This window comes from Pseudomonas sp. GD04015 (assembly GCF_029837675.1).
Classification (GTDB): Bacteria; Pseudomonadota; Gammaproteobacteria; order Pseudomonadales; family Pseudomonadaceae; genus Aquipseudomonas; species Aquipseudomonas paralcaligenes.
Genome location: NZ_JAOEEE010000008.1, coordinates 1 through 56,107 on the forward strand (window position 1 = coordinate 1; position 56,107 = coordinate 56,107).

General features: G+C 65.8%; 54 protein-coding genes and 2 pseudogenes (1 of these 56 cut by a window edge). 38 read left to right on the forward strand and 18 right to left on the reverse strand.

Features of this window, described 5'->3' with window-relative positions; translation table 11 throughout:
- Positions 1-49 precede the first annotated feature (49 nt).
- The 4 genes from N7640_RS08975 (at position 50) to N7640_RS08990 (ending at position 2,421) form a co-directional block, all read left to right on the forward strand.
- The gene (locus N7640_RS08975; RefSeq protein ID WP_279902304.1) at positions 50-463 is read left to right on the forward strand and encodes a MarR family winged helix-turn-helix transcriptional regulator; all 414 of its coding nucleotides are present in this window, start codon (positions 50-52) and stop codon (positions 461-463) included.
- Positions 464-489: 26 nt separating this feature from the next.
- Positions 490-1,698, forward strand: coding sequence for an MFS transporter (locus N7640_RS08980; protein WP_279902303.1), 1,209 nt, complete (start codon positions 490-492; stop codon positions 1,696-1,698).
- Positions 1,695-1,817 (forward strand): hypothetical protein, encoded by a 123-nt coding sequence (locus tag N7640_RS08985; RefSeq protein ID WP_262880144.1) that lies wholly within the window; start codon positions 1,695-1,697, stop codon positions 1,815-1,817. The genes N7640_RS08980 and N7640_RS08985 overlap by 4 nt, the downstream gene beginning before the upstream one ends.
- A 61-nt stretch (positions 1,818-1,878) precedes the next feature.
- Positions 1,879-2,421, forward strand: a complete 543-nt coding sequence (locus N7640_RS08990) for a glutathione peroxidase (RefSeq protein ID WP_279902302.1) — start codon at positions 1,879-1,881, stop codon at positions 2,419-2,421.
- A 122-nt stretch (positions 2,422-2,543) separates the two neighbouring features.
- Here the strand turns inward: N7640_RS08990 and N7640_RS08995 are convergent, their stop codons facing one another.
- From N7640_RS08995 to N7640_RS09020, 6 genes are all read right to left on the reverse strand, one after another.
- Entirely contained in the window at positions 2,544-3,812 is a 1,269-nt protein-coding gene (locus N7640_RS08995; protein WP_279902301.1) for an outer membrane protein transport protein, read from the reverse strand.
- Between the two features lie 158 nt (positions 3,813-3,970).
- Positions 3,971-4,450: a hypothetical protein gene (locus N7640_RS09000; protein WP_220813477.1), complete on the reverse strand. Its 480-nt coding sequence runs from the start codon at positions 4,448-4,450 to the stop codon at positions 3,971-3,973.
- Positions 4,451-4,790: 340 nt separating this feature from the next.
- Positions 4,791-5,471: a polysaccharide lyase family 7 protein gene (locus tag N7640_RS09005; protein WP_279902300.1), complete on the reverse strand. Its 681-nt coding sequence runs from the start codon at positions 5,469-5,471 to the stop codon at positions 4,791-4,793.
- A 431-nt stretch (positions 5,472-5,902) separates the two neighbouring features.
- On the reverse strand, positions 5,903-8,437 hold the full coding sequence (locus N7640_RS09010) for a penicillin acylase family protein (protein ID WP_279902299.1): 2,535 nt from the start codon (positions 8,435-8,437) through the stop codon (positions 5,903-5,905).
- A 133-nt stretch (positions 8,438-8,570) separates the two neighbouring features.
- Positions 8,571-8,774 (reverse strand): SEC-C metal-binding domain-containing protein, encoded by a 204-nt coding sequence (locus tag N7640_RS09015; protein ID WP_279902298.1) that lies wholly within the window; start codon positions 8,772-8,774, stop codon positions 8,571-8,573.
- Positions 8,775-8,779: 5 nt separating this feature from the next.
- Positions 8,780-9,274 (reverse strand): LEA type 2 family protein, encoded by a 495-nt coding sequence (locus N7640_RS09020; protein ID WP_279902297.1) that lies wholly within the window; start codon positions 9,272-9,274, stop codon positions 8,780-8,782.
- A gap of 161 nt (positions 9,275-9,435) precedes the next feature.
- On the opposite strand from N7640_RS09020, the gene N7640_RS09025 reads away from it, so the two are divergent.
- On the forward strand, positions 9,436-9,999 hold the full coding sequence (locus N7640_RS09025; RefSeq protein ID WP_279902296.1) for a hypothetical protein: 564 nt from the start codon (positions 9,436-9,438) through the stop codon (positions 9,997-9,999).
- 39 nt (positions 10,000-10,038) lie between these two features.
- On the opposite strand, the gene N7640_RS09030 is transcribed toward N7640_RS09025, so the two are convergent.
- From N7640_RS09030 to N7640_RS09040, 3 genes are all read right to left on the reverse strand, one after another.
- Entirely contained in the window at positions 10,039-11,106 is a 1,068-nt protein-coding gene (locus N7640_RS09030; RefSeq protein WP_279902315.1) for a hypothetical protein, read from the reverse strand.
- Positions 11,107-11,220: 114 nt separating this feature from the next.
- Entirely contained in the window at positions 11,221-11,691 is a 471-nt protein-coding gene (locus N7640_RS09035; RefSeq protein ID WP_279902295.1) for a YchJ family protein, read from the reverse strand.
- Positions 11,692-11,695: 4 nt separating this feature from the next.
- Positions 11,696-12,193, reverse strand: a complete 498-nt coding sequence (locus tag N7640_RS09040) for a DUF6231 family protein (protein ID WP_279902294.1) — start codon at positions 12,191-12,193, stop codon at positions 11,696-11,698.
- A gap of 434 nt (positions 12,194-12,627) precedes the next feature.
- Here N7640_RS09040 and N7640_RS09045 point away from each other — a divergent pair.
- Positions 12,628-12,981, forward strand: a pseudogene (locus tag N7640_RS09045) (OmpA family protein); the annotation flags it as partial.
- A 152-nt stretch (positions 12,982-13,133) separates the two neighbouring features.
- On the opposite strand, the gene N7640_RS09050 reads toward N7640_RS09045, so the two are convergent.
- Positions 13,134-13,598, reverse strand: a complete 465-nt coding sequence (locus N7640_RS09050) for a CopD family protein (RefSeq protein ID WP_279902293.1) — start codon at positions 13,596-13,598, stop codon at positions 13,134-13,136.
- Positions 13,599-13,691: 93 nt separating this feature from the next.
- Between N7640_RS09050 and dinG the strand changes: the two genes are divergently transcribed.
- From dinG to N7640_RS09080, 6 genes and pseudogenes are all read left to right on the forward strand, one after another.
- A complete protein-coding gene (dinG, locus tag N7640_RS09055) occupies positions 13,692-15,839 on the forward strand; it encodes an ATP-dependent DNA helicase DinG (RefSeq protein ID WP_279902292.1) in 2,148 nt (715 codons plus the stop codon).
- A 100-nt stretch (positions 15,840-15,939) separates the two neighbouring features.
- Positions 15,940-18,276, forward strand: a complete 2,337-nt coding sequence (locus N7640_RS09060) for a beta-agarase (protein ID WP_279902291.1) — start codon at positions 15,940-15,942, stop codon at positions 18,274-18,276.
- 138 nt (positions 18,277-18,414) lie between these two features.
- Complete coding sequence (locus tag N7640_RS09065; protein WP_279902290.1) at positions 18,415-19,560, forward strand: serine hydrolase; 1,146 nt, start codon at positions 18,415-18,417, stop codon at positions 19,558-19,560.
- Between the two features lie 17 nt (positions 19,561-19,577).
- Positions 19,578-20,207, forward strand: a pseudogene (locus N7640_RS09070) (OmpA family protein); the annotation flags it as partial.
- A 100-nt stretch (positions 20,208-20,307) separates the two neighbouring features.
- A complete protein-coding gene (gene pdxH / locus N7640_RS09075; RefSeq protein ID WP_279902289.1) occupies positions 20,308-20,976 on the forward strand; it encodes a pyridoxamine 5'-phosphate oxidase in 669 nt (222 codons plus the stop codon).
- Positions 20,977-20,983: 7 nt separating this feature from the next.
- Positions 20,984-22,120, forward strand: coding sequence for a glycerate kinase (locus N7640_RS09080; RefSeq protein ID WP_279902288.1), 1,137 nt, complete (start codon positions 20,984-20,986; stop codon positions 22,118-22,120).
- On the opposite strand, the gene N7640_RS09085 is transcribed toward N7640_RS09080, so the two are convergent.
- Positions 22,117-22,359 (reverse strand): hypothetical protein, encoded by a 243-nt coding sequence (locus N7640_RS09085; protein ID WP_279902287.1) that lies wholly within the window; start codon positions 22,357-22,359, stop codon positions 22,117-22,119. The genes N7640_RS09080 and N7640_RS09085 overlap by 4 nt on opposite strands.
- A gap of 173 nt (positions 22,360-22,532) precedes the next feature.
- Between N7640_RS09085 and N7640_RS09090 the strand changes: the two genes are divergently transcribed.
- The 3 genes from N7640_RS09090 (at position 22,533) to efp (ending at position 24,871) form a co-directional block, all read left to right on the forward strand.
- On the forward strand, positions 22,533-22,997 hold the full coding sequence (locus tag N7640_RS09090) for a hypothetical protein (protein ID WP_220813459.1): 465 nt from the start codon (positions 22,533-22,535) through the stop codon (positions 22,995-22,997).
- Positions 22,998-23,115: 118 nt separating this feature from the next.
- Positions 23,116-24,261, forward strand: coding sequence for an elongation factor P maturation arginine rhamnosyltransferase EarP (gene earP, locus N7640_RS09095; RefSeq protein ID WP_279902286.1), 1,146 nt, complete (start codon positions 23,116-23,118; stop codon positions 24,259-24,261).
- Between the two features lie 34 nt (positions 24,262-24,295).
- Positions 24,296-24,871 (forward strand): elongation factor P, encoded by a 576-nt coding sequence (efp, locus tag N7640_RS09100; RefSeq protein WP_220813457.1) that lies wholly within the window; start codon positions 24,296-24,298, stop codon positions 24,869-24,871.
- Between the two features lie 446 nt (positions 24,872-25,317).
- Here efp and N7640_RS09105 read toward each other — a convergent pair whose 3' ends face one another.
- Positions 25,318-26,592 carry an OprD family porin gene (locus N7640_RS09105; protein ID WP_220813456.1) on the reverse strand — a complete coding sequence of 425 codons (1,275 nt, stop codon included), beginning with the start codon at positions 26,590-26,592 and terminating at the stop codon, positions 25,318-25,320.
- Positions 26,593-26,695: 103 nt separating this feature from the next.
- Positions 26,696-27,553, reverse strand: a complete 858-nt coding sequence (locus N7640_RS09110; RefSeq protein ID WP_279902285.1) for an MBL fold metallo-hydrolase — start codon at positions 27,551-27,553, stop codon at positions 26,696-26,698.
- Between the two features lie 195 nt (positions 27,554-27,748).
- Between N7640_RS09110 and N7640_RS09115 the strand changes: the two genes are divergently transcribed.
- The 4 genes from N7640_RS09115 to N7640_RS09130 all read left to right on the forward strand — a co-directional run bounded on the left by N7640_RS09115 (position 27,749) and on the right by N7640_RS09130 (position 31,276).
- The gene (locus N7640_RS09115) at positions 27,749-28,306 is read left to right on the forward strand and encodes a TetR/AcrR family transcriptional regulator (protein ID WP_279902284.1); all 558 of its coding nucleotides are present in this window, start codon (positions 27,749-27,751) and stop codon (positions 28,304-28,306) included.
- Positions 28,307-28,436: 130 nt separating this feature from the next.
- Positions 28,437-29,576 (forward strand): DUF5610 domain-containing protein, encoded by a 1,140-nt coding sequence (locus N7640_RS09120; RefSeq protein WP_279902283.1) that lies wholly within the window; start codon positions 28,437-28,439, stop codon positions 29,574-29,576.
- 44 nt (positions 29,577-29,620) lie between these two features.
- Positions 29,621-29,857 (forward strand): glutaredoxin family protein, encoded by a 237-nt coding sequence (locus N7640_RS09125; protein ID WP_279902282.1) that lies wholly within the window; start codon positions 29,621-29,623, stop codon positions 29,855-29,857.
- 177 nt (positions 29,858-30,034) lie between these two features.
- A complete protein-coding gene (locus tag N7640_RS09130) occupies positions 30,035-31,276 on the forward strand; it encodes a glutamine synthetase family protein (protein ID WP_279902314.1) in 1,242 nt (413 codons plus the stop codon).
- Positions 31,277-31,307: 31 nt separating this feature from the next.
- On the opposite strand, the gene N7640_RS09135 is transcribed toward N7640_RS09130, so the two are convergent.
- From N7640_RS09135 to flgA, 4 genes are all read right to left on the reverse strand, one after another.
- Positions 31,308-32,102, reverse strand: coding sequence for a flagellar brake protein (locus tag N7640_RS09135; RefSeq protein ID WP_220813452.1), 795 nt, complete (start codon positions 32,100-32,102; stop codon positions 31,308-31,310).
- Between the two features lie 24 nt (positions 32,103-32,126).
- Positions 32,127-32,594, reverse strand: coding sequence for a flagellar export chaperone FlgN (flgN, locus tag N7640_RS09140; RefSeq protein ID WP_279902281.1), 468 nt, complete (start codon positions 32,592-32,594; stop codon positions 32,127-32,129).
- 49 nt (positions 32,595-32,643) lie between these two features.
- Positions 32,644-32,985 (reverse strand): flagellar biosynthesis anti-sigma factor FlgM, encoded by a 342-nt coding sequence (flgM, locus tag N7640_RS09145; protein ID WP_279902280.1) that lies wholly within the window; start codon positions 32,983-32,985, stop codon positions 32,644-32,646.
- A gap of 133 nt (positions 32,986-33,118) precedes the next feature.
- Positions 33,119-33,877 (reverse strand): flagellar basal body P-ring formation chaperone FlgA, encoded by a 759-nt coding sequence (gene flgA / locus N7640_RS09150; RefSeq protein ID WP_220813449.1) that lies wholly within the window; start codon positions 33,875-33,877, stop codon positions 33,119-33,121.
- 80 nt (positions 33,878-33,957) lie between these two features.
- On the opposite strand from flgA, the gene N7640_RS09155 reads away from it, so the two are divergent.
- The 13 genes from N7640_RS09155 (at position 33,958) to N7640_RS09215 (ending at position 47,559) form a co-directional block, all read left to right on the forward strand.
- The gene (locus N7640_RS09155) at positions 33,958-34,890 is read left to right on the forward strand and encodes a chemotaxis protein CheV (RefSeq protein WP_220813448.1); all 933 of its coding nucleotides are present in this window, start codon (positions 33,958-33,960) and stop codon (positions 34,888-34,890) included.
- A gap of 43 nt (positions 34,891-34,933) precedes the next feature.
- Positions 34,934-35,761, forward strand: coding sequence for a protein-glutamate O-methyltransferase CheR (cheR, locus tag N7640_RS09160; protein WP_279902279.1), 828 nt, complete (start codon positions 34,934-34,936; stop codon positions 35,759-35,761).
- 241 nt (positions 35,762-36,002) lie between these two features.
- Entirely contained in the window at positions 36,003-36,410 is a 408-nt protein-coding gene (gene flgB / locus N7640_RS09165; RefSeq protein WP_279902278.1) for a flagellar basal body rod protein FlgB, read from the forward strand.
- 14 nt (positions 36,411-36,424) lie between these two features.
- Complete coding sequence (gene flgC / locus N7640_RS09170; protein WP_220813445.1) at positions 36,425-36,868, forward strand: flagellar basal body rod protein FlgC; 444 nt, start codon at positions 36,425-36,427, stop codon at positions 36,866-36,868.
- Positions 36,869-36,892: 24 nt separating this feature from the next.
- On the forward strand, positions 36,893-37,564 hold the full coding sequence (gene flgD / locus N7640_RS09175; RefSeq protein WP_220813444.1) for a flagellar hook assembly protein FlgD: 672 nt from the start codon (positions 36,893-36,895) through the stop codon (positions 37,562-37,564).
- Positions 37,565-37,609: 45 nt separating this feature from the next.
- Positions 37,610-38,968, forward strand: a complete 1,359-nt coding sequence (flgE, locus tag N7640_RS09180; protein WP_220813443.1) for a flagellar hook protein FlgE — start codon at positions 37,610-37,612, stop codon at positions 38,966-38,968.
- Between the two features lie 195 nt (positions 38,969-39,163).
- Positions 39,164-39,907 (forward strand): flagellar basal-body rod protein FlgF, encoded by a 744-nt coding sequence (flgF, locus tag N7640_RS09185; RefSeq protein WP_279902277.1) that lies wholly within the window; start codon positions 39,164-39,166, stop codon positions 39,905-39,907.
- Positions 39,908-39,953: 46 nt separating this feature from the next.
- Positions 39,954-40,739, forward strand: a complete 786-nt coding sequence (flgG, locus tag N7640_RS09190; protein WP_220813441.1) for a flagellar basal-body rod protein FlgG — start codon at positions 39,954-39,956, stop codon at positions 40,737-40,739.
- Between the two features lie 55 nt (positions 40,740-40,794).
- A complete protein-coding gene (flgH, locus tag N7640_RS09195; protein ID WP_279902276.1) occupies positions 40,795-41,508 on the forward strand; it encodes a flagellar basal body L-ring protein FlgH in 714 nt (237 codons plus the stop codon).
- 14 nt (positions 41,509-41,522) lie between these two features.
- Positions 41,523-42,623: a flagellar basal body P-ring protein FlgI gene (locus N7640_RS09200; protein ID WP_279902275.1), complete on the forward strand. Its 1,101-nt coding sequence runs from the start codon at positions 41,523-41,525 to the stop codon at positions 42,621-42,623.
- Positions 42,624-42,634: 11 nt separating this feature from the next.
- Positions 42,635-43,786, forward strand: a complete 1,152-nt coding sequence (flgJ, locus tag N7640_RS09205; protein ID WP_279902274.1) for a flagellar assembly peptidoglycan hydrolase FlgJ — start codon at positions 42,635-42,637, stop codon at positions 43,784-43,786.
- A 10-nt stretch (positions 43,787-43,796) separates the two neighbouring features.
- Positions 43,797-45,848: a flagellar hook-associated protein FlgK gene (gene flgK, locus N7640_RS09210; protein WP_220813437.1), complete on the forward strand. Its 2,052-nt coding sequence runs from the start codon at positions 43,797-43,799 to the stop codon at positions 45,846-45,848.
- A 31-nt stretch (positions 45,849-45,879) separates the two neighbouring features.
- Complete coding sequence (locus N7640_RS09215; RefSeq protein WP_262880143.1) at positions 45,880-47,559, forward strand: flagellar hook-associated protein 3; 1,680 nt, start codon at positions 45,880-45,882, stop codon at positions 47,557-47,559.
- Positions 47,560-47,661: 102 nt separating this feature from the next.
- Here the strand turns inward: N7640_RS09215 and N7640_RS09220 are convergent, their stop codons facing one another.
- Positions 47,662-48,042, reverse strand: coding sequence for a DUF3597 domain-containing protein (locus N7640_RS09220; protein ID WP_220813436.1), 381 nt, complete (start codon positions 48,040-48,042; stop codon positions 47,662-47,664).
- A 188-nt stretch (positions 48,043-48,230) separates the two neighbouring features.
- Here N7640_RS09220 and tig point away from each other — a divergent pair, with 188 nt between their 5' ends.
- The 6 genes from tig to N7640_RS09250 all read left to right on the forward strand — a co-directional run.
- Positions 48,231-49,541 carry a trigger factor gene (tig, locus tag N7640_RS09225; protein WP_279902273.1) on the forward strand — a complete coding sequence of 437 codons (1,311 nt, stop codon included), beginning with the start codon at positions 48,231-48,233 and terminating at the stop codon, positions 49,539-49,541.
- A 92-nt stretch (positions 49,542-49,633) separates the two neighbouring features.
- Positions 49,634-50,275, forward strand: coding sequence for an ATP-dependent Clp endopeptidase proteolytic subunit ClpP (gene clpP / locus N7640_RS09230; protein WP_220813434.1), 642 nt, complete (start codon positions 49,634-49,636; stop codon positions 50,273-50,275).
- 108 nt (positions 50,276-50,383) lie between these two features.
- Complete coding sequence (gene clpX / locus N7640_RS09235) at positions 50,384-51,664, forward strand: ATP-dependent Clp protease ATP-binding subunit ClpX (RefSeq protein WP_220813433.1); 1,281 nt, start codon at positions 50,384-50,386, stop codon at positions 51,662-51,664.
- 147 nt (positions 51,665-51,811) lie between these two features.
- Positions 51,812-54,208 (forward strand): endopeptidase La, encoded by a 2,397-nt coding sequence (gene lon / locus N7640_RS09240; protein WP_279902272.1) that lies wholly within the window; start codon positions 51,812-51,814, stop codon positions 54,206-54,208.
- Positions 54,209-54,342: 134 nt separating this feature from the next.
- Positions 54,343-54,615: a nucleoid-associated protein HU-beta gene (hupB, locus tag N7640_RS09245; RefSeq protein WP_003087931.1), complete on the forward strand. Its 273-nt coding sequence runs from the start codon at positions 54,343-54,345 to the stop codon at positions 54,613-54,615.
- A 173-nt stretch (positions 54,616-54,788) separates the two neighbouring features.
- Positions 54,789-56,107 carry the 5' portion of a SurA N-terminal domain-containing protein gene (locus N7640_RS09250; RefSeq protein ID WP_279902271.1) on the forward strand. Its footprint extends 532 nt past the window's final position, so the window shows 1,319 of its 1,851 coding nt (coding positions 1-1,319); it begins with the start codon at positions 54,789-54,791; the stop codon falls past the right edge of the window.

Here is a 56,107-nt window from a genome sequence, read left to right on the forward strand (position 1 = left end):
GTCCAACTGTAACTGCCTGTCCGGCGGATACGGGTATATACCTGTATCCATGCTGCCTACCCAATGCCTCTGCACCAAGTTGCGCCGCGCCAGCCGCGGCGTGACCCGTATCTACGACGAAGCCCTGGCCGACGTCGGGCTCAATGCCGCCCAGTTCTCGCTGCTGCGCAACCTGCAGCGCCTGGGCGAGCCGAGCATCTCGGCGCTGGCCGAGGCGCTCGGGCTGGATCGCAGCACCCTCGGTCGCAACCTGCGGGTGGTGGAGGGCAGGGGCCTGGTGCGGCTCGGCGACGGCGCCGACCAGCGCAGCCGACGGGTGGCGCTGACCGAAGCCGGGGCGCATGTGCTGGTGCGGGGCGCGCCGCTGTGGGAGCAGGCCCAGCAGGCGCTGGCGCAGCGCCTGGGCGAGGACCAGCGGGCGGCGCTGATGCGCCTGCTGGACGATCTGGAAACCATCGATTGACGGGCGCGGCCCGCGGAGACATACACATGACTGATCCGTGGCGCAAGGCGGGCTGGGTCCTGCTGGGAGCATCGCTGATTCTCGCCCTGTCCCTGGGCACCCGGCATGGCTTCGGCCTGTTCCTCTCGCCGATGAGCGGCGAGTACGGCTGGGGGCGCGAGGTGTTTGCCTTCGCCATCGCCCTGCAGAACCTGATCTGGGGCCTGGCCCAGCCGATCACCGGGGCCCTGGCCGACCGCCTCGGCGCGCGTCGCGCGATCATCGGCGGCGGGCTGCTCTACGCGGCGGGCCTGGCGCTGATGGCCGGGGCCGATTCGGCGCTGTCGCTGTCCCTGAGCGCGGGCCTGCTGATCGGCATCGGCCTGTCCGGCACCTCCTTCTCGGTGCTGCTCGGCGTGGTCGGCCGCGCGCTGCCGGCGGAGAAGCGCAGCCTCGGCATGGGCATCGCCGCCGCCGCCGGTTCCTTCGGCCAGTTCGCCATGCTGCCGGGCACCCTGGGGCTGATCGGCTGGCTCGGCTGGTCCTCGGCGCTGCTCGCCCTGGGCATGCTGGTGGCCCTGATCGCGCCGCTGGCGCTGATGGTGCGCGACGCGCCCCTGCCGGTGCCCGCCGGCACCGAGCAGAGCCTGGGCGAGGCGCTGCGCGAGGCCTGTGGCCACTCCGGTTTCTGGCTGCTGGCGCTGGGCTTCTTCGTCTGCGGCTTCCAGGTGGTGTTCATCGGCGTGCACCTGCCGTCGTACCTGGTCGACCAGCACCTGCCGGCCTCGGTCGGCACCACGGTGCTGGCGCTGGTGGGCCTGTTCAACGTCTTCGGCACCTACATCGCGGGCTGGCTCGGCGGCCACCTGTCCAAGCCGCGCCTGCTCACCGCGCTGTACCTGCTGCGCACCCTGGTGATCGTCGCCTTCGTCTACTCCCCGCTGACCGAGTGGAGCGCCTACGCCTTCGGCATGGCGATGGGGCTGCTGTGGCTGTCCACGGTGCCGCTGACCAACGGCACGGTGGCCACCCTGTTCGGGGTGCGCAACCTGTCCATGCTCGGCGGCATCGTGTTCCTGTTCCACCAGATCGGCTCGTTCCTCGGCGGCTGGCTGGGCGGCTACCTGTACGACCACACCGGCAGCTACGACCGGGTCTGGCAGCTGTCTATCCTGTTCGGCCTGCTGGCGGCGGCCCTCAACTGGCCGGTGCGCGAGCAGCCGGTGGCCCGCCTGCGCGCGGCGGAGCCGGCGTGAGCCGCAGGCTGGGCATCGGCCTCGCCGCGCTTCTGCTCGGCGCCCTGCTGGCGCTGGCCTGGTGGGGCTGGAGCCATGGCGGGCTGGCCCTGCTGCAGTTGAACATGAACCTGTGCTGAGCATTGCCGGGGCGGGCGCGGGCGAGTAGCGTTGCCGCTATTCACGTTCGGAGAGATCGACATGACCCTGCGTATCGCCCTGCTGGCCCTGGCCTCGCTGTTCGCCGCTCCGCTCTGGGCGGAGGAATGTCCGCCGATGCTGAAGGACGACCTGCAACAGTTGCGTTCCAAGGAGCGCATCGACCTCTGCCAGCGCTTCGCCGGCAAGCCGCTGCTGGTGGTCAACACCGCCAGCCGCTGCGGCTTCACGCCCCAGTTCAAGGGGCTGGAGGCGCTCTACCAGCGCTACCGGGCGCAGGGGCTGGAAGTGCTTGGCGTGCCTTCGGACGACTTCCGCCAGGAGGCCGACGACTCCGCGGAAACCGCCAAGGTGTGCTTCATCGACTACGGCGTGACCTTCGCCATGAGCGAGCCCCAGGTGATCCGCGGCGACGATGCCATCCCCCTGTTCCGCGAGCTGGCGCAGCAGAGCAGCGCGCCGCGCTGGAACTTCTACAAGTACGTGGTCGGCCGCGACGGCAAGGTGATCGCCAGCTTCTCCAGCCGGACCAAGCCGGACGACGAGGCCCTGATCGCCGCCATCGAGAAGGCCATCGCTCCCTGATTGCCGGGCGGGCGCGCCGGCAAGCCTGCGCGCAATCCCTGGTGCGCACGGCGCACCCTACGAAGCGGGCATGAAAAAGCCGGGCACTGGGCCCGGCTTTTTCGTGGCCGCAGGGGCTGCCGTCAGAAGCGGTAGCTGGCCTGCAGGCCCACGCCGTGGGCGCTGTTGTTGTACTCGGCGCTGAAGCCCGGGGCGATCTCCACGCCGGCCAGTTCGGTGGCGGATTGGTTGACCTTGGCGGGGTTCTCATGCAGGTAGGAGTAGGCCACGTCGATGCTCAGGTCGGGGCTCGGCGTCCAGCCGGCGCCCAGCGAGAACACCTTGCGATTGCCCACCGGGATGCGCACGGAGCGGTGGGCGTTTTCCGCCGGCGACGGGTCGATGGCGAAGCCGGTGCGCAGCACCCACTGCGGGTTGAGCTGGTAGGAGGCGCCGATGGCGTAGGACCAGGTGTCGTGCCACTTCAGCTCTTCGCTGATCTCGTCCAGCACGCCCAGCGGGGTGCCTTCGTTCTCCACCACGATCTTGTCCAGGCGGCTCCAGCGGGTGAAGGTGCTGCCCGCGTAGAGGGTCCACCGGTCGTCGAGCTTGTAGCTGATCGAGGTGTCGACGGTTTCCGGGGTGGTGAAGTCCAGCTGGCCGTCGTAGTCGCCGTTGAACAGGCCGACCAGGCCGGTGCCGCCGGTGACCCGGGTGCGGCCTTCCAGGGTGTAGTCGACCTTGGAATGGTAGGTCAGGCCCCAGGCCAGCCGGTCGGTGATGTCGACCAGCACGCCGGCGTTGAAGCCGTAGGCCACGTCGTCGCCCTTGATGCCGACCTTGGTCTCGCCGGTGCCGCCGACGGCGCCGTTGTCCAGCTTGTTGACCAGCTTGCCCTTGATCTTGTTGATGGTCGGGCCGAAGCCCACGGACACGCGGTCGTTGATCGCGTAGCTGATGGTCGGTTGCAGGGTGACCACTTCCACCTTGCTGTACTGGCCCTTGAAGCGGCCGCCGAAGCTCTTCTCGTAGTCGCTGATCAGCGCGTAGGGCACGTACAGGCCCAGGCCCCAGCTCCACTGTTCGTCGATCGGGCTGGCGTAGTAGGCGAAGGGCACCGGGGTCAGGGGCACCATGTCGCCCTTGGAGGTCGGCGCGCTGGCGTCGTCCAGGTCCACCTGGGCCTTGACCAGGCCGAAGCCGCCGACCACTTCCGGGCGCTCCAGCTTGGTCAGGCCGGCCGGGTTGCCGAACAGTACGGTGGCATCGTTGGCGGTGGAGGCGCGGCCGGCGAAGGAGGTGCCCATGCCGCTGACGCTCTGTTCGTTGATGGCAATTCCGTTGCCCAGGCTGTGAGTGGAAATCGCGCCGACGGCCAGTGCGATGGAGGTCTTCAACCAGAGATTTTTCATTAGGGTGCTCACGAACGGTGGAACCAGGGGGCGGCAAGCTAACGGTTTTGCCGGGCCTTGCCAACCGCTCTGGAACGGGCTTTTTGTGAAGTTTCGTTAAGCGGGGACCGGCTTGGCAGTGACTTGCAAGTCTCTGAAAAGGTTCAGCCTTTTTTCCGTCAGGCGGCCTGCGGGGCGAGCGGTACGTGCTGCCGCCAGGCCTGCAGGAAGTCGCGCAGACGGCCGTGAGGCTGGAACACCTGGCGCCAGGTCCGGGCCAGTCCATGGAGGTCGTGGGCCTCCGGCAGCGGGGCCTGTTCGCTCTCCACCAGCATCCAGGCGATGGCCGTGGCGTAGCGCAGGTTGACGGTCAGTTCGAGGTGCGGCGCGGCAAGAAAGGCATGCTGGCTGGCCAGGCCGCGGACCAGGCTGGCGAGGTCCGGGTCGCGCGCCAGGTGCAGGTCCCAGAGCTGCCGGTGGCGGTCTTCGCTGATGCGGTAGAGGCCGTAGCCCTCGCCGCAGGAGAGCGCGCTGCCGAGGGCCGACTGGCTGGCGGCGGTCCCCAGGAGCAGGGCTTCCGCGGCGGGAGAGTGGCGACCCAGGTAGAGCAGGGTCGGGCGGATGACGTGCTGGCACAAGTCGCTGGCGGCAATTCCCATAAGGCCCTCGCGAGAGGTGCCGGCGGGGTCAGGTGCCTGGCAGCTGTTCTTGATTCTAATAAGACCCCGCCGGGAGCGGGGTTAGCCGCTCGATTTGAAGTGTAGTGCTACAAATCGAGTGTAAAGGACTGTTTTTAAAATGTTTCGTGGCGCAGGTCGTGGTCCATATGCTCATGGGTTCTTAACGCCCGCCCTCGATGTGCCCGTAGGGTGCGCCGCGCGCACCGCCTGGCTGGAGTCGCTTGGGCGCCGCCGCGCAAGGCGCGCGGCGGTCGTTCAGGACGCATGCCCGGATGGCGCTGGCCCTCTTGGTGCGCACGGCGCACCCTACCGATCTTTCCTATTTAAGGTGCTCGACCTGCAGCTTGGTGAAGCTCACCGAGCCGGCCTCGGTGTTGTTGCCGGCGTTGTCCTGCACGTAGCTGCCGGCCTTGAAATAGAGGGTCTGCGCGGCCCAGGCCGGGTCCAGCTTGGCGCTCCACTTGGCCGTCTCGGTGGTCGGCGTCTTGGTGTACACCGCCAGGGTGCCGCCCTTGGTCAGGGTGATGGTGTAGGAGAACGCGCCGCCCAGCGGCACGTTGCGCTGCACGATGACGCTGGACGTGGCGATGCCCGGCTTCAGACGGTAGATGGCGACGATGCTGCCGGTCTTCGTCGAGCCGCTGTACTGGTACTGCAGCTTGATGGGCGGGTCGTCGCCTTCCACGTTGTGGATCTGGCCGACCACGATCTTGCCGGTGGACGGCACCTGGGTGACCTTCAGGGTCGCGCGCAGGTGGTTGTCGGCTTCCTTGTACTTCCAGTTGCGCAGCTTGCCGTCGGCGTAGGTCTCGCGCAGTTCGCTGCGTGGGTACTTGGCGTTCTTGGTGGTGGTGCCGTCGACGGGGGCCCAGAAGAACAGGGTGCCGTTGATGTGCCTGAAGTAGTCGTCCTGGTAACCGGAAGACAGCAGGGGGGTGGTGATGGTGGTCGCCGGCTCGCCGACGGGGATGGTCAGGTTCCAGGTGTTGAGGTCGATCATGTCGCGTGTGGCTCCGAGAGAAACTGGAAAATTCATTCGGAGCGCAGGTCGATCACGACACTTAGAACTGCCTAGCCGCCCTGCCAGTATCTCGCACACGAAATGAAGCGCTTGCCCGCCTGGACGGCGATGCCGACCGGGCTTGGCGCGCTTTATACGGAGCCACCGGAGCTTTGATAATCACCGTTCGTCGTTATATTGGCGTCTATAAATTGGCGATAAATTGACGGCCGATTTCCTCTTTCTATGAGATTGATGCGCAAGGTGTTTTTCACGACGAAACGGCACGAGCCGAGCCCGCGTCAGAGCGTCGGCGGCGACGAACGGAAGCCCCGGGATAGAGGGTGTCGGGCAGGAGCGGGGATGGCGGAGGCGCAGCGAAGCGGCGGAGGTATCGCGGTGGCGAAGACGGCGATACCCCCGAGCCGGGCCTACTGGCCCGGCGTCAGCAGCAGGCGTTTGCTGCCGTAGACCTTGTCGATGTTGCGGCCCTGGAAGGGGAAGCTCATGTAGCCGCCCTTGAGCCAGGCCTCGATGCCATCGGCGTAGTGCGGACTGGCCGGGTTGCCGGACTGGCCCGAGCTGTTTACGCCGATCATCGGCTCTTCCAGGCCGAAGTCGACCACGATGCGCATGGCCGGGATCAGCCACACGTCGAAGTCCTTGCCCCAGGCATAGGCGGCCACGTTGAGGGTGCCGTGGTCGCCGCCGGCCGGATAGGGGCCGCGGTCCAGATAGCCGGCGATGGACTCGATGCCGCTGCGCTGGCTGGCGCTCAGGTAGGGCGCCATCCTGGTGGCGTTGCTGGTCCAGCGGTACTGGTGCAGCTTGCCCCACTGCCAGGCGTTGCGGTCGGCGCCCAGTTCGCGTTCCAGGTAGGCGACCGCGCTGGCCAGGCTGCGCGCCAGGATGGCCGCCTTGTCTTCCTTCTGCGGCGTCTTCACGTCGTCCCAGAACGGGCTGTCGTCACGGCCCAGCAGGTGGTCGGCCTGGGCTGAGTAGCTGTTGTTGGCGATGTCCACCAGTGCCTGCCAGGCCGGGCCGGTTTCCGGGCCCAGTTCGTCGAGGAAGGTCGCCTTGGCGCTTTCCTGGAGGAAGGCGCCGTACAGGGCGGCGTCGGCGGAGGTGGCGGCGAGGCGGCCGTCGAAGGCCATCAGGCGCTTATGGGCCTCTTCGGCCCGGGCACGCTCGGCGGTCGGCAGGGCGGCGATGGCCTTCTTCAGCGGCTCGGCCATGCCCGGCGCGTCGAACATCGCCTGCAGCTTGCCGACGAAGGGCGTGGTCTGGTCGTACTGCATGGCGATCATGCTCTTCTGGTCGTGCCTTCCCGTGCCGGCCAGCTGCGCGATGCGCTCGGCGCGTTCCGGGTAGAACCAGGAGTTGGACAGCTGCATGCCGTAGCCGCGCGGCACGATGCGGTGGTTGGCGGTGCCCAGCCAGCCCTGGGCCGGGTCCTGATCGTAGGGGTGGAGCATGGGGTCGGCATGGCCGTCCCAGTCGTAGGCGCCGTCCCAGGCGGGCGACGGCACCAGGCCGGTGCCCTGCTTGCGGTTCGGGTAGCGGCCGGTGACCTGCCAGCCGATCTGCCGGGCATCGGCGAACACGATGTTCAGCGCGGCGGCACGGATCTCGCGGGTGGCCTCGAAGGCCTGTTCCACCGACTGGGCGTTGGACAGGTCGAAGAAGGCATCGAGCGAGCGGTCCGCCTCGCCCTGGATGGTGCGCAGCGCCAGCCCGTAGCCGCTGGACAGCGGCAGTGGCTGCAGCGGTGACTTGCGCTCGCCGAGGGCCGAGTTGAGCAGCGGGCCGTTGCGGGTCTCCCAGATGGTCTCGCGGATCGGCTTCTGGCCACGGATGAAGAAGGTTTCCTGGCGCTCGCGGGCGGGCTGCCACTTGCCGTCGGCCAGGTAGTGGAGGCGGTTGCCCTCGCGCTTGACCTTCTCCAGGAACAGGTCCTGGTTGTCGCCCATGACCATGGTGATGCCCCAGGCCAGTTTGCCGTTGTAGCCGGCGACCACGGCCGGCACTCCGGCGATGGACACGCCGGCGGCCTGGAATTTCGGCGAGCGGATCTGCACGAAGTTCCAGATCGAGGGCATCGACAGTGGCAGGTGGGTGTCGTTGGCCAGCAGGCTCCTGCCGCTGCGGCTGTTGCGCGGGGCGATGGCCCAGTTGTTGGAGGCGGCGACGCCGAGCATGTTGAGGGCCGCCACCTGGCCGGCGGCCTGGTTCACCGCGGCCAGGCCCGGGATCTTGCCGGCCAGGCTCAGGCCGCGCAGCTTCTCGGCCTCCTCGAAGGGCAACGGTTCGTCCGGGTAGGTGGGCAGCAGCCAGGCGAGCTTGTCGGCGCCCACCTTGTCGGCGAGGGGCAGCGAGGCGATCTCCTCTTGCAGGTTGACCGACAGACCGAAGTTGAGCAGGCAGAACAGCAGCACCGAGTCTTCCGGCTTCCAGTAGGCCGGGCGGTAGCCGCTCGCCGCCAGGTCCATCGGCAGCTTGTCCTGGTAGCGGAACAGGTAGGCGTTGACGCCGCGGGCGTACACCTCGAAGAACTGCTTGAGGCGCGGCGAGGCGCTCTTGTACAGCATCTCGGCGCTGGCGCGCAGGTTCACCGTGCGCATGAAGCGGTCGATCTCCAGCACGCCGGGGCCGTTCATCTCGGCCAGGCGGCCCTCGGCCAGCAGGCGCATGCCGACCATCTGGCTGAGGCGGTCGGCGGCATGCACGTAGCCCAAGGTGAACAGGGCGTCGTGGAAGGTGGTGGTCTCGATCAGCGGCATGCCCAGCGGGTTGCGCCGCACCACCACGCTCTGCGCCAGGCCCTGGACGCGGACGATGCCCTGGTCCGGGTGCACGCTCTTGGCGTAGCGGCTGTCGAGGAAGGACTGGCAGCCACCGAGGAACAGGCTGCTACCCAGGGTAGCGGCGGCGGTGAGGAACAGCGGACGGAACAGGCGCGAACCCATGACTGGCTCCTGGCGCAGGGAGACGGACGATGGGGCGGATTGTAGAGGGCGGTAGGAGCGAGTTCTACTCGCGAATGGCGCGCCGTGCGGGCGTTCGCCGGCAGAGCCGGCTCCTACGGGGAGGGCGCCTGGGTCAGGCGCCGTGGCACTTCTTGAACTTCTTCTCGCTGCCGCAGGGGCAGGGGTCGTTGCGGCCGACTTCCTTCAGCGGGTTGCGTATCGGCTCCTGGTGATGGTGGTTGCAGTGCGGGCCGTGCACGTGACCGTCGTCGTGGTGGTGATCGTGGTCATGGTCGTGGTTGCAGTCGGGGCCGTGGACGTGGGGTTGATGAGTCATGAAGCTCACTCCGGAATGTAATCGGCGGGGATTATCTCGCCATTGCGCTGCACATGCACGTCGCGGCCGAACATCACGCCGGTGCGGACCTTGCCGCTGAGCCGGTAGCGGATCGGCTGGTCCGGGTCTTCCAGCGCCTTGACGATGCCCTTGAGGTGGCGCCACAGGTTGGTCCGCACCGGCACCTCGAACTCCCGGCGGCCATGGGCGGGCACGTTGATCCACTGGCTGGATTCGCCCTCGGCCAGCTGGATGCCATTGAGCTGGATGTCGTAGCTCAGGCGGCGTACCGGCAGCTCGAAATCGTTGGGGTTGTCGACCCGGAAACGCAGGGAGAACTGCTGTTCCAGCAACTTGGCCTTGATCACATCGACTTTGACGAGGTGGACTTCCGGGTCCGCGAAATCGCCGGTGAACCAGCTGGTACAGCCCGAGAGCCCTGCTTGCAGGGCGAAGGTGACGGCGAGGGCGATGATATTGGTTCGCGCCTGTGAAGACATTGCGTTACTCCGGTGGACGCCCCAGTGTAACAAGCGGTTGCTTGGTAGCCATAGGGTCTGGCGCCGTTTCGTCGCGCCGTGAACGAGGCGGAAACGGGTCCTGGCTGTTGGCGGAATGAAACTGCGCCATACTGGTGGCCGAATTGCACAGGAGTTGGACCATGAGCCTCTACGAGATCGCCTTTGCCGGGCAGGTGGTGCCGGGCGCTTCGCCGGACCAGGTCAAGGAGAACCTGGCGCGGCTGTTCCAGGCCGATGCCCAGCGCATCGCGCTGCTGTTTTCCGGGCGGCGCATCGTGATCAAGAGCAACCTGGATGCGGCGGGGGCGGAGAAGTACCGCGCCACCATGGAGCGCGCCGGCGCGCTGGCCATCGTCCAATCGCTGCAGGTGGAGGAGGTGGCGCTGGCGCCGCCACCCGCGCCGCAGCCGGTCGCCGCCCCGGCTCCAGCGGCGCCCGCGCAGGAGGCCCCGGCCAGGAGCGCCGCCTCCGCGAAGCTGATTCCGCGCGACGAGTACATGGCCGCGTTCAGCGATGTGGAAGCGCCCGACTTCGGCATCGCGCCGATCGGCGCCGATCTGCAGGACGCCAGGCCCGAGGCCCAGGCGCCGCAGGTCGACCTGTCGCAGTTCAGCCTGGCGCCGGTCGGCAGCGACATGGGCCAGGCCAAGACGGCGCCGGCCGGGCCGCCGCCGGACACCTCGCATATCAAGCTGCAGGAGTGATGGACGAGGCCCGCCGACGCGGGCCTCTTCGCATGGGCGTCAGCTGCCGCTGGCGCTGCACTTGGCCTGGGCCTCGGGCGGCGTCAGGTTGCGTACCGAGGTGTAGAACAGCTCGCAGGTCTGCACCTTGTCGGTCACCTGCCACTTCTGCGTGCAGGCATCGAGGGTCTTCTGCGGATCGGCGGACGGGTCCTGGCCCATGCCGGCCTGCCAGCAGGCGGCGCTGATGTCCTGCCCCATCACCCGCAGCCCCGCGGCGTCGGCCTTCTGCTGGTCGCCGTCGTAGTTCTCCGGGTCGGCCGCGTACCAGATGTAGCTGGGATGGTTGGCGCCGAGCACCGGCACGCGCTGGCCCGGCGCGGGGTTGATCTCGTCCAGGCCGAGCACGCCGATGTTCGCCTTGTACTGGCTGTTGACCCAACTGCGTACCGGCCCGCCGAAGGCCACCATGGGCAGCGCCTGGCCGTCGCCGGCGGTGAGCTGGGCGACCATGGTCGTCTGGTAGTCGGTGAAATAGCCGTAGACCCCTTCGAGGTCGCCGCCGGCGCTGGCCGGCGCGGCGATCGGGGCGATGTCGATGATGGTCTGGAAGGCCGGGGTCTGCGCGGTCGGCACGCCGTTCTCGGTGAGCAGCGAGGCCCAGCGGTCGGTGGTCTTGGACTCCAGGTAGTCCTGCGCCTGGGTCAGCGAGTAGTCCGGCGGGAAGTGCAGCAGCTCCACGCTCTTGCGGTTGTCCAGGGCCATGCCCAGGGGCAGGAAGAAGTACCAGCTGTACTGCCACTTGTTGTCGCCGTTGAGTTTGCTGGCACCGTCGAAGGCCAGGTCCCCGGCGTTCAGCAGGTCGGTCAGCGGCTTGCCGTAGTCCTGCGGCACGCCGCTGAAGCTGGCCGAGAGGCTGTCGCCGTCGCGGCTGACCTTGACCGTCGCCGCGCCGTAGCCGTCGCGTTCGAGGCTCTGCTTGAGGTAGTGCTCGGCGGTCTGTTCGAGGGTCCAGTCGCGATAGCAGATCACGCTGCAGTTGTTGGGATAGGCGAACAGGCGGGTGACCCGCTCGCTGCTGCCCAGGTCGACCCTGACATCGTCCGCGTGGACGCCCGCCACGGCCATCAAGGCGACCAGGCCGGCCGCCGCTCCACTGTGCTTGTGCTTCATCTACTGCTCCTTGTTGGCCCCGATTCCCGTCGGGGGCTGTAACAAATGAAGCAGAGTTTTCGCCGAGGTCTAGCCCAGGTAGGGGCTGCAGCACTTCTTGAATTTCTGCCCGCTGCCGCAGGGGCAGGCGTCGTTGCGCCCGGCCTTCAGCGCGGCCGTGGGGTCGAGGAAGTACCAGCGGCCATCGCGCTGGACGAAGGCGGAGCGCTCGCGGTGGCTGTGCTCGCCACTGCCGTCGTGCCAGCGGGCGGTGAAGGTGACGAAGGCGTGTTCGGGCTGGGCGCCGATCAGTTCGCTGCCTTCCACCTCCAGCCCCAGCCAGGTGCTGCCGAGGCTCCAGGCGCGGATGCCGTCCCGGTCCAGGCCGGCCTGCTGGGCGGGCAGGGTGGTGGCGACCAGGTAGTCGACCAGGCCCAGCACGTAGGCGCTGTAGCGCGAGCGCATCAGGTGTTCGGCGCTGGGCGCCGGGGTGCCCTGGTGATAGTGGCCGCAGCAGGCGTCGAGGGCACTGCCGCTGCCGCAGGGGCAGGCTTGGCTCATGGGATCACCACCAGTACTTGCCGAAGTTTTCGGGGTTGGCCCAGAACTTGGCGTTGAGCCAGTCCGGGACCTGCTTGTAGTCGCGCAGGTCGTAGGTGAACAGGGTCAGCACCTGGTCGTCGCGCTGGAAGCTCTCGCTGGCCTGCAGGGCGAGGGCGAAGAAATCGGTGTCCTTCCAGTCGCCGGCGGCCATGTCGACCAGCACCGCCAGGCGGCTGGCGTTGAGGTTGCGGATGCCGCCCAGCAACTCCAGGGCGGTGCGCCTGGGCAGGTGCTCCAGGCAGTCGGCGAACAGCGCCAGGTCGTAGCGCTGGGCCGCCAGCTCTGCGGGCAGCGGGCCGGCCGGCGCCTGGGCCAGCTCGGTTTCCGGGTGCGCCTGCTGGAAGGCAGTCACCGCCGGCAGCTGGCTGCCGCCGACCACCAGCAGGCGCCGGGGGGCATGGTGGTCGAGGAGGGCGGCCAGCGCCTGTTGGGGAGTGCGGGGGGAAAAGGTCTGGGTCATGGCTGCGATCTTAATGTGAACGCAAAGACTACCGCGATGGACAAACTCTTTGGAACTTGGCGCGAAAAGTGCCTATAACTGGCAGATAGTAAGGAAGCGATCTTTACTTCTTTGCTGTCGGTTAGATGCCGATTCCCTACAGGAGACCTAAGAAGATGAGTATCACAAGGAAAGCTGTACCCCTGATCCTGGCAAGCGGCCTGCTGACCGGCTGTGCTGGTATCCAGAAAACCGACTGGCCGACCTGCGCGGCCGTGGGTGGTGTGACCGGCGCTGCGCTGGGTGCGATCGAAAGCTCGGAGTGGGCCGGTTACGGTGCACTGGTCGGTGCCGGCGTTGCCGCCTCCTACTGCTGGGTGCATGGCGCCAGCGAGCAGGTGGCGGTGGTCGAGGAGACCGTGGTCGAGGAAGTCGCCGTGGCCGAGCCCGAACAGGCCGAGGCGGTGCGCGTCGAACTGGACGTCAAGTTCGACTTCGACAAGTCCGTGGTCAAGCCGGAAAGCCAGGCTGACATCAAGGCGCTGGCCGACTTCATGAGCCAGTATCCGTCCACCAGCACCGTGGTCGAAGGGCACACCGACTCCGTCGGCACCGACGCCTACAACCAGGGCCTGTCCGAGCGCCGTGCCAACGCCGTGCGCGACGTGCTGGTCAACCAGTATGGCGTGGGCAGCGACCGCGTCAGCTCGGTGGGCTATGGCGAGAGCCGCCCGGTAGCCGACAACGCCACTGACGAAGGCCGCGCCATCAACCGTCGCGTGGAAGCCGAGGTCGAGGCTCGCCCCTAACGATCAGAACCGGGGGCGACTGTCGCACAGGCGCGGTCGCCCACCGGGCTGATTCGTACATCTTGGGAGTCGGGTCTTTGCTCCCGTGTCGGCGGCCATCGAGCCGGCGACACGGGAGATCTAGGCATGGGCATTCGCCCGAGCTTGTTGACTCAGAACAGGGGACGCGCGGCGGCGATCGTCACCAGCGCCAGGCCCACCAGCAGGTTGCTGCCGACCAGGCGGCGAATGCGCCCCAGCGTTTCACCGCCCGCCGCCCAGTCCTGGGCCTCGACCGCGCGACGCAGTTGCGGCAGCTGCAGTACCTGCACGCGCAGGAACAGCGCCAGCATCACCAGATACAGACCCATCATCACATGGACGTAGCGTGGCGCGGTCTCGAAGCCGGCGAAGCGCATGTGCAGCATGCCCATGCCGGTCACCGGCAGCACCAGCACCGCGATCCACACCCAGAGGAAGAAGCGGCGGAACACCTCCAGCCACAGGGTCAGGCGTTCCGGGGCCTGGAGCTTGGCGACCGCGGCGGGGCGCAGGATCATCCAGGCGAAGAACATGCCGCCGACCCAGATCAGGGCGGCCAGCGCGTGTACGGCATAGAGGGCGGAAAAGACGGTCATCGGTAGGGCCTGGTCTCGGTCGCGGGATGGCGCGCGAGCATAACCTATCGGTAAACTACTGAGAATTTATCCAGCCCCGCCCGCGCCCCGCCCATGCTCAGTTCCGAACTCAAGTCCCAGATCCAGGGCGCCTACAGCCGTTTCCTCGAGGCCAAGGGCCTGAAGGCACGCTATGGCCAGCGCCTGATGATCGCCGAGGTGGCCAAGGTGCTTGGCACGATCAAGCACAACGACGAGGGTCAGCGCGACGGCGAGCCCGCCGTGGTGGCGGTGGAGGCGGGCACCGGCACCGGCAAGACGGTCGCCTACAGCCTGGCCGCCATTCCCACCGCCAGGGCCGCCGGCAAGCGCCTGGTGATCGCCACCGCCACCGTGGCGCTGCAGGAGCAGATCGTGCACAAGGACCTGCCGGACCTGATGCGCAACGCCGGCCTGCAATTCAGTTTCGCCCTCGCCAAGGGTCGCGGCCGCTACCTGTGCCTGTCCAAGCTGGACCTGCTGCTGCAGGAGGGCCAGGCCCAGGGCGCCACCGCGCAGATGTTCGAGGAAGAAGGCTTCCGCATCGACGTCGACGAGCAGAGCCAGAAGCTCTACACCCGGATGATCGAGAAGCTCGCCGGCAACCGCTGGGATGGCGATCGCGACAGCTGGCCGGAGGAACTGGAGGACAAGGTGTGGAGCACCCTGACCACCGACCACAGCCAGTGCACCAACCGCCATTGCCCGAATTTCCAGCAATGCACCTTCTACAAGGCGCGCGAGGGCATGACCAAGGTCGACGTCATCGTCACCAACCACGACATGGTGCTGGCCGACCTCGCCCTGGGTGGCGGCGCCGTGCTGCCGGACCCGCGCGAGACGCTCTACGTTTTCGACGAAGGCCACCACCTGCCGGACAAGGCCATCGGCCACTTCGCCCATTTCACCCGCCTGCGCAGCACCGCCGACTGGCTCGGCCAGGTGGAGAAGAACCTGACCAAGCTGCTGGCCCAGCACCCGCTGCCCGGCGACCTTGGCCGCCTGATCGAGCAGGTGCCGGAGCAGGCCCGCGAACTCCGGACCCAGCAGCAGTTCATGTTCAGCGCCTGCGAGCAACTGGCCGACTTCCGCGCCGGCGAGGACATGAACGGCCGCGAGCGCCCGCGCCATCGCTTCGAGGGCGGCCTGGTGCCGGAGCACCTGCGCGAGCTGGGCATCGAGCTGAAGAAGGGCTTCGCCAAGCTCACCGATGTCTTCACCCGCCTCACCGAGCTGCTCAAACAGGCGATGGACGACGAAGGCACCAGCCTGGGGCTCGCCAGCCATCAGGCCGAGGAATGGTATCCGCTGTTCGGCAGCCTGCTGGCCCGCGCCCAGGGCACCTGGGAGCTGTGGACGGCATTCACCGTCGAAGATCCGGAAGACAACCCGCCCATGGCCCGCTGGCTGACCCTGGTCGACAGCGGCGCGCTGTTCGACATCGAGGTCAACGCCAGCCCGATCCTGGCCGCCGAGACCCTGCGCCGCAACCTGTGGAACGTCGCCTACGGTGCCCTGGTGACCTCCGCGACCCTGACCGCGCTGGGCACCTTCGACCGCTTCCGCATGCGCGCCGGCCTGCCCAAGGCGGCGGTCACCGCCGTGGTGCCCAGCCCCTTCCACCACGCCGACGCCGGCGTACTGCGGGTGCCAGACCTCAAGGCCGACCCGCGCGACGCCACGGCCCACACCGCCGCCATCGTGCGCGACCTGCCGGAGCTGGTGAAGGGCGGTCGCGGCACCCTGGTGCTGTTCTCCTCGCGCAAGCAGATGCAGGACGTGTTCGACGGCCTCGAGCGCGACTGGCGCAAGCGCGTGCTGATCCAGGGCAACCTGTCCAAGCAGGAAACCCTGAACAAGCACAAGGCGCGGGTCGACGAAGGCGAGGAGAGCGTGCTGTTCGGCCTGGCCAGCTTCGCCGAGGGCGTCGACCTGCCGGGCGCGTACTGCGAGCACGTGGTGATCGCCAAGATTCCCTTCGCCGTGCCGGACGATCCGGTGGAAGCGGCGCTGGCCGAATGGATCGAGGCGCGCGGCGGCAACCCCTTCATGGAAATCGCCGTGCCAGACGCCTCGCTGCGCCTGGTGCAGGCCTGCGGGCGCCTGCTGCGCACCGAGGCCGACCGCGGCACCATCACCCTGCTGGATCGCCGGGTGGTCACCCAGCGCTACGGCAAGGCCATCCTCAACGCGCTACCGCCGTTCCGCCGGGAAATCGCCTGAGCCGACCGGCACCTCGGGCGCGGCCCTGCGTCGAGCATCCGGGGTGGCATCTATGGCCCCTCTGGTGTCTACTTGGGCATCTTCCGGAGTGCCTGTTCGTATGATTCGCCGTTCACTGCCCCTCTTTTTCGCCCTGAGCATCGCCGCGCCGGTCTTCGCCGCGCAGCAAGGGCAGCAGACCCTGTTCAGTTTCATCAAACCCACCGACGCCGTGAAGGTAGAAAGCCAGGCCGCCAGTTTTCCGGAGCTGACCGCCGAGCCCACCCCCGAAGGCGAGGTGCTGCGCCGCTTCACCTTCAATGCCGCCGAGCATCCCAGCCTGCGCCTGAGCCCGCCTGGCGAGGTGTGGGACTGGTCCCGGGCCGGCGCCATGAGCCTGCGCCTGCAGAACGCCATGGACTGGGACATCACCCTCGAAGTACGCATCGAGAGCCGCGACGGCAAGGCGCTGACCACCCGCATCGCCCTGCCGGCCGGGCCGGCGCAGACCCTGCTCGTGCCGCTCGCCGCGACCTCCGCCCGCGCCTACGGCATGCGCGCCGCGCCGCCCATGCCGGTCACCGTCGAGGGCCACCGCGTGCTCCTGGCCGAGACCGTGGAGGGCGAGCTGAACGCCGCCGAGGTCAGCGCAGTGACCCTCGCCATGAGCCAGCCCGACGCGCCGCAGAGCATCCTGCTCGGCCGCTTCGGCGTGCAGAATCCCGAGGCCGCCCAGGCCGCCATCTACGACGGCATCGTCGATGCCTGGGGGCAGTACAGCCGTGGCCAATGGCCGGAGAAGATCGGCAAGGACCAGCAACTGCGCGAGGCCGCGGCCCGCGAGCGCGACCAGCTCAAGGGCTGGCTCGCCGAACGCCCGCAGCAGGATCGCTTCGGCGGCTGGTTGAATGGCCCCGGCTTCGAGGCCAAGGGCTTCTTCCGCACCGAGAAGCGCGACGGCCGCTGGTTCCTGGTCACCCCCGAGGGCCATCCGTTCTACTCGCTGGGGGTCAACGCGGTCAGCGCCTGGCAGAGCCAGACCTACGTGCAGGGCCGCGAAGCGATGTTCGCCCAGCTGCCCAAGGACGGCGAGCCGCTGGCCGTGTACTACGGCGAGCACGACAGCCGTAGCGACACCGGCGCCAGCCGGGGCCGCGCCTACGACCACGGTCGCTGGTACGACTTCTACCGCGCCAACCTGCAGCGCACCTACGCCGAACCCTGCGAGACGGCCCAGCCACCGCTGGCCGCGACGCCGGCCCCGGCCGAGCTGGAACCCTGCCCGGCGCCCGGCTTCGACAAGGACCGCTGGACCCGCCATACCCTGGAGCGCCTGCAGGCCTGGGGCTTCAACACGCTCGGCAACTGGAGCGACGACGCCCTCGGCTCCGCCCAGCGCATGCCGTACACCATCCCGCTGTCGATCTCCGGTGACTACGCCACGATCAGCACCGGCCACGACTGGTGGGGCGGCATGCCCGACCCGTTCGACCCGCGTTTCGCCATGGCCGCCGAGCGCGCCATCGCCATCGCCAGCCGCGACCGCCGCGACGACCCCTGGCTGATCGGCTACTTCGCCGACAACGAACTGGCCTGGGCCGCGCCCGGCGAGGACCCCAGGTCACGCTATGCCCTGGCCTACGGCACCCTGCGCCTGAGCACCGACGTGCCGGCCAAGCGCGCCTTCCTCAAGCAGCTGCGCGACAAGTACCGCAACCAGAACGGCCTCTCCAAGGCCTGGGGAATCGACCTCAAAGCCTGGGAACTGATGGAGGACCCCGGCTTCGAGCCGCCGCTGCCGAGCCCCGAGTTCCCGCAGATCGAGAAGGACCTGCAGGACTTCCAGCGCCTGTTCGCCGACACCTACTTCAAGACCATCGCCGATTCGCTGAAATGGCACGCGCCGAACCAGCTGCTGCTGGGCGGCCGCTTCGCCATCGCCACGCCGGAGGCGCTGGAGGCCTGCGCGCAGTACTGCGACGTGCTGAGCTTCAACTTCTATGTCAAGGAGCCGCAGCACGGCTACGACTTCGCCGCCCTGCGCGCGCTGGACAAGCCGCTGATGGTCACCGAGTTCCACTTCGGTTCGCGTGACCGCGGCCCGTTCTGGGGCGGCGCCAGCGAGGTCTACAAGGAAGAGGAGCGCGGCCCGGCCTACGCCCACTTCCTGGCACGGGCGCTGGAGGAGCCTTCCATCGTCGGCGTGCACTGGTTCCAGTACCTCGACCAGCCCGCCACCGGCCGCCTGCTGGATGGCGAGAACGGCCATTTCGGCCTGGTCGGCATCACCGACCGGCCCTGGCAGGGCTTTGTGCAGGCGGTGCGCGAGGCCAACCTGAAGGCCCCGCAGACCCTGCTGCCGAAGGAAGCTGCCGGCAAGGACGCGCCGGTCAAGTCGGCCGAACCGGAGCCGAAACCGGTCGAAGCCGCACCTCTGCCGCCGGCCGACAAGCCCTGACCGGCCCCGCACGGCGTGCCTTGGGCGCGCCGCAACCCGGACCGTTGGTCTGACGAGGCGGCCCAGGCGGGGCGCCAGGATTCCCATGCAGAGCCGGTGCTGGAACAATGCCGGCCATCCCGACCGAGGAGTAATAGGTTGCAGATCCAGGGCCATTTCGACCTGCGCTTCGAGGCGCTGAAAGATGCCTTCGTCGAACTGTTCGACGATCCCCAGGAACGTGGCGCCGCGCTGTGCGTGCAGATCGGCGGCGAAACCGTCGTTGACATCTGGGCCGGCACCACCGACAGGGACGGCGCCGAGACCTGGCACAGCGATACCATCCTCAACCTGTTCTCCTGCACCAAGCCCTTCGCCGCCGTGGCCGCCCTGCAACTGGTGGAGCAAGGCAAGCTCGAACTGGATGCGCCCGTGGCGCGCTGGTGGCCCGAGTTCGCCGCCGCCGGCAAGGAGCGCGTGACCCCGCGCCAGCTGCTCAGCCATCGTGCGGGTCTGCCGGCGCTGCGCGAGCTTTTGCCGGCCGAGGCGCTCTACGACTGGCAGCAGATGACCGGCGCCCTGGCCGCCGAACGCCCCTGGTGGACGCCCGGCGAGGAGCATGGCTACGCGCCCATCACCTATGGCTGGCTGGTCGGCGAGCTGATCCGTCGGATCGAAGGTCGCGGGCCCGGCGAAGCCATCGCCGCGCGCATCGCCGGGCCGCTGGGGCTGGACTTCCATGTCGGCCTGGCCGATGAAGAGTTCCATCGCGTGTCCCACATCGCCCGCAAGAAGGGTGACATGGGCGATGCCGCCGCCCAGCGCCTGCTCAAGTGCATGATGAGCGAGCCGGAAGCGCTCAGCACCCGCGCCTTCACCAACCCGCCGTCGATCCTGAACAGCACCAACAAGCCCGAGTGGCGCCGCCTGCAGCAGCCGGCGGCCAACGGCCATGGCAACGCTCGCTCACTCGCCGGCTTCTATGCGGCCCTGCTCGATGGCCGCCTGCTGGAGCCGGAGCTGCTCAGCGAAATGACCCGCGAGCACGCCTGCGGCCAGGACCGCACCCTGCTCACCGCGACCCGCCTGGGGCTGGGTTGCATGCTCGACCAGCCGGAGGTGGCCAACGCCACCTACGGCCTCGGCCGCAAGGCCTTCGGCCACCCGGGGGCGGGTGGTTCGGTGGGCTTCGCCGATCCGGAGCGCGAGATCGCCTTCGGCTTCGTCACCAACAGTCTCGGACCATATGTACTCATGGACCCACGTGCGCAGCGGTTGGCGCGCGCGCTGGGCCAATGCCTGTAACTCGCCTGGGGGAAGACCTGACCATGTATAAGAAAACGCTCGTCCTGCTCTGCTGCGTGAGCCTCGCCGCCTGTGCCGGCAACTCGGACAAATCCGGCTCTGGCAGCTGGTGGCCGTTCGGCGGCAGTGAAACCGTCGTCAAGAAGGCGCCGCCGAAGATCGACCACGAGATGACCAACGCCTGGCTGGACGAGTACGAGCCGCGCCTGAAGGTGGCGCTGCAGGACAGCAAGATGGAGCTGGAGCGGCGCGAGAACGTGCTGGTCGTCACCGCCCCGGTGGAAAGCTCGTTCAACCCCGATCGTCCGAGCATGCTGTTGCCGGCCGTGCTCGGCCCCTTCACCCGGGTCGCCAAGATCCTCGAGACCGACAAGAGCACCGGCGTGCTGATCCTCGGCCATGCCGACAGCACCGGCCAGGTCGAGACCAACCTCAAGCTCAGCGAGGACCGTGCCAAGGCGGTGGCCTCGATCTTCCGTCTCAGCGGCCTGCAACGCGACCGCCTGCTGCTCAAGGGAGTCGGCTCCGACATGCCGCGCGCCGCCAACGACAGCGTCCAGGGACGCGCCCTGAACCGCCGCGTGGAAATCCTCCTGACCCCGCAGAAGACCCTCGTTGCGCTGCTGGCTCAGTACAACCAGCCCGCGTCCACTACTGCGGCTCTGCCGGTGGCCCAGGTTGCCGCAGATCAAAAGGGCAAGGACAAGGCGCAGTAAGCTGGCGGCATCATTCCTCGGGGAGCCACTCATGTCGGACAGCCACAGCCGTACTTCGCAGACCCTCGCCGACATGCGGCGCGACTACACCCGGGATGGACTCGACGAGGCCCAGGCGCCCGTCGAGCCCTTCAGCCTGTTCCGCCAGTGGTTCGACGACGCGGTGAAGACCGAGCAACTGCCGGTGGAGCCCAACGCCATGACTCTGGCCACGGTGGACGAGGAGGGGCGCCCGCATTGCCGGGTGCTGCTGCTCAAGGGCCTGGACGAGCGCGGATTCACCTTCTTCACCAACTACCAGAGCGCCAAGGGCGAACAGCTCGCGGCACGTCCCTTCGCCGCCATGACCTTCTTCTGGCCCAGCCTGGAACGCCAGGTGCGCATCGAGGGGCGGGTGGAAAAGGTTTCCGCCGAGGAATCCGACGCCTACTTCCAGGTCCGCCCGCTGGGCAGTCGGCTGGGAGCCTGGGCTTCGCCGCAGAGCCGGGTCATCCGGGATCGTGACGAACTCCAGGCGCTGCTGGCCGAGACCGAGCGGCGCTTCCTCGACCGCGCGCCGGAGTGCCCACCCCACTGGGGCGGCTACCGCCTGCTGGCGGAGCGGATCGAGTTCTGGCAGGGCCGCGCCAGCCGCCTGCACGACCGGCTCAACTACCGTCTGCAAGGTGACGCCTGGCTGCGCGAACGCCTGGCCCCCTGATCCTCCCATGAAGGTCGTCATCGCCCCCGACTCGTTCAAGGAGAGCCTCTCCGCGCCCGAGGTGGCGGTGGCCATCGCCCGTGGCTGGCGCCAGGTGTTTGCCGATGCGGACATCCTGCTGCGGCCCATGGCCGACGGCGGCGAGGGCACGGTCGACGCCGTGCTGGCCGCGACGGGCGGCGAGCGACGCGAATGCCAGGTACGCGACCCCATGGGCCGGCCGGTCTCGGCCCACTGGGGCTGGCTGGGCGAGGAGGGCGGCGCAGTCCTGGAAATGGCCGCGGCCAGCGGGTTGCACCGGGTGCCGAAGGCGCAGCGCGACGCGACCCGCGCCAGCAGCTACGGCACCGGCGAGCTGATCCGCGAGGCCCTGGATGCCGGCCCCCGGCGCATCATCCTCGGCCTGGGCGGCAGCGCCACCAACGATGGCGGCGCGGGCCTGCTGCAGGCCCTGGGCGTACGCTTTCTCGATGCCGCGGGTCGTGACCTGGCGCCCGGCGGCGCGGCGCTGGCCGATCTGGCCCGTATCGATCCAGCCGGCCTGGACCCGCGCCTGGCCGGAGTCGAGCTGCTGATCGCGGCCGACGTGGACAACCCGCTGTGCGGCCCTCGCGGCGCTTCGCGGGTGTTCGGCCCGCAGAAGGGCGCCGATGCGGCGCAGGTCGAGATGCTCGACGCGGCCCTCGCTCATTATGCGCAGGTAGCGGTCACAGCGCTGGGCGAGGATCACAGCGACTTTCCCGGAACCGGAGCGGCGGGCGGTCTCGGTTTCGCCGCCCGGGCATTCCTTGGGGCGAGCTTCCGTCCGGGGATCGAACTGGTGGCCGAACTGTCTGGGCTGGTCGAGGCGTTGCGGGGCGCCGATCTGCTGATCACCGGCGAAGGGCGGCTGGACTCCCAGAGCCTGCATGGCAAGACGCCGGTGGGAGTGGCGCGCCTGGCGCGGGCCGCTGGGGTGCCGGTACTGGCGCTGGTCGGCAGTCTGGGCGGGGGCTATCAGGAACTCTACGACGCGGGTATCGATGCCGCCTTCAGCCTCGCGCCCGGGCCGCTCAGCCTCGAACAGGCCATGGCCGGCGCGGCTGAGGAACTCCAGGCGCGGGCCTGTGACCTGGCCCGCCTGTGGCGGCTGGCGCGCGGCTAGGGGCGGCGCTGCAGGTACTCGCGAGCGGCCTGGTGCAGCCAGTCTTCCAGTTGACCGCGGCGAATACCCTGGGCCTTGGCCTCGGCCAGGCGGTCGAGCATGTAGGCCTGCATGGCGGGATCGCCGGCCGCCATCGACAGCGCCAGGTCGCGGTCCATCCAGCGGCGGATGCGGACGTAGATCCACCAGTGGAAGTACAGGCCGGCGACGGTGGTGACGGCGACGATGAAGTAGTCCATGCGCAAATTCTCGAAAGGGTCTGCCATCCTGCGCCAGCCTATGGCGACTGGAAATCTGACCCGATGTCGCACCCAGCCTCTACACTATGGAAAGGCCACGGACAACGGCCTGGCGGGTGACAGACGGCGGCAGGCGCTGTCTAATTAGCACCGCCTCACTCGGAGAGAATCCCATGTATGAATCCAAGCTGTTGACTGCCACGCTCGTCGCTCTGAGCCTCACCCTGGGCGGTTGCGCCTCCAACCTCAGCGGCGACTCCTACAGCCGCGACGAGGCGCGCCGGGTGCAGACCGTGCGTCTCGGCACCATCGAGATGCTGCGCCCGGTGAAGATCGAAGGCACCAAGACGCCGGTGGGCGCGGGAGCCGGTGCGGTGATCGGCGGCGTTGCCGGCAGCGGTGTGGGTGGTGGTCGCGGCGCGGCCGTCGCCGCGGTGATCGGCGCGGTCGCCGGCGGCCTGCTCGGCGCCGCAACAGAAGAAGGGCTGACCCGTGCCCAGGGTGTCGAGATCACCGTGCGCGAGGACGACGGCACCCTGCGCGCCTACGTCCAGGAAGTGCAGCAGAACGAAGTCTTCCGCGTCGGCGAGCGCGTGCGCATCATGACCGTCGATGGCACCAGCCGCGTAGCCCACTGACGACCCTCCGGCCCGGCGCTCGCCGGGCCGGCTCTCTCGCCTTGTTATCGCTCGTTCTCCAGGCCGCCCCGAGAGGATGGTCGGGGAGGGCTTGCGTCCGCGGTAACCGGATCGACTCATGACCATGCGCTGGGACATCTTCTGCAACGTCGTCGACAACTATGGCGACATCGGCGTGACCTGGCGGCTGGCCCGCCAGTTGGTGGCCGAGCATGGTCTGGATGTGCGCCTATGGGTGGACGAGCCAGGAGCGTTCCAGCGCCTCTGCCCACAGGCGGATGCGGCGTCGCCGAGCCAGCGGGTGAGTGGGGTACTGGTCTGCCGTTGGCTGGTCGAGTTTCCACCGGTGGAAGTCGCGGATGTGGTGGTCGAGGCCTTCGCCTGCAATCTGCCTACCCGCTACGTCTCGGCGATGGCGGCACGCTCCATCAGGCCGCTCTGGCTGAATCTCGAGTATCTCAGCGCCGAGGATTGGGTGGCCGGCTGTCATGGCCTGCCGTCGCCGCAGCCTGGTGGTCTGCAGAAGTTCTTCTTCTTCCCCGGCTTTACCGCAGACACCGGCGGCTTGCTGCGTGAGGCGGACCTGCTGCGGCAGTGCGGGAAGTGGCAGGAGGATGCCGATGCGCGGCGCCGGTTCTTCGCCGGTCTTGGTATCGAACTGCAGGCTGGTGCCCGGCTCGTTTCCTTGTTCGCCTACGAGAATCCGGGTCTGGCCGGCTGGCTGGATGTGTTGTCGCGCCAGTCAGAGCTGACCCAGTTGATGGTGCCGCGCGGGCGCATCGAGGGGGATCTGCGGCGCTGGCTGGGTGTCGACAGCCTGTGCGAAGGCGGCAGCTGGCTGCGCGGCAGCCTGCAGGTGCATCTGCTGCCGTTCCTCAGTCAGGACGACTACGATCGCCTGCTCTGGAGCTGCGATTTCAACGCGGTCCGCGGCGAGGATTCCTTCGTGCGCGCCCAGTGGGCCGGCAGGCCGATGCTCTGGCATATCTACCAGCAGGACGAGGGCGCCCACTGGGTAAAGCTGGATGCGTTCCTCGATCTGTACTGCGACGGGTTGTCGCCGGAGGCTGCGTCGGCGCTGAGGAACGGGTGGCATGCCTGGAACGGGCAGGGTGACATGGGCGCGGCCTGGAGTGCGGTGGAGCAGCAGTCCGCGACGCTCGCCGAACATGCCCGGCAATGGCGCCGGGAGCTGGCCGTTCAGCCCGATCTTGCCACGGCGCTGGTGCAGTTTCACCGAAATTGGCTATCATGCGCGGCCTAGAAATCTGTACCTCCATCCAAACCCGGATACTCGTATGAAAACCGCACAAGAAATGAAGGCCAACAGTGTGGCCCTGATCGATGGCCATCCGTGGCTGATTCAGAAGGCCGAATTCACCAAGTCCGGCCGTAACAGCGCCATCGTCAAGATGAAGCTGAAGAACCTGATCAACGGTTCCAAGACCGAGACCGTCTACAAGGCCGACGACAAGATGGAGCCGGTCATCCTCGAGCGCAAGGAAGTGACCCTGTCCTACATCAGCGGTGACGACTACGTGTTCATGGACCCGGAGTACAACTCCTACGAGCTGCGTGCCGAAGACCTGGAAAGCGTCCTGCCGTTCATCGAAGAAGGCATGACCGACATCTGCGAAGCCGTGTTCTTCGAGGGCAAAGTGATTTCCGTGGACCTGCCGACCACCATCGTGCGCCAGATCACCTACACCGAGAACTCCGCCCGTGGCGACACTTCCGGCAAGGTGATGAAGCCGGCCAAGCTGCGCAACGGCACCGAAGTGAAAGTCGCCGACTTCTGCAACATCGACGACTGGATCGAGATCGACACCCGTGACGGTTCCTACAAGAGCCGTACCCAGGCGCCGCAGGCCTAAGCCTCGCGTCACGCGGAAGCCCTCCGGCGCGAGCCGTTTCGAGGGCGCAAAAAAATCCGATGTCAGATGCTGGCATCGGATTTTTTTATGGCTATGTCCCCGTTGCGTGTTGCAGCTGCCCTGCGGAAACGGCCTGCCTGCAATATCAATAGGACCCCGTAGGGGTGGGTTAGGCCACAGGCAACCCACCAGTACCCGCGCAATCGACCGCGGCGCCGCCGGCGGGCTACGCCGGCAAGCGGCTAACCCACCCTACGCGTTGTGCGGTCAAGCCCCGCTATCTGAACGCTGCAGCTGCCTGCTCCTGGATTCCCGCCTGCGCGGGAATGACGGTTTCGGAAGCAATTCCCCCCTACCTCGTCATCCCCGCGCAGGCGGGGATCCAGAAGGGGTCAGGGCACTACGACATCTAACGGGGACATAGCCTGTTTTATGGCCTTGCCTCCCTACCAGAGCGAGAGGGTGTAGCTGAGGATCAGGCGGTTCTCGTCCAGGTCGTTGGCGAAATTGGAGCGGACCGTGGCGTTGCGCCATTTGACGCCGAGGTTCTTCAGCGGGCCGTCCTGGATGACGTAACCGATGTCCGTGTTGCGTTCCCATTCCTTGCCGCCGTTGCCGGCCGCGCCCAGGTCCACGTCGTCGCCGGTGAGGTAGCGGGTCATGAAAGTCAGGCCGGGGATGCCGATGGCGGCGAAGTTGTAGTCGTAGCGCAGCTGCCAGGATTTCTCGTCCTTGTTGGCGAAGTCGCCAATCTGCACGTAGTTCACCAGGAACGGGTCGGTGCCGTTGATGTAGGCGAAGCCGGTGTCGCCGCTCATCTTCTGGTAGCCGAGGCCGAAGGCGTGGCCGCCCAGGCTGTAGGTGAACATGGCGTTGAGGGCCTTGTTGTCGACGTTGGTGTTGCCGTCGTCGGTGGAGCGGGCCCAGCGGATGTCCGATTTCAGCGACTGCTTGTCGGCAATCGGCAGCACGTGCACCAGGTTCAGGTAGTGCTGCTTGTACAGGTCTTCCAGGGCGCCGTAGTGGTAGCTGGTGGTCAGGCTGTCGTTCCACTTGTAGCTCAGGCCGCCGAAGTCGAACTTGTCGGCGGTGACGCCCGCGGCGCCGGTGATGTTGCGACGACCGCCGGTGGTCATCAGCATGTCCTCGTAGTCCGAGGAGTCACGCAGGTTGTACTGCTTGAGGCGGCCGGCATCGAAGGTCAGGCCGTCGATTTCAGCGGAGTTCAGTGCACCGCCGCTGAACACCTGGGGCAGCAGGCGCGAGTCGTTGGCCTGCACCACCGGCAGCTTCGGCATCAGGGTGCCGACCTTGAGCACGCTCTTGGAGATCCGGGCCTTGGCGGTGGCGCCGAAGTCGCCGTAGCTGTCCTGGGCGCGGCCGGTCTCGCGGTCGCGTTGCAGCAGGCCGCTGCCGCTGCGATCGGTGCCGGAGTCCAGTTTCAGGCCCAGGGTGGCGATGGCGTCGAGGCCGAAGCCGACGGTGCCTTCGGTGAAGCCGGATTCGTAGCGCAGCAGGAATCCTTGTGCCCATTCTTCCTGCTTGGATTGGGCCGGTGTCGGGTTGGAATCCTGGCGCAGGTCTCGGTTGAAGTAGAAGTTGCGAAGCTCAAGGGTGGCCTTGCTGTCTTCCAGGAAGGCCGCCTGTGCCAGGCCGGGCAGGGTGAGGCTGGTGCCCAGGGCGGCGAGCGCCACGCCGCGGGCGAGAGGGGACTTGCTCATTCTTATTGTTCCTCTGGTGATGGCGATCCGGTGTGTCCGAATTCGTTGCAGCCTGAAGACTAAAACATTTCGCAAAAATTACTGCTTCTAGACCTTGGTCGAGTCATTCGATCCAGTGCGGGTAATAACCCAGTGTCTTCTGGACCGCTTCGTCGTGCGCCGGCACCACCAGCAGCGCCGGTTCCTGGCGCATCAGTGCGTGCACCTTCTGCAGTTGTTGGCGGGTCGCGTCGCGGTCGTCGTCGACCATCCTGCGGCTGATCCAGAACTTTTCCTTCGGCCCGGTGAAGCCCTCCAGGCGCCAACTGGTGTCGCCGGTGAAGAAGAAGCGCCGGCCGTCATCCAGGGTAAGGAACAGGCCCACCGAGCCCGGGGTGTGGCCGGCCATCGGCACCAGGACCAGGCTGCGGTCGCCGAACAGGTCGAGGCTGCGTTCGAAGCCCATGAAGGGCTCGTCGTCGAAATCGAAGGGCACCCAGCGTATGTCGTGGGCGAACTGGCTGGGCAGCACGGCCGGCGGAACGGCGATGCGGCTGAAGGCGATTTCATCGTAGGGCGCCCATACCGGCACCTCGGGGAAGTCGGCCAGGCCGGAAGCATGGTCCCAGTGGCTGTGGGTGAGGAGGATGCGGTCGACCCGGACCCCGTCGCGATCCAGCTGGTCGCGGACCGGCGCGACCTGGCCGTAGCGCAGCAGCGGTTTGTCGTACCAGGGCATCTCGGACTCGAACTGTTGGTCCACCTGACGCCCGAGAGAGGTGTCGAGCAGCAGCGTCGCAGCATGGTGTTCGATCAGTACGGCGACGTGGTTGGCGATGGCCTTTTCGGTCCAGGCGCCGCCCTCGATGGTGAAGGCGTCGCGGGTCTCGGTCTCGGCGGTCTTGACCAACGCGAAGCGCAGGCCGGCGGCCTGGCCGGCGCTGCTCAGCGCGATGAGCAGGAAGAGGATGAGGGATCGCATAGGAGAACCTCGAATCTCGGGAGAGGGATAAGTGTCTGTGTAGTCGGTTAGGGCGGGGCGGATATGCGCGTGCCCTTGTTCACGCTGTATGTCTCGAAATTAGACAGACAGGTCTGTATATTTTCAAGCGAAATCTTTCTGCCTGGAGTGGTGGCCGCCGCCGCCCGCATAATGTCCGCCACTTGGAGGGACCAGATGGCATCGAGCAAGCGCCAACAATTGATCAGCACCGCCCAGGATCTGTTTGCCCGGGAGGGTTACCACGCCACCGGTATCGACCGCATCCTGGCGGAGTCCGGGGTGGCCAAGATGACCCTGTACAAGCACTTCCGCTCCAAGGACGAGCTGATCCTCGCGGTACTCGAAGAGAGCGAGCGGGATACGCTGGAGAGGCTCGCCCAGCTGCGCGCGGCCCGGCCACCGCGGGAGGCGCTGCTGCTGACCTTCGACGGCCTGCATGCCTGGATTCACCAGCAGGATTTCTGTGGTTGCAGCTTCATCCATGCGGCCGCGGAGTTTCACGACCGTATGCATCCCATCCATCGCCAGGCCGCCATGTTCAAGACGGCCTTTGCCGAGCATTTCCACGAACTGCTGGAGGCGTTGCGGGTTCCGCAGGCGGGTGTCCTGGCCATGCAGCTACAATTCCTTCTCGAAGGTGCCTTGAGCATGGCCCACGTCCAGGGACCGGGCGACCAGGCCCTGCAGGCCAAGGCCGCCGCCGAGGTGCTGCTGAAAGCCGCTGGTACCTGAGAAGACGGTGACGCAACAGGCTTCGGCGCGCCGAATAGGAGATGCGCCGAAGAACCACTGGTCGGTTCTGTCTCAAATTTTCCCGGAAGCTGCCGTCAAAAAGGCAGTTCTCTTTGCCTGGTACGCCGACATGAACACTCTGGCTTCCCTCTCTCCGTCGCAATCCCGTCCCGCCGGTATCAATACCCTGGCCAATCCGCGCGGCCATGTCGACCCGCAGGGAACCCTGGCCAATCGACTGGCCAACCGCCTGGGCCTGGAGCCCGGCGCGCTGGATGGCAAGCGCGACGACTTCACGCCCGACAAGGTGGCCGACCGGATCATCGGCTTCATCGAGCAGCGTCTGAAGAGCGAGGCGGCGGCCGGTGCCGATACTTCCAAGCTCGAGGGCCTGCTGGCCCAGGCCCGCGAAGGGGTGGAGAAGGGCTTCGCCGAGGCGCGCAAGATTCTCGATGGCATGGGTGTGCTCAAGGGCAAGGTCGCGGAAGATATCGACGCCACCTACGAAAAGATCCAGAACGGCCTGAAAGGCCTCGAATCCGACTACCTTGCCAAGACGCCGGCCAGTGGTGGCAACGCTGTCGCGGTGGCCGCGCGCAGCGAGCGTTTCGCCGCCCAGGCCGAGACCTTCGACATGGAGGTCACCACCCGCGATGGCGATCGCCTGAAGATTTCCATCGCCAGCACCTCGGCCAACTGGTCGCAGAACAGCGCCACGCTTGCCAGCGATGGCAAGACCTCCACCGGCTCGGTCGAGAGCCGTTCCGGCAGCATGCAGATCGGTGCCTGGCAGGTGCAGGTCGAAGGCGAACTGGACGACGAGGAGCGTGCCGCCCTGGAGGACCTCTTCAAGCAGGTGCAGGACATTTCCAGCGACTTCTACTCCGGCAACCTGAGCGGCGCGTTCGACCGTGCCATGCAGCTGAAGATGGACGGCTCCCAGCTTGCCTCCATGTCGCTCCAGCTGACCCAGACCAGCGTGCGCCAGGCTACCGATGCTTACAGTACCGTGGCCCAGCAGGGTGGCCAGGCCGCTAGCGCGGTGAACGACACGCTGGTCGACTACGCCCGTGGTCTGCTCGATGCGCTGCGCTCCGCTGACAAGGTGTCGGAAGACGCCAGGGGCACGCTGGAACAATTGCTGGACGGCGGCTTCCGCCTCGACGAGCGCTTCGACACCTCGTTGCTGGAGAAGGCCAGGGAGCTCAACAGCCGTCTGCTGGACGGCCTGCAGGGCATGCTCGGCAAGGCGCCGGCCGAACAAGCCTGAGCGGGTGCTAGACTGCGTCTCTGATTCGGTCGGAGCGCTTTCCCATGCCACCTGAATGCCAGCTTTTCGGCACCCTCGGCTGCCACCTCTGCGAGGTGGCGGAAGGGGTGCTGATGCCTCTTGTCGAGCACGGCCTGCTGGTTGAGCTGATCGACATCGCCGAGCGCGAGGACTGGGTCGAGGAGTTCGGCCTGCGCATTCCCGTGCTGTTGCGCACCGACACCGGCGCCGAACTCGACTGGCCCTTCGACGCCGACCGCGTCGTGGCCTTCCTGCGTTGAATCTTCCCCACTCTGCTTGAAATCCTGAACGGCTGATGCGTATTTTGTACGGATCGACAACAAGGATAAGCAGTCATGATCCCCGACGGCCGCAGTACGCTCGCAGAGCGCTTGACCGGAATAGCCGAAATCGAATGTGTCACCGCGGACCTCAACGGGGTGCCTCGGGGCAAGGTGATGACCGCGGAGGGCTTTCTCGAAGGCCGCCGTCTGCAACTGGCGAGGGGCGTGCTGCTGCAGTGCATCATGGGCGGCTACCCTCCGGCACGCTTCTACGGCAGCGATGACGGCGACCTGGTGCTCAGTGCTCCGGCGGACAGGGTGTTCCGCCTGCCCTGGAGCGAGTCGCCGCGTGCCATGGCCATCTGCGATGCCGACGAACTGGATGGGCGCAGCTCCGGGCTTTCCACCCGGGGCCTGCTCAAGCGGGTCGTCGCCGCCTATGCCGAACGGGGCTGGCAGCCGGTGGTGGCCACCGAACTGGAATTCTTCGTCTTCGAGCGCCACCTCGATGCGACCCAGCCGTTCCGGCCTCCTCTGGGCCTGGATGGCAGCCGCGAGAGCGGCTGCTCCGCGTTCAGCGTGTCATCGGGTAACGGCCTGCGACCGTTTTTCGAGGAGGTCTATCGCTGCATGGCGGAGCTCGGCCTGCCCCGCGATACCTTCATGCACGAGATGGGCGTGAGCCAGTTCGAGATCAACCTGCTGCACGGCGACCCGCTGCTGGTGGCGGACCAGACTTTCCTGTTCAAGCACCTGCTGCGCGAAGTCGGGCTCAAGCATGGCCTGGCCGTGGTCTGCATGGCCAAGCCGCTGCCGCACACGCCAGGCAGCTCCATGCACATCCACCAGAGCGTGGTGGAGCAGGGCAGCGGGCGGAACATCTTCAGTGCCGAAGACGGCGAGGCGACGCCGGCCTTCTTCCACTTCATCGGTGGCCAGCAGGCGGCGCTGGCGGACTTCACCCTGCTGTTCGCGCCGCATGTGAATTCCTACCAGCGCCTGTGCCATCCCTATGCGTCACCGAACAATGCCTGCTGGTCACACGACAACCGCGCCGCCGGCCTGCGCATTCCGGCCAGCGGGCCGGCGGCGAGGCGGGTGGAGAACCGTCTGCCGGGTGCCGACGCCAATCCCTACCTGGCCATCGCCGCCAGCCTGGCGGCCGGCCTGCATGGCCTGCGTCAGGAACTGGAGCCCAGTGCTGCGATCCAGGGCGAGTTCGACGTGCCGCCCGCGCTCAGCCTGCCATGCACCCTCCACGCGGCGTTGCAGCAGCTGCAGGGCAGCGCGCTGGCGCGGCAGTGGTTCGGCGACGAGTTCGTCGATGGCTATTGCGCCAGCAAGAGCATGGAACTGATGAGCTATCTGGACGAGATCACGCCCTGGGAAAGGCGTGTGCTGGGCAATCAGATCTGAGGGGCGACGGCCGCCCCAAGACGGCTAGGAACTATTCGTCCTCGACCCGGCGCGCCTCGCGCTGCAGTTGATAGACGAAGCGCTCGACCTGGCGCTGCTCCAGGCCGCCCATGCGGTGGAAGCGCAGCCCGGCGAAGGTCATGTTGTCCTTCTCCACGTAGTGGGCGTGGCGCAGCTCCGCCGCGAGAGTCATGGCGCCGATCGGCAGCTGGGCGGCGAAGCGTTCGTAGACTTCCCCGGCATGCAGCCGGCTGCTGACGTCGCCCGGGAAACGGATGCGGCAACCGGTGGCCGAGATATCCAGCAGCTGGCCTTTCAGGGCCGGCGTGAGGCGGGTGCCGGAAAGCTCGATATTGACCAACTGGCCCTGGGCGAGCTGGGCACGGAACGCGTTGCGGCGCTGGTGATAGGTCACGCGCTCCGGCATGTGGCTCCAGTAGCAGCGGGCACCTTCCAGCTCGCCGATCTGCACCGGGTCTTCGCAGTCCCAGGCGATGCGCACGCCTTCATGGAAGCCTTCCACGCGGAACGGCTCGCCGTTCTGCATGAAGCGTTCGCCATCGTTGGGGACCATTTCATCCAGCGCGATCACGCTGCGTTCGCGATTGACTTCGACCAGATAGCTCTGAAACCGCTGATTGCGGTCCTTGAAAGTGACGACGAGGGGATCACGGCTCTGCTGCAGCAAGCGCAGGTTGGCGATGATTTCCAAGGGCGCGGTGAGCACCTTCGGCGGCTGTGGGCCGTCATCCTCATGAAATGGGTTGGACACGTTCCGGCATTCTCCAGGTACTGCGGCACTAGCATACTGGCATATTGCCGGCATGTCCCCTGTGCTCGTTGTTATGGCTCAGGCCTGGCTGAGCGGGCGTTGCTGCGCGATTCTAGCGGCGCCGCCGCGGCTGTCATAGAGGCCGGGCGTTTCTCCGCCACGAAGAATCCCGAGCACGCTCTTGAGCGATGCCTGGTTGGCGCGGATCAGGCGCCCGTTGCGCTGGTTGGCGTCGCGGCAACTTTCCAGCAGCCGGTTCAGCTCTTCGCTGCGGGCCAGCAGTTCCGCGCCGTCGTCACGGCGGCTGGCCAGTGTCTCCAGGCCGGCGCGATCGGCGCTCAGTTGCTGTGCGGAAAGCAGGCTGGCGCGAGCCGTACCGTGCTGGTCCAGCAAGCCGAGGAGGGGTAGTTTCTCGCCGAGGATCTGTTCCAGGCGCGGCAGGTCGCGCTCGCCCATGGCCTGGAATTCGGTATCGATCAATTCAAGCAGGCGCTGGGCCGTGCCGATATCTTCGATGAACAGGTGCAGCAGGTCGTCGTTTTGCATCGCGGGCTCTGGGGATTGGGCGTCCAACACCCCCAGCGCAGCCCTTGGACTAGCGCTGGGATTCGAAGTCGAGCAGCTTGCCGGCGACGCGCTGGGCATCGACCTGGTAGCTGCCGTCGGCGATGGCCTGCTTCAGTTTCGCGACGCGCTCTTTGTCCACGGTCGGCAGGTCACGCAGCTTGTCGCTCACTTTCTGCAACTGCTGGGCTTCGCGGCTGAGCTGCACGGACTCGCCGGTTTTGCCGGCGGTGGCCTGCTCGCTCGCAACCTGGGGTGCGTTCGGCAGCGTGCTGCTGACGGCCTCGTTGCGGCCGCTGGCCTGGGCATTGCCGGTACGCCCGCTGTTGGCGGGAGAAGAGGCATTGTTCAGCCGGTTGAAGTCGATAACCATGTTGTGAACCTCTGACGGTATCTGGACGCTTGACTGGGTTGTCGGCCGTATCCGTCGAAACTTTAGGGCGCAAATGTGTGCGTCGTTTAACAGTGTAGGAAATCGCCGGGAGTTTGCGCTACAAGAATCGTGCCTACATTTCCACCTCGACCTGCCCGGGGCCTATCACACGAGCTCTGACCACGCGCTGCGAGCTGAGGTTGCGTACGCTGATCTGCTGGCCGAGCGTGCCGGCGGACAAGGCCTCGCCCTGTACCCGCACATTGATACCGCCGGCGCGCGCGGCAATCACCACCTGGTCGCCGCGGCGCACGCTTTCCGCCAGCTGCAGCATGGCCGGGGTCAGCACCTGGTCCGCCTGCAGCGGTCGCGTCATTTTTCTGCCGATGGCCTGATCTGGGTCGGCGATATAGCCCCTGCCCAGCAGGCCGATGTCCTGTTCAATCATCGCGATGTCGGCGGGCCCCACGACGCTGTCGCGCTTGAGCGGCGTCTTCAGCACCGCCACCGGTCGGAAGATTCGTACCTGGGCTGGGACGAAGACCGTCCAGGGCGTGCTTCCTTCGCAACTGACTCTCACGGTGACCCGGCCCACTGGCTGGGCGGGGCTCTCCAGGCGTTGCGTCAAATCGCTGTCGCAGGCCGCCAGGCGTAGCCGGGGGTCGAGGGCGTTGACCTGGATTTCATGGCGTGCGGGGATTTCGCTACGCTCTAGATAATCCTCGACGGTGAATTCAAGAAAGCCTTCGGTGGCGCCGATAAGCTCCTCGGGCAATGTCAGCTGCGCAGCATGCAGCGTGCTGTAGCCGAACAGGCCCAAAGCGGGTAAAACACCGGCAAGAAAGGGGCTTTTGGCCATCATGCGTCGGGAAAGTGTCGTGAGTGCGTTCATGCACCTCACGAAGCAAGGCCCGTGCCGCCTGCTAGGCTTTGGCAGAATGTACGGCGATACGAACGATAAGGAGTCTGCGCATGGCCGGACTATTGGACTCGGTTAACCAGCGTACCCAACTGGTCGGGCAGAACCGCCTCGAGCTCTTGCTGTTCCGTCTGGACGGTCCGCAGCTGTATGGCATCAACGTGTTCAAGGTGAAGGAGGTGCTGCAATGCCCCAAGCTCACCGTGATGCCCAAATCCAGCCGGGTGGTGCGCGGCGTGGCGAATATCCGTGGGGGCACCATCCCGATTCTCGATCTGGCGCTGGCCACCGGCAGAACAGCGCTGGATGATATCCACAACAGTTTCGTGATCATCACCGAGTACAACACCAAGGTGCAGGGTTTCCTGGTGCGCTCGGTGGAGCGCATCGTCAACATGAACTGGGAGGAGATCCATCCGCCACCCAAGGGCACCGGCCGTGACCACTACCTCACCGCGGTCACCCGGGTGGACAAGCAGCTGGTGGAAATCATCGACGTGGAGAAGATCCTCGCCGAGGTGGCGCCCATGTCGGAGTCGATCTCCGAGGGCGTTGTGGACGTGGAGACCCAGGCCCGCGCGGTGTCCAAACGCGTGCTGATCTGCGACGACTCTTCCGTGGCTCGCAAGCAGGTTTCCCGCTGCCTCGAGAGCGTCGGCGTGGAAGTGGTGGCGCTCAACGACGGTCGCCAGGCCTACGACTACCTGCGCAAGATGGTCGAGGAGGGCAAGAGTCCCGCCCAGGAGTTCCTCATGCTGATCTCCGACATCGAGATGCCGGAGATGGACGGCTACACCCTGACGGCGGAGATTCGCTCCGATCCGAGGATGCAGAACCTCCATGTGATTCTGCATACTTCGCTCTCCGGAGTGTTCAACCAGGCGATGGTGAAGAAGGTCGGCGCGGACGATTTCCTGGCGAAGTTCCGTCCGGACGAACTGGCCTCCCGCGTCGTCGAGCGCATCCGGGTAGCCGATGGGGGCTGAGGGCTAGGCCCTCGGTTGAATCATGTTTGGTGAGGCAGCATTAGTGTCTTCAGGCAATTTGGATTTCGAGCAATTCCGGACCTTCCTGGAAAAGGCCTGCGGCATTCTGCTGGGAAGCAACAAGCAGTACCTGGTTTCCAGCCGTCTCAACAAGCTGATGGAGCAGCAGGGCATCAAGACCCTCGGCGAGCTGGTGCAGAAGATGCAGGCCCAGCCCCGCGGAGGGCTGCGCGAGCAGGTGGTGGACGCCATGACCACCAACGAGACCCTGTGGTTTCGCGATACCTACCCGTTCGAGGTGATGAAGAACCGGGTGCTGCCGGAGCTGATCAAAGCCAACCCCAATCAGCGCCTGCGCATCTGGTCGGCCGCCTGCTCCTCGGGGCAGGAGCCCTTTTCGCTGTCGATGACCATCGACGAGTTCGAGCGGACCAATCTCGGGCAGCTCAAGGCCGGGGTGCAGATCGTCGCCACCGACCTTTCCGGCTCCATGCTGGCGAACTGCAAGTCCGGCGAGTACGACAGCCTGGCCATCGGTCGCGGTCTGTCGCAGGAGCGCCTGCAGCGCTACTTCGATGCCAAGGGACCCGCGCGCTGGGCGGTCAAGCCGGCGATCAAGAACCGGGTGGAGTTCCGCGCCCTGAACCTGCTGGAAAGCTATGCGGTGCTTGGCAAGTTCGACGTGGTGTTCTGCCGTAACGTGCTGATCTACTTCTCCGCCGATGTGAAGAAGGACATCCTCACCCGCATCCACGCCACCCTCAAGCCGGGGGGCTACCTGTTCCTCGGGGCGTCGGAGGCGCTGAACGGCCTGCCCGATCTGTATCAGATGGTCCAGTGCAGCCCGGGGATCATCTACAAGGTGAAGTGATTCGCATCGGAAGGTGAAAAAAACGGGAGGCCAGCGGCCTCCCGTTTTCGTTTGCGCCTTCGGGATGGCAAGCGGCAAACGGGGGTTGCCGCCTGGAGGGGCGAAGCGGAAAACTCTTGCCGCTTGCCGTTCTTTGATTGAGTAGGAACTCAGTAAGCCTTTGAAAATAAAGGGGTGTATGAGTTGGCATAGCCTTTGCTGAGTGTTTGGCACGACGCCCACACGGCAGAGGTTACCGATCATGAGCATCAGCTTCGCAAAGGCACTCGGCATTCACGAAACGGCCCTGGGCTTCCGCGCGCAACGCGCCGAGGTTCTGGCCAACAACATCGCCAATGCCGACACGCCGCATTACAAGGCCCGTGATCTGGACTTCTCCGCCGTGCTCGCGGAGCAGAGCGAGAAGCAGAGCGGCAAGCAGTTCGAGATGAGCCGCACCGACAGCCGCCACATCGCCAGCGAAGGTATCCAGTTGGCCGACCCGGCGCTGCGCTACCGCACGCCGTTCCATCCGTCCATCGACCAGAACAGCGTCGACATGCAGCAGGAGCAGGCCAACTACGCCGAGAACGCGGTGCAGTTCCAGGCCAGCTTCACCCTGCTCAACAGCAAATTCAAAGGTCTTGTCGGCGCCCTGCGCGGCGAATAAGGGAGATCCCAGTCATGTCACTCTCCAGTGTCTTCAACATCGCCGGTACCGGCATGAGCGCCCAGAGCACTCGCCTGAACACCATTTCCAGCAACATCGCCAACGCCGAGACCGTTTCGTCGAGCATCGACCAGACCTACCGCGCGCGCCACCCGGTGTTCGCCACCGTGTTCGAGTCGACCATGGACGGCGACCGCGGCTCGCTGTTCGCCGACCAGGACCAGCCCGGTCGTGGCGTGCAGGTGCTGGGCGTGGTGGAAGACCAGAGCAGCCTGATGCCCCGCTACGAGCCCAACCATCCGGCGGCCGACGAGAAGGGCTACGTGTACTACCCGAACGTCAACGTGGTCGAGGAGATGGCCGACATGATTTCCGCCAGTCGTGCCTTCCAGACCAACGTGGAAATGATGAACACCGCCAAGCAGATGATGCAGCGCGTACTGACCCTGGGCCAGTGATCCGGTTAGCGAGGAGTTGAAGGGATGAGCAGTGTAAGCGGCGCCAGTTCGGTACTGGACCAGTACCAGATCAAGCAGGAAACCAAACAGAGCAAGGATCTCGGCAAGAATGAATTTCTCGAGCTGCTGGTGGCCCAGTTGAACAACCAGAACCCGCTGGAGCCGCAGGAGAACGGCGAGTTCATCGCCCAGCTCGCGCAGTTCAGCCAGGTCGAGGGCATCGAGAAGCTCAATACCAGCATGGGCTCCCTGCTGTCCGGCTACCAGTCCTCGCAGGCCCTGCAGGCCTCGTCCCTGGTCGGGCGCAAGGTGATCGTGCCGTCCGACAAGGCGGTGGTCGACACCAGCGAGACCTTCAAGGCCAGCCTGGTCCTGCCGGTCAGCAGTAGCAACGTCTACGTCAACGTCTACGACAGCGCTGGCAAGGCGGTGAGCCGCGTCAATCTCGGCCAGCAGGCGGCGGGCAACGTGAGCTTCATGTGGGACGGCAAGGACTCGAACGGCGATCTCATGCCGCCCGGCACCTACAAGTTCGAGGCCCAGGCTACCTACCCCGAAGGCACCAAGGGGCTCTACACCCTGCTGCCGGCCAACGTCGACAGCGTCGTGCTCGGTCAGAACGGCAGCGAAATGAGGCTCAACTTGGCGGGCATCGGCGCGGTGCCGCTGTCCCAGGTCCAGACAATCGGTCAATAACCCCCAGGCTGTAAGCGCCGGCAGTAACGGCAAAGGAGCACATCCATGGCTTTCAATATCGGTCTCAGCGGTCTGCGGGCAGCCACCAAGGACCTCAACGTCACCGGCAACAACATCGCCAACGCCGGCACCGCGGGCTTCAAGCAGTCCCGCGCCGAGTTCGCCGACGTCTACGCGGCGTCGATGCTCGGTACCGGTAAGAACCCGCAGGGCAGCGGCGTGCTGCTGGGCGACGTTGCCCAGCTGTTCAACCAGGGCAACATCAACTACACCCAGAACGCGCTGGACCTGGCGATCAACGGCAACGGCTTCTTCCAGGTCAGCAACAACGGTGCCCTGAGCTACACCCGCGCGGGCTACTTCGGCACCGACCGCGACGGCTTCATCGTCGACAACTTCGGCTACAACCTGCAGGGCTACACGGTCGACGCCAACGACAACCTGCAGACGGGCGTCATCGGCAACCTGCGCATCCAGACCGCCAGCCAGGAGCCGCGCGCGACCTCGACCATGGCGCAGACCTTCAACCTGAACTCCAACAGCGTGTCGCCGACGACGACGCCGTTCAACCCGGCCGACCCGACCACCTACAACTCGTCGACCTCGACCAATATCTACGACACCCAGGGCAATGCCCACGTACTGACCCAGTACTTCGTCAAGGATGCGCCGCCGGCGCTCAACAGCTGGACCATGCATGTGCTGATCGACGGGCGCAACCCGTCCGCCCCGGAGAGCGTGCTGGTCACCCCCGGGCCGCCCCCGGTCTATGACAACGGTCCCGGCACCACGCCGTTCACCGCTAACCTGACCTTCACCGAGGCGGGACAGTTGCTGAGCTCGACCTCCACCGACTTCACCGTCAACCCGGACGGCACGATCCTGATGAACAACTGGACCCCGGCCGCGCCGGACAACTCCACGCCGCCGGTATGGAGCGAGAACGGCGCGAACCAGAGCCCGGAGTTCCTGACCATCGACCTGCGCCGCTCCACCCAGTTCGCCAGCTCCTTCGCCGTCAGCAGCGTGAGCCAGAACGGCTACACCACCGGTGAGCTGGCCGGCCTGGAAGTCGATGACACCGGCTTGATCTTCGCCCGCTACACCAACGGCCAGTCCAAGGTGCAGGGACAGGTCATCCTGGCCAACTTCGCCAACGTCCAGGGCCTGACCCCGATCGGCAAGACCCAATGGGTGCAGTCGTTCGAATCGGGCGAGCCGGTGCGCAACCCGCCGGGTTCGGGAACCCTGGGTGTGTTGCAGGCGGGCGCGCTGGAGGACTCCAACGTCGAGCTGTCGGACCAGCTGGTGAACCTGATCGTTGCCCAGCGCAACTACCAGGCCAACGCCAAGACCATCGAGACCGAAAGCGCGATCACCCAGACCATCATCAATCTGCGTTGATGAAGGGAGGGGGCTTGCCGCCGGCGGCAACCCCTCGCCGGAAAACCATCTCAAGAGGCTCCTTCGGGAGCCTCTCTTTTTTATAAGTCCATAGAAAACAACCGGATAAGGATGGTTTCAGCGCTTGGCACGGTGTTTGCTGAATGGCAGGTAACAGAGTCATTGGCGGCGGAAAGCCGTCCTGCGGAGCAAACCATGGACAAGATGCTGTACATCTCCATGACCGGTGCCAGCCAGAACACCATGGCCCAGCGCGCCCATGCGAACAACCTGGCCAACATCTCCACCACCGGTTTCCATCGCGACTACGAGCAGGCGCGTTCCATGCCCGTGTTCGGCGAGAGCTACCCGGCGCGGGTCTACGCCATGAGCGAGCGCCCGGCCACCGACTTCACCCCCGGTTCGCTGCAGGAGACCGGCCGCGACATGGACGTGGCCATCGAGGGGCAGGGCTGGATCGCGGTGCAGGCACCCGATGGCGGCGAGGCCTACGTGCGCACCGCCAGCCTGCAGATCGACGCCCTGGGCCAGCTGCGCACCGGCAACGGTTTGCCGGTGCTGGGCAATGGCGGGCCGATCGCCGTGCCGCCGGAGCAGAAGGTCGAGATCGGCCAGGACGGCACCATCAGCATCCGTGCCCTCGGCGAGGCGCCGAACGTGATGGCGGAGGTGGACCGCATCAAGCTGGTCAACCCGGACCCCAGGACCATGGAGAAGGGCACCGATGGCCTGATCCGGGTCAAGGGCGCGACCGAGCCGGTGGCAGCGGAGGCCAATGTCCGCCTCACCTCGGGCTTTCTCGAATCGAGCAACGTCAACGCCGTCGAGGAAATGACCGCGATGCTCTCGCTGTCCCGCCAGTTCGAACTGCACGTGAAGATGATGCGCACCGCCGAAGACGGCGCGTCGGCCATGGCACGGGTCATGCAACTCAGCTAATCACCAACGCGAAGCGCCATGAATCCGGCGCTCGAGGAGAACGAATATGCTTCCTGCCCTCTGGGTTGCCAAGACAGGCCTGTCCGCCCAGGACATGAATCTGACCACCATCTCCAACAACCTGGCCAACGTCTCGACCACCGGCTTCAAGCGCGACCGCGCCGAGTTCGAGGACCTCCTGTACCAGATCCGCCGCCAGCCCGGCGGCCAGTCCAGCCAGGACAGCGAGCTGCCCACCGGCCTGCAGTTGGGTACCGGTGTGCGCGTCGTCGGCACCCAGAAGATCTTCACCGCCGGCAGCCTGCAGACCACCGAGCAGCCGCTGGACCTGGCGGTCAACGGCCGCGGCTTCTTCCAGATCCTGATGCCGGACGGCACCGTCGGCTATACCCGCGACGGCAGTTTCCACTTGGATTCCGACGGCCAGATTGTCACCTCCAGCGGCTTCCCGCTGGAGCCGGCCATCGTCCTGCCGGCCGAGGTACAGACCTTCACCGTCGGCGAGGATGGCACCGTGTCGGTGACCACCGCCGGCAACCCCGCCGCCCAGGTGATCGGCAACATCCAGACCTCCGACTTCGTCAACCCGGCGGGCCTGCAGGCGATCGGCAACAACCTGTTCCTGGAGACCGCTTCCAGCGGCGCGCCGCAGGTCGGCACGCCGGGCCTGACCGGCCTGGGCACCGTGCTGCAGAACACCCTGGAGAACTCCAACGTCAGCGTGGTGGAGGAACTGGTCAACATGATCACCACCCAGCGCGCCTACGAGATGAACTCCAAGGTGATCTCCACCTCGGACCAGATGCTCTCGTTCATCACGCAGAACCTTTGATAGCGGGCGCCCCGGCGCCGCAACCCGCAACATGAACGCCGTGAGGTAAGTGGTTGTGAACCGGCTGCTGATTCTTCTTCCCCTGCTGGGCAGCGTGGTCCTGACCGGCTGCGTCGCGCCCGCGCCCAAGCCGGACGACCCCTATTACGCGCCGGTGCTGCCGCGTACCCCGCTGCCGGCGGCGCAGAGCAACGGCGCGATCTACCAGGCCGGCTTCGAGACCAACCTGTACGGCGACCGCAAGGCCTACCGGGTCGGCGACATCATCACCATCACCCTCAGCGAGCGCACCCAGGCCAGCAAGTCGGCGGGCTCGGACATGTCGAAGAACAGCAGCGCCAACCTCGGCCTGACCTCGCTGTTCGGCGGCGCCGTCTCGGTCGGCAACTCCAACGCCGGCATCAACCCGCTCAAGGCCGATGACCTGAGCCTGGACGTCGGCTACAGCGGCACCCGCGCCACCAAGGGCGACTCGGGAGCCAACCAGAGCAACAGCCTATCCGGCTCGATCACCGTCACCGTCGCCGAGGTGCTGCCCAACGGCATCCTGGCCGTGCGCGGCGAGAAGTGGCTGACCCTGAACACCGGCGACGAGCTGGTGCGCATCGCCGGGATGATCCGCGCCGACGACATCGCCACCGACAACACCGTGTCCTCGACCCGCGTGGCCAATGCCCGCATCACCTACTCGGGCACCGGCGCCTTCGCCGATGCCAGTCAGCCGGGGTGGTTCGACCGGTTCTTCATGAGCCCGTTGTTCCCGTTCTGAGCAGGTAGCCGACCATGAAAAGACTGATTTCCGTTTTCTGCCTGCTGCTCGCCGCGAGCGCCGTGCAGGCCGAGCGCCTGAAGGACCTGGCGAGCATCCAGGGTGTGCGCACCAACCAGCTGATCGGCTACGGTCTGGTGGTGGGTCTCAACGGCACCGGCGACCAGACCACCCAGACGCCGTTCACCCTGCAGACCTTCAACAACATGCTGGCCCAGTTCGGCATCAAGGTGCCGGCCGGCAGCGGCAACGTGCAGCTGAAGAACGTCGCCGCCGTGTCGGTGCATGCCGAGCTGCCTCCGTTCGCCAAGCCGGGGCAGACCCTGGACGTGACCATCTCCTCGATCGGCAACTCGAAGAGCCTGCGTGGCGGCAGCCTGCTGATGACGCCGATGAAGGGGATCGATGGCAACGTCTACGCCATCGCCCAGGGCAACCTGGTGGTCGGCGGCTTCGACGCTACCGGCGGCGACGGCTCGCGCATCACCGTCAACGTACCGTCGGCCGGGCGCATTCCCGCCGGCGCCACCGTCGAGCGGCCGGTGCCGAGCGGCTTCGACCAGGGCAACAGCCTGACTCTTAACCTCAACCGTCCGGATTTCACCACCGCGAAGAACATCGTCGACCAGATCAACGGCCTGCTCGGCCCGGGCGTGGCCCAGGCCCTCGACGGCGGCTCGATCCGCGTCAGCGCGCCGCTGGACCCGAACCAGCGGGTGGATTACCTGGCGATGCTGGAGAACATGCAGATCGAGGCCGGCAAGGCGGCGGCCAAGGTCATCATCAACTCGCGCACCGGCACCATCGTGATCGGCCAGGACGTCAAGGTGCAGCCGGCGGCGGTGACCCACGGCAGCCTGACCGTCACCATCACCGAAGACCCCATCGTCAGCCAGCCCAACGCGCTGGCCGGCGGACAGACCGCCGTGGTGCCGCGCTCGCGCGTGGATGCCCAGCAGGAAGCCAAGCCGATGTTCAAGTTCGGTCCCGGCACCTCTCTGGACGAGATCGTGCGTGCGGTCAACCAGGTGGGGGCCGCGCCTTCCGACCTGATGGCCATCCTCGAGGCGCTGAAGCAGGCGGGAGCCCTGCAGGCCGACCTGATCGTGATCTGAGGGTGACGACCATGGATTCCAGACTCGCAGCCGGACTCGACAACGGCGCCTACACCGACCTGAACCGGCTCAACCAGTTCAAGGTCGGCGGCGACACTGAGGGCAACATCAAGAAGGTCGCCCAGGAGTTCGAATCGCTGTTCCTCAACGAAATGATGAAGTCCATGCGCAAGGCGAACGAAGTGTTCGGCGAAGACAACTTCATGAACAGCAACGAGAGCAAGACCTACCAGGACATGCACGACCAGCAGCTGGCCGTGACCCTGTCGAAGAACAATGGCGGCATCGGCCTGGCCTCGGTGCTGGAGCGCCAGCTCAGCCAGATGAAGAGCGGTCCCAAGCGGGTCAACCCCTTCGCCCAGGTCGAGTCGCCCAACGCCACTGCCCGTGCCGGCGCATTCAAGCCGGCGGGCGAGGGCGGCGCTGCTCGCGACGACTCGGCGCTGCTCAACCAGCGCCGCCTGAGCCTGCCGAGCAAACTCACCGATCGCCTGCTGGCCGGCATCGTGCCCGCCACCGAGGCGCAGCCGCTGGCCGGCAGCGACTGGGTGCCGGCCCAGGCCAGCGCGGTGGCCGACGGCAAGCCGCTGGGGCTGAACGACAGCGCGGCCGTCAGCGGCCGCAGCGTGGCCCAGCCGCCGCTGGCCAAGGGCAAGTCCGCTTTCGCCTCGGCGGCGGAGTTCGTCCAGACCATGCTGCCGCTGGCCGAGGAGGCCGCGCAGAAGATCGGCGTCGATGCCCGCTACCTGGTCGCCCAGGCCGCGCTGGAAACCGGCTGGGGCAAGTCCATCATCCGCCAGGCCGACGGCTCCAGCAGTCACAACCTGTTCGGCATCAAGGCCCACGGCGGCTGGCAGGGTGAGTCGGCCCGCGTGCTGACCACCGAATACAAGGGTGGCGAGGCGGTCAAGGAGGCGGCTTCCTTCCGCGCCTACGACTCGTACCGGCAGAGCTTCAACGACTACGTGAGCTTCCTCCAGGGCAACGGCCGTTACCAGGAAGCCCTGGCCGTCACTGACAAGCCCGAGAGTTTCGTGCGCGAGCTGCAGCAGGCGGGGTACGCCACCGATCCCCAGTACGCCCGCAAAATCTCGCAGATCGCCCGGCAGATGCAGACCTACCAGGCTGTGGCCGCCGCCGACAGCCCGACCACAAGGACCTGAGAGCTGAATCATGGCTGACCTGTTGAACATCGGCCTGTCCGGCCTTGCCGCGTACAAGACGTCGCTGGCGGTCACCGGCCACAACATCACCAACGTCAACACCCCGGGCTACTCCCGGCAGGACGCGGTGCAGGCCACGCGCGTCCCGCAGTTCAGCGGCGCCGGCTACATCGGCTCGGGCACCACGCTGGTCGACGTGCGGCGCATCTACAACGAATTCCTCACCACCCAGGTGCGTTCCAGCACGGCGCTGAACAGCGACGTGTCCGCCTACCTGAGCCAGATCAACCAGCTCGACTCCCTGCTGGCGGGCAGCACCACCGGTATCACCCCGGGCCTGCAGAAGGTCTTCGCGGCCCTGCAGACCGCCGCGGAAGACCCGGCCAACATCCCCGCGCGGCAGCTCGCGCTGTCCGAGGCGGAAGGCCTGGCCAAGCGCTTCAACACCGTCTACGACCGGCTCTACGAACAGAACGCGTTCATCAACAAGCAGCTCTCGGCGGTGACCGACCAGGTCAACCAGCTAGCCACCTCCATCGCCGGCTACAACGACGCCATCGCCGTGGCCCAGGCCAACGGCAACCAGCCCAATGACCTGCTGGACGCCCGCGACGAGGCGGTGCGCAAGCTCTCCGAGTTCATCGGCGTCACCGTGGTACCGCAGGAGGGCAGCGGCTACAACATCTTCATCGGCTCCGGGCAGCCGCTGGTGGTGGGCGCCAAGGCGTCGCGCCTGGAGGTGGTGCCCGGGCAGTCGGACCCGCTGCGCAGCGAGATCCAGTTCATCAGCGGCAACTCCCGGCAGAACGTCACCTCGCTGATCACCGGCGGCGAGATGGGCGGCCTGATCCGCTACCGCCAGGATGTACTGGATACGTCGCTGAACTCGGTGGGCCGTCTGGCGCTGTCGATCACCGACCAGATCAACCGCCAGCTGGGGCAGGGGCTGGACCTCAATGGCCAGTTCGGCAACGAGCTGTTCCGTCCGCTCAACGATCCGCTGCTGCTGTCCCAGCGCAGCCTGGCGCGAGTGGGCAACAGCGATCCGCTGGCCAATCTCAACGTCAGCATCACCGACACCACCCGGCTGACCACCAGCGACTACGAGGTGGAGTTCACCAGCGCCACCGAATACGTGGTGCGGCGGACGTCCGACGGCACCCTGTTCCCGCCGACCCCGGGCACCTTCGACATCACCACGGTGCCGGCGCCCGAGGTGGACGGTTTCTCCCTCGGCGTGGCGACCGGCACCTTCGCCGCGGGCGATCGCTTCATGGTGATGCCGACCCGCAATGCCGGCAGCCACATGCGCGCCGACATGAAGAACCCGGAGGAGCTGGCCTTCGCCGCGCCGCTGAAGGCAGAGACCAGTCCGGCCAATATCGGGACCGGGAAGATCACCCAGCCCACGCTGCTCACCGAGATCGACATCTACGATCCGGCCGCCCAGGCCGACCTGGAAACCAGTCTGCGCAACGCGCCGCCGCTGCGCATCGTCATGGGCGCCGGCGGTGGTTCGACCCAGAGCTACGATGTGGTGGACATCAACGGCAACGTGATCGATACCGGCACCATCGTGCCGGGGCAGAACAACGCCATCACCATCAGCGTGCCGGCTTCGGCCGGGCCTCCACCGGTGCCGAGCGCCTTCGACTACGAGGTGACCATCAGCGGGCGACCGGAGGCGGGTGACAATTTCTCGGTGTCGTTCAACACCAACGGGGTGTCGGACAACCGCAACGCGCTGAAACTGGTCGACCTGCAGAACAAGGCCGTGATCGGCGTCAATCCGCTGGCGCCGGACACCACCGGGGCGAGCTTCACCGATTCCTATGGCGACCTGGTCGAGCGGGTGGGAACGCTTACCAGCCAGGCGCGCGTCGACAGCGAGGCCACCGGGGCGATCCTCAAGCAGGCGACCGACAACCGCGACTCGGTGTCGGCGGTGAACCTGGACGAGGAGGCCGCCAAGCTCATCCAGTTCGAACAGTACTACCAGGCATCCGCGCAAATCATTCAAGTTGCGCGTAGTCTGTTCGATACGCTGATCAACTCGTTCTGACGAGCTTTCGCCAGGGCCGGGAGGCCAGACCATGGTAATGCGCATTTCTTCCATCCAGGCATTCAACAACGGCGTGTCCGGCCTGGGTCGCAACTATGCCAACCTGATCCGCACCCAGGAGCAGATCAGCAGCGGCAACCGAATTCTCACTCCCGCGGACGACCCCGTGGCCTCGGTGCGTCTGCTGCAGCTGGAGCAGCAGCAGGCCGTGCTCGGCCAGTACAAGGACAACCTGACCGCGGCGAAGAACAGCCTGACCCAGGAGGAGACCACCCTCGACTCCGTCAACACCGTCCTGCAGCGCGTGCGCGAACTGGCGGTGCGCGCGGGCGGCGGTACGCTGTCGGCCGATGACCGCAAGTCCATCGCCAAAGAGCTGGAGCAGCGCGAGGCCGAGCTGCTCAACCTGATGAACAGCCGCAACGCCCGTGGCGAGTACCTGTTCAGCGGCTTTCTCGGCAAGAATGCGCCGTTCGTCCGTAATCCGGACGGCACCTACTCCTATTTCGGTGACGAAGGGCAGCGCAGCCTGCAGGTGGCCAGTTCCACCAATGTGGCGATCAACGACAACGGCAAGCGCCTCTTCGAAGAGGTGAGCAACGCCAACCGGGTGCAGGGTACCGGGGGCGTCAACAATCCGGCCCTGCCGACGCCGCCCTTGCCGGCGACCACCATTCCCGCCGTGCCTGCCAGCGACCAGCGGGTGTTCGTGTCTCCGGGGCTGGTCGAGGACAATCGGGCGTTCAATGCCGACTTCCGCAGCGGCGAGCCATATTCGCTGACGTTCGTCAGCGGCAAGGAATTCCGCATCTACGATGCCTCGGGCGCCGACGTCACCTCGGAAATACCCGGAGGTGGGCAGATCGACCCGCTGGTGAGCGGTGGCAACGCCATCAACTTCCGCGGCATGCGCTTCCAGCTCGACGTGGTGCTGAAGGATGGCGACAACGCCATGGACCTGGACAACCTGCTGGCCGATACCGCCACACCGGGCACCCCGGGGATCGGCACCCACAGCTTCACCCTGCAGTCCGCACCCACCGAGTTCGCGGTGACGCGCTCCTCCACCAACGCATCGGCTGCGGTGATCTCCGGCGGCAGCGTGGTCAACCAGACGGTGTTCAACAGCCAGTTCCCCACCTCGGGTGTGGTGCTGAAGTTCACCGACGACACCAATTTCGAGGTCTACGCCCAGCCGATGGGGCCGAACAGCCCCGTGCTGGCCACCGGCACGGCGGCGGGCCCGTATCCGTCGAACTTCACGGTCTATGGCGCCGAATTCAGCATGTCCGGCCCGGCCAGCGCCGCGGGCGGCGACGAATTCGTCGTGCAGCCGCAGTTCCAGGAACAGCGCAGCATCCTCAACACCATCTCCCGTCTGCGCCAGGCGCTGGAGTCCTCGCCTACCTCGCCGGCCGGCAACCTGGCCATCCGCGACGAAGTGGCGATCGCCCTGAAGAACCTGGACAATGGTATGGGCAGCGTGCTGGAAGTGCAGACGGAGATCGGCGCGCGGCTCAACCTGATCGACACCACCGAGGTCGACAACGAGGACGTCACGCTGGTGAACAAGGCCGTGCAGGCCGACCTGCGCGAGCTGGACTACGCCGAAGCGCTGTCGCGCCTGTCGTTCCAGACCATCATTCTCGAGGCGGCGCAGCAGAGCTACGTGAAGATCGCGGGGCTGAACCTGTTCAACCAGCTGCGCTGAAGTCTTTCCGGGCTTCGCCTGGCTTTTCCGCTGCTCAGGCGCCCGCGTTGCGCGGGTAGGGGAGGCAGGAGGGAGAGGGCGATGCCTCTCCCGTGCCGGGGCTCAGTCGAGCAGTTCGGGGGGAATGTTGCCGCCGTTGTCGGCCAGTTTCTGCAGCACGGTCTTGTGCAGCCAGATGTTCATCTGTGCCGAATCGCCCATCTTCTCCGCGGGGCAGCCCAGTTCGGTCGCCAGTTCCTTGCGCGCGGTCAGGCTGCTGTCTATGCCGAGCAGCTTGAGCAGGTCGACGATCGACGTCTTCCAGTTGAGTTTTTCCGGATGCTTGGCGGCTAGGTCCTCCAGCTTGCTCGTCACATCCACCGCACTCACTGCTTGCGGTGCCGACTGCGGTGCCGAATCGGCAGGGGGCGCAGCAGGCGCCTCGGCGGCTTCCGCCTTGGTGCCGAAGCCGAGTACGTCGAGTATCTTTCCGAAAAGGCTCATGGAACGGTTCCTTGTGTGTGATACGGGACCCGTAGCATAGACCATGATGGCGCCTGGCAGGGCGTTTCAGGCGTGTCATCGTTTGTGCGAATTTGCGCAGGTGACTTCTGTAAGTCGAGCCACTAGAATGCTCGCCTTTGATTCTGGGGCCGGAACGCCCGGCCATGTCTGTGCAACGAGGAATATCCATGCAAGTTTCTGTTGAAAGCACCTCCGCTCTCGAGCGCCGCATGACCATCGGCGTGCCTGCCGAGCGCATCGAGACCGAAGTGACCAAGCGTCTGCAACAGACTGCCCGTCGTGCCAAGATCCCTGGCTTCCGTCCTGGCAAGGTGCCGATGAACGTCATCCGCCAGCGCTATGAAGACTCCGCCCGTCAGGAAGCCCTGGGCGACCTGATCCAGGCCACCTTCTACGAAGCCATCGTCGAGCAGAAGCTGAACCCGGCCGGCGCTCCGTCCGTCGAGCCCAAGACCTTCGAGAAGGGCAAGGACCTCGAGTACATCGCCACCTTCGAAGTATTCCCGGAAATCCAGCTGGCCGGTTTCGACGGCATCGCGGTCGAGCGCCTGCAGGCCGAGGTGAATGATGCTGACCTCGACAACATGCTGGAAATCCTGCGCAAGCAGAACACCCGTTTCGAGGTTGTCGAGCGTGCCGCCGAGAACGGCGATCAGCTGAGCATCGACTTCGTCGGCAAGATCGACGGCGAAGCCTTCGCCGGCGGCACCGCCAAGGGCACCTCGCTGGTGCTGGGCTCCGGCCGCATGATCCCGGGCTTCGAGGATGGCCTGGTCGGCGCCAAGGCGGGTGAAGAGCGTGTGGTCACCCCGACCTTCCCGGACGACTATCAGAATCTGGACCTGGCCGGCAAGACTGCCGAGTTCACCATCACCGTCAACAGCGTGTCCGCCCCGCAACTGCCGGAGCTGAACGACGACTTCTTCGCCCTGTTCGGCATCTCCGAAGGCGGCCTGGAAGGCTTCCGCGCCGAAGTACGCAAGAACATGGAGCGCGAACTGCGCCAGGCTATCAAGACCAAGGTCAAGAACCAGGTGATGGAAGGCCTGCTGGCCGCCAACCCGGTGGAAGTGCCGAAGGCCCTGATCGGCAACGAAGTCAACCGTCTGCGCGTGCAGGCCGTCCAGCAGTTCGGTGGCAACATCAAGCCGGACCAACTGCCGGCCGAGCTGTTCGAAGAGCAGGCCAAGCGCCGCGTCGTGCTGGGCCTGATCGTCGCCGAAGTGGTCAAGCAGAGCGAACTGAAGGCCGATGAGGCGCGCGTTCGCGAGCTGATCGAGGAAATGGCCTCCGCCTATCAGGAGCCGCAGCAGGTCGTGGCCTGGTACTACAAGAACGACCAGCAACTGAACGAAGTGCGTTCGGTTGTACTGGAAGAACAAGTTGTAGATACTGTCCTGCAGAAGGCCAGCGTGACCGATAAAGCGGTCTCCTACGAAGAAGCGGTCAAGCCGGCGGAAACCCCGCAAGCTGCCTGATCCCTCGCCTCGTTCGAGCACAACCATAAGCCAGCCTTCGCGCTGGCTTATGCGTCTTTAGAGACATGACTATTAGGGAGAGATCGCTAGACATGTCGCATCATTCTTTCATGAACACCATGCCTGACATCCAAGCCGCCGGCGGCCTCGTGCCGATGGTGATCGAGCAGTCCGCTCGCGGCGAACGCGCCTACGACATCTACTCCCGTCTGCTAAAGGAGCGGGTGATCTTCCTGGTCGGCCAGGTCGAGGACTACATGGCCAACCTGGTCGTGGCCCAGCTGCTATTCCTCGAAGCCGAGAACCCGGACAAGGACATCCACCTGTACATCAACTCGCCGGGCGGTTCGGTGACCGCCGGCATGTCGATCTACGACACCATGCAGTTCATCAAGCCCGACGTGTCCACCATCTGCATCGGCCAGGCCTGCAGCATGGGTGCGTTGCTGCTGGCTGGCGGCGCCGCCGGCAAGCGCTACTGCCTGCCGCATTCGCGCATGATGATCCACCAGCCGCTGGGCGGCTTCCAGGGCCAGGCCTCGGACATCGAGATCCACGCCCGCGAGATCCTCACTATCCGCGAGCGCCTGAACAAGATCCTGGCCGACCACTGCAAGCAGCCCATCGACGTGATCGCCCGCGATACCGACCGCGACAACTTCATGAGCGGCGAGGAAGCGGTCAAGTATGGCCTCATCGACCAGGTCCTGAACAAGCGCCAACTGGCCGTATGACCTGCGCCACAGCGTAGCGGCCGGACATATCCGGCCGTCCCGCAGGGTTGAAAATGCCCGCAATTGCCTTCATCTTGTGTTTCATGCCTACCGTATTGGATCGATCGAATGACTGACACCCGCAACGGCGAGGACAACGGCAAGCTGCTCTACTGCTCTTTCTGCGGCAAAAGCCAGCACGAAGTGCGCAAGCTGATCGCCGGCCCCTCGGTCTTTATCTGCGACGAGTGCGTCGACCTGTGCAACGACATCATCCGCGAGGAGGTGCAGGAAGCCCAGGCCGAGAGCAGCGCTCACAAGTTGCCCGCGCCCAAGGAAATCAGCGGCATCCTGGATCAGTACGTGATCGGTCAGGAACGTGCCAAGAAGGTGCTGTCCGTAGCCGTTTACAACCACTACAAGCGCCTCAATCAGCGCGACAAGAAAGACGATGTCGAGCTGGGCAAGAGCAACATCCTGCTCATCGGCCCGACCGGCTCCGGCAAGACCCTGCTGGCCGAGACCCTGGCGCGCCTGCTCAACGTACCCTTCACCATCGCCGACGCCACCACCCTGACCGAGGCCGGTTACGTGGGCGAGGACGTCGAGAACATCATCCAGAAGCTGCTGCAGAAGTGCGACTACGACGTCGAGAAGGCCCAGATGGGCATCGTCTACATCGACGAAATCGACAAGATCTCGCGCAAGTCGGACAACCCGTCCATCACCCGCGACGTGTCGGGCGAGGGCGTGCAGCAGGCGCTGCTCAAGCTGATCGAGGGCACCGTCGCCTCGGTTCCGCCGCAGGGTGGCCGCAAGCATCCGCAACAGGAGTTCCTGCAGGTCGACACCCGCAACATCCTGTTCATCTGCGGTGGTGCCTTCGCCGGTCTGGAGAAGGTCATCCAGGCGCGTTCGACCAAGGGTGGCATCGGTTTCAATGCCGAGGTTCGCAGCCAGGATCTGGGCAAGCGGGTCGGCGAGGCGCTGCGTGAGGTCGAGCCGGACGATCTGGTCAAGTTCGGCCTGATTCCGGAGTTCGTCGGCCGCCTGCCGGTCATCGCCACCCTCGACGAGCTGGACGAGGCGGCGCTGATGCAGATCCTCACCGAGCCGAAGAACGCGCTGACCAAGCAGTACGGCAAGCTGTTCGAGATGGAAGGCGTGGACCTGGAGTTCCGTGCCGACGCGCTCAAGGCCGTGGCCAACAAGGCGCTGGAGCGCAAGACCGGTGCCCGTGGCCTGCGTTCGATCCTCGAGGGCGTTTTGCTCGACACCATGTACGACATTCCCTCGCAGAGCGACGTCAGCAAGGTGGTGATCGACGAAAGCGTGATCGAAGGCAGTTCGAAGCCGCTGCTGATCTACGAAAGCAGCGAGCCGCCGGCCAAGGCTGCGCCGGACGTATGACGTCTGCAAGTCGTTGAAACAAAGGGCCCTGCGGGGCCCTTTGCTTTTCCGACGTTCTCGCTTGTTTTTTCCAGGGGGCGGCCCCATCTTAGGTCCAAGGGTACTCCCGTCCGTTTACGGCCGAATGGCCGCCGTAGAGCTGAAATCATGAAGACAACCATCGAATTGCCTCTCCTGCCGCTGCGTGATGTGGTGGTCTACCCACACATGGTCATCCCGCTGTTCGTCGGTCGCGAGAAGTCCATCGAGGCTCTGGAGGCCGCGATGTCCGGCGACAAGCAGATCCTCCTGCTGGCACAGCGCAACCCGGCGGACGACGACCCGGGAGAGGAGGCGCTCTACCGCATGGGCACGGTGGCCACCGTACTGCAGCTGCTCAAGCTGCCCGACGGCACGGTCAAGGTGCTGGTCGAGGGCGAGCAGCGCGGCGCCATCCAGAAATTCATCGAAGTGGACGGTCACTGCCGCGCCGAGGTGCAGCTGCTCGACGAGACCGAGGTCGCCGAGCGCGAGTCGGAAGTCTTCACCCGCAGCCTGCTCAGCCAGTTCGAGCAGTACGTGCAGCTGGGCAAGAAGGTGCCGGCCGAAGTCCTGTCTTCGCTGAACAGCATCGACGAGCCGGCGCGCCTGGTGGATACCATGGCCGCCCACATGGTGCTGAAGATCGAGCAGAAGCAGGAAATCCTCGAAATCACCGGCTTGGCCGAGCGTGTTGAGCACGTGCTGGCCCTGCTGGATGCCGAAATCGACCTGCTGCAGGTCGAGAAGCGCATCCGCGGCCGGGTCAAGAAGCAGATGGAGCGCAGCCAGCGCGAGTACTACCTGAATGAGCAGATGAAGGCCATTCAGAAGGAACTGGGCGACATAGACGAAGGCCACAACGAGCTCGACGAGCTGAAGAAGCGTATCGAGAACGCCGGCCTGACCAAGGAAGCCCATGCCAAGGCCAATGCCGAGCTGAACAAGCTCAAGCAGATGTCGCCGATGTCGGCCGAGGCCACGGTCGTGCGCTCCTACATCGACTGGCTGACCAACGTGCCGTGGAAGGCCGAGAGCAAGGTGCGCCTGGACCTGGCCCGTGCCGAGGACATCCTGGAGGCCGACCACTTCGGTCTGGAAGAGGTGAAGGAGCGCATCCTCGAGTACCTCGCCGTGCAGAAGCGGGTGAAGAAGCTCAAGGGCCCGGTGCTCTGCCTGGTCGGCCCGCCCGGCGTGGGCAAGACCTCGCTGGCCGAGTCCATCGCCCGCGCCACCAACCGCAAGTTCGTGCGCATGGCCTTGGGCGGCGTGCGCGACGAGGCCGAGATCCGTGGTCATCGCCGTACCTACATCGGCTCCATGCCCGGCCGCCTGATCCAGAAGCTGACCAAGGTCGGCGTGCGCAACCCGCTGTTCCTGCTCGACGAGATCGACAAGATGGGCAGCGACATGCGTGGCGATCCGGCCTCGGCCCTGCTGGAGGTGCTGGACCCGGAGCAGAACCACAATTTCAACGACCATTACCTGGAGGTCGACTACGACCTCTCGGACGTGATGTTCATCTGCACCGCCAACTCCATGAACATCCCCGGGCCGCTGCTCGACCGCATGGAGGTCATCCGCCTGCCGGGCTACACCGAGGACGAGAAGGTCAACATCGCCATCAAGTACCTGACGCCCAAGCAGGTCCAGGCCAACGGCCTGAAGAAAGGCGAACTCGAGTTCGAGGAAGCGGCGATTCGCGACATCATCCGCTACTACACCCGCGAGGCGGGCGTGCGCAGCCTGGAGCGGCAGATTTCCAAGGTCTGCCGCAAGGTGGTCAAGGAGCACGCCAAGGAGAAGCGCATCAAGGTATTGGTCTCCGCCGATTCGCTCGAGCATTACCTGGGTGTGCGCCGCCATCGCTTCGGCCTGGCCGAGCAGCAGGATCAGATCGGCCAGGTCACCGGGCTCGCCTGGACCCAGGTCGGCGGCGAGCTGCTGACCATCGAGACCGCCGTGGTGCCAGGCAAGGGGCAGCTGATCAAGACCGGTTCGCTGGGTGACGTGATGGCCGAATCGATGACGGCGGCGCTGACCGTCGTGCGCAGCCGGGCCAAGAGCCTCGGCATCGCCCCGGACTTCCACGAGAAACGCGACGTGCACATTCACATGCCCGAAGGCGCCACGCCGAAGGATGGTCCGAGCGCGGGCATCGGTTTGTGCACTGCCCTGGTGTCCGCACTGACGCAGATTCCGGTACGGGCCGACGTGGCGATGACCGGTGAGATCACCCTGAGGGGGCAGGTGCTCGCGATCGGTGGTCTCAAGGAAAAACTCCTGGCCGCCCATCGGGGTGGAATCAAGACCGTGATCATCCCGGAAGAGAATGTTCGCGATCTCAAGGAAATTCCGGAAAATATTAAGCAGGACCTGACCATTAAGCCGGTTAAATGGATTGACGAGGTCCTGCAAATTGCGCTGCAATACGCCCCGGAGCCCTTGCCCGATGCGGCTCCCGAGATGGTTGCAAAGGATGACACTCGCGAGACTGATTCCAAGGAGCGAATCAGCACGCATTAGGCCGAAGGCTTCCTTGACACTTTTTTCGAGCCCTTGTTATAAAGCGGCTCTTATGTGTCGGCAGGCCCTTCAGCACCCGCTTTGCTTACACCAAAACTAAGAAACAAACTCAACAGAAATAAGGGGACTTAAGAGTGAACAAGTCGGAACTGATTGATGCCATCGCCGCATCCGCTGATATCCCGAAAGCTGTTGCCGGCCGCGCGCTGGACGCAGTGATCGAATCCGTCACTGGCGCTCTGAAGGCTGGTGATTCTGTGGTGCTGGTTGGCTTCGGCACTTTCGCTGTCAAAGAGCGCGCTGCTCGTACCGGCCGTAACCCGCAAACCGGCAAGCCGATCAAGATCGCCGCTGCCAAGATTCCTGGCTTCAAGGCCGGCAAGGCTCTGAAAGACGCCGTAAACTAAGCGTCTCTCAGGCCTTTGCCTCATCGGTTCGGGCGAGCCCGGGCCGATGCGAAGCGGAGTCCATCCGCTAGATCAGTTATGAGAAGGCGCATCCTCGGATGCGCCTTTCTTTTATCCAGATTCACACCCGCGCTGCATGGCTGCTTGTTCAGTGCAGCCGTTTCGGGGGAAGCATGCTGCAGAACATCAGGGACAATTCCCAGGGCTGGATCGCCAAGACCATCATCGGCGTGATCGTCGTGCTCATGGCTCTGACCGGCTTCGACGCCATCATCCAGTCCACCAGCAACAGCCGCAACGCGGCATCGGTCAACGATCAAGACATCACCGTGGACAGCCTCAACTCGGCCATGGAGATGCAGCGCCGCCAACTGGCACAGCAGTTCGGCAAGGATTTCGATATCTCGCTGCTGGACGACAATCTGCTGCGCAAGTCCGCTCTGGACAATCTGATCGGACGCACGCTTCTCATCCAGGGCACCCAAGAGGCCGGCATGGGCATCTCCGATGCCGCGCTGGATCAGGTGATCCTCAAGGAGCCGGCTTTCCAGATCAACGGCAAGTTCGAGCCGGCCCGCTTCGACCAGGTGCTGCGCCAGCAGGGCATGACCCGCATCCAGTTCCGCGAGAGGCTGCGCGAGGACCTGATGGTGAGCCAGCTTCAGGCCACCCTGGCCGGCAGCAATTTCGTCACCGAGCCTGAGCTGCAGGACTTCGTGCGTTTGGATCGGCAGACCCGCGACTTCGCCACCCACACCATCGCGGCGGACCCGAAGGCTGTCGAGGTCACGGACGATGAGGTGAAGGCCTATTACGACGAGCATGCCGACCAGTTCATGAGCACCGAGAAGGTGGTGGTCGAGTACGTCGAGCTGAAGAAGGATCGCTTCTTCGCGGAAGCTCAGGCTAGCGACGCCGAGCTGCAGGAGCTGTATCAGAAGGAGATCGTCAACCTCGCCGAGCAGCGCCATGCGGCGCACATACTGGTGGAGGTGAACGACCAGCAGAACGAAGAGCAGGCCAAGGCCAAGCTCGAAGAGGCGGCTGAGCGCATCAAGAAGGGCGAGGACTTCGCCGCCGTGGCCAAGGAGGTTTCCCAGGATCCGGGTTCCGCCAGCAATGGTGGTGATCTGGGCTTCGCGGGACCGGGCGTGTACGACCCGGAGTTCGAGAAGTCCCTCTACGAGCTGAAGAAGGGCGAGGTATCGGCGCCCGTGCGCAGTGTGTTCGGCTGGCACCTGATCAAGCTGCTGGACGTGCAGGCTCCCGAGATTCCGAGCTTCGCCAGCCTGAAGGAGAAGCTGGAGCGTGACATCAAGACCCAGCAGGTGGAGCAGCGCTTCGTCGATGCCGCCAAGAAGCTGGAAGAGGCGAGCTTCGAGGCCTCCGATCTTTCCCAGCCTGCCCAGGAGCTGGGCCTGCAGGTACAGACCAGCGGCGCGTTCGGCCGCGAGGGTGGCGAAGGTATCGCGGCCAACCGTCAGGTCGTGCA

Excerpts from the sequence above, each read along its gene's own strand:
- N7640_RS08975 (WP_279902304.1), top strand. The coding sequence starts at position 50 with ATGCTGCCTACCCAATGCCTCTGCACCAAGTTGCGCCGCGCCAGCCGC.
- N7640_RS08980 (WP_279902303.1), top strand. The coding sequence starts at position 490 with ATGACTGATCCGTGGCGCAAGGCGGGCTGGGTCCTGCTGGGAGCATCG.
- N7640_RS08990 (WP_279902302.1), top strand. The coding sequence starts at position 1,879 with ATGACCCTGCGTATCGCCCTGCTGGCCCTGGCCTCGCTGTTCGCCGCT.
- N7640_RS08995 (WP_279902301.1), bottom strand. The coding sequence starts at position 3,812 with ATGAAAAATCTCTGGTTGAAGACCTCCATCGCACTGGCCGTCGGCGCG.
- N7640_RS09000 (WP_220813477.1), bottom strand. The coding sequence starts at position 4,450 with ATGGGAATTGCCGCCAGCGACTTGTGCCAGCACGTCATCCGCCCGACC.
- N7640_RS09005 (WP_279902300.1), bottom strand. The coding sequence starts at position 5,471 with ATGATCGACCTCAACACCTGGAACCTGACCATCCCCGTCGGCGAGCCG.
- N7640_RS09010 (WP_279902299.1), bottom strand. The coding sequence starts at position 8,437 with ATGGGTTCGCGCCTGTTCCGTCCGCTGTTCCTCACCGCCGCCGCTACC.
- N7640_RS09015 (WP_279902298.1), bottom strand. The coding sequence starts at position 8,774 with ATGACTCATCAACCCCACGTCCACGGCCCCGACTGCAACCACGACCAT.
- N7640_RS09020 (WP_279902297.1), bottom strand. The coding sequence starts at position 9,274 with ATGTCTTCACAGGCGCGAACCAATATCATCGCCCTCGCCGTCACCTTC.
- N7640_RS09025 (WP_279902296.1), top strand. The coding sequence starts at position 9,436 with ATGAGCCTCTACGAGATCGCCTTTGCCGGGCAGGTGGTGCCGGGCGCT.
- N7640_RS09030 (WP_279902315.1), bottom strand. The coding sequence starts at position 11,106 with ATGGCCGTGGCGGGCGTCCACGCGGACGATGTCAGGGTCGACCTGGGC.
- N7640_RS09035 (WP_279902295.1), bottom strand. The coding sequence starts at position 11,691 with ATGAGCCAAGCCTGCCCCTGCGGCAGCGGCAGTGCCCTCGACGCCTGC.
- N7640_RS09040 (WP_279902294.1), bottom strand. The coding sequence starts at position 12,193 with ATGACCCAGACCTTTTCCCCCCGCACTCCCCAACAGGCGCTGGCCGCC.
- N7640_RS09050 (WP_279902293.1), bottom strand. The coding sequence starts at position 13,598 with ATGACCGTCTTTTCCGCCCTCTATGCCGTACACGCGCTGGCCGCCCTG.
- dinG (WP_279902292.1), top strand. The coding sequence starts at position 13,692 with ATGCTCAGTTCCGAACTCAAGTCCCAGATCCAGGGCGCCTACAGCCGT.
- N7640_RS09060 (WP_279902291.1), top strand. The coding sequence starts at position 15,940 with ATGATTCGCCGTTCACTGCCCCTCTTTTTCGCCCTGAGCATCGCCGCG.
- pdxH (WP_279902289.1), top strand. The coding sequence starts at position 20,308 with ATGTCGGACAGCCACAGCCGTACTTCGCAGACCCTCGCCGACATGCGG.
- N7640_RS09080 (WP_279902288.1), top strand. The coding sequence starts at position 20,984 with ATGAAGGTCGTCATCGCCCCCGACTCGTTCAAGGAGAGCCTCTCCGCG.
- N7640_RS09085 (WP_279902287.1), bottom strand. The coding sequence starts at position 22,359 with ATGGACTACTTCATCGTCGCCGTCACCACCGTCGCCGGCCTGTACTTC.
- N7640_RS09090 (WP_220813459.1), top strand. The coding sequence starts at position 22,533 with ATGTATGAATCCAAGCTGTTGACTGCCACGCTCGTCGCTCTGAGCCTC.
- earP (WP_279902286.1), top strand. The coding sequence starts at position 23,116 with ATGACCATGCGCTGGGACATCTTCTGCAACGTCGTCGACAACTATGGC.
- efp (WP_220813457.1), top strand. The coding sequence starts at position 24,296 with ATGAAAACCGCACAAGAAATGAAGGCCAACAGTGTGGCCCTGATCGAT.
- N7640_RS09105 (WP_220813456.1), bottom strand. The coding sequence starts at position 26,592 with ATGAGCAAGTCCCCTCTCGCCCGCGGCGTGGCGCTCGCCGCCCTGGGC.
- N7640_RS09110 (WP_279902285.1), bottom strand. The coding sequence starts at position 27,553 with ATGCGATCCCTCATCCTCTTCCTGCTCATCGCGCTGAGCAGCGCCGGC.
- N7640_RS09115 (WP_279902284.1), top strand. The coding sequence starts at position 27,749 with ATGGCATCGAGCAAGCGCCAACAATTGATCAGCACCGCCCAGGATCTG.
- N7640_RS09120 (WP_279902283.1), top strand. The coding sequence starts at position 28,437 with ATGAACACTCTGGCTTCCCTCTCTCCGTCGCAATCCCGTCCCGCCGGT.
- N7640_RS09125 (WP_279902282.1), top strand. The coding sequence starts at position 29,621 with ATGCCACCTGAATGCCAGCTTTTCGGCACCCTCGGCTGCCACCTCTGC.
- N7640_RS09130 (WP_279902314.1), top strand. The coding sequence starts at position 30,035 with ATGACCGCGGAGGGCTTTCTCGAAGGCCGCCGTCTGCAACTGGCGAGG.
- N7640_RS09135 (WP_220813452.1), bottom strand. The coding sequence starts at position 32,102 with ATGCCGGCAATATGCCAGTATGCTAGTGCCGCAGTACCTGGAGAATGC.
- flgN (WP_279902281.1), bottom strand. The coding sequence starts at position 32,594 with ATGCAAAACGACGACCTGCTGCACCTGTTCATCGAAGATATCGGCACG.
- flgM (WP_279902280.1), bottom strand. The coding sequence starts at position 32,985 with ATGGTTATCGACTTCAACCGGCTGAACAATGCCTCTTCTCCCGCCAAC.
- flgA (WP_220813449.1), bottom strand. The coding sequence starts at position 33,877 with ATGAACGCACTCACGACACTTTCCCGACGCATGATGGCCAAAAGCCCC.
- N7640_RS09155 (WP_220813448.1), top strand. The coding sequence starts at position 33,958 with ATGGCCGGACTATTGGACTCGGTTAACCAGCGTACCCAACTGGTCGGG.
- flgB (WP_279902278.1), top strand. The coding sequence starts at position 36,003 with ATGAGCATCAGCTTCGCAAAGGCACTCGGCATTCACGAAACGGCCCTG.
- flgC (WP_220813445.1), top strand. The coding sequence starts at position 36,425 with ATGTCACTCTCCAGTGTCTTCAACATCGCCGGTACCGGCATGAGCGCC.
- flgD (WP_220813444.1), top strand. The coding sequence starts at position 36,893 with ATGAGCAGTGTAAGCGGCGCCAGTTCGGTACTGGACCAGTACCAGATC.
- flgE (WP_220813443.1), top strand. The coding sequence starts at position 37,610 with ATGGCTTTCAATATCGGTCTCAGCGGTCTGCGGGCAGCCACCAAGGAC.
- flgF (WP_279902277.1), top strand. The coding sequence starts at position 39,164 with ATGGACAAGATGCTGTACATCTCCATGACCGGTGCCAGCCAGAACACC.
- flgG (WP_220813441.1), top strand. The coding sequence starts at position 39,954 with ATGCTTCCTGCCCTCTGGGTTGCCAAGACAGGCCTGTCCGCCCAGGAC.
- N7640_RS09200 (WP_279902275.1), top strand. The coding sequence starts at position 41,523 with ATGAAAAGACTGATTTCCGTTTTCTGCCTGCTGCTCGCCGCGAGCGCC.
- flgJ (WP_279902274.1), top strand. The coding sequence starts at position 42,635 with ATGGATTCCAGACTCGCAGCCGGACTCGACAACGGCGCCTACACCGAC.
- flgK (WP_220813437.1), top strand. The coding sequence starts at position 43,797 with ATGGCTGACCTGTTGAACATCGGCCTGTCCGGCCTTGCCGCGTACAAG.
- N7640_RS09215 (WP_262880143.1), top strand. The coding sequence starts at position 45,880 with ATGGTAATGCGCATTTCTTCCATCCAGGCATTCAACAACGGCGTGTCC.
- N7640_RS09220 (WP_220813436.1), bottom strand. The coding sequence starts at position 48,042 with ATGAGCCTTTTCGGAAAGATACTCGACGTACTCGGCTTCGGCACCAAG.
- tig (WP_279902273.1), top strand. The coding sequence starts at position 48,231 with ATGCAAGTTTCTGTTGAAAGCACCTCCGCTCTCGAGCGCCGCATGACC.
- clpP (WP_220813434.1), top strand. The coding sequence starts at position 49,634 with ATGTCGCATCATTCTTTCATGAACACCATGCCTGACATCCAAGCCGCC.
- clpX (WP_220813433.1), top strand. The coding sequence starts at position 50,384 with ATGACTGACACCCGCAACGGCGAGGACAACGGCAAGCTGCTCTACTGC.
- lon (WP_279902272.1), top strand. The coding sequence starts at position 51,812 with ATGAAGACAACCATCGAATTGCCTCTCCTGCCGCTGCGTGATGTGGTG.